The 56,496-nt window shown below is 56.4% G+C and carries 55 protein-coding genes (2 of these 55 cut by a window edge); 33 read left to right on the top strand and 22 right to left on the bottom strand.

Annotation, left to right across the window (positions count from 1 at the left end):
• Window positions 1-426, top strand: the 3' portion of a protein-coding gene (locus NG99_RS13895; protein ID WP_034893857.1) for a spermidine synthase. It extends 360 nt beyond the left edge of the window; the window shows 426 of its 786 coding nt (coding positions 361-786); the start codon falls outside the window, past its left edge; its stop codon occupies window positions 424-426.
• A 63-nt stretch (window positions 427-489) separates the two neighbouring features.
• On the top strand, window positions 490-684 hold the full coding sequence (locus NG99_RS13890) for a ribbon-helix-helix protein, CopG family (RefSeq protein WP_034894082.1): 195 nt from the start codon (window positions 490-492) through the stop codon (window positions 682-684).
• Window positions 685-735: 51 nt separating this feature from the next.
• On the opposite strand, the gene dauA is transcribed toward NG99_RS13890, so the two are convergent.
• Entirely contained in the window at window positions 736-2,427 is a 1,692-nt protein-coding gene (gene dauA, locus NG99_RS13885) for a C4-dicarboxylic acid transporter DauA (protein WP_034894079.1), read from the bottom strand.
• 276 nt (window positions 2,428-2,703) lie between these two features.
• Window positions 2,704-3,705: a LacI family DNA-binding transcriptional regulator gene (locus NG99_RS13880; RefSeq protein WP_034893854.1), complete on the bottom strand. Its 1,002-nt coding sequence runs from the start codon at window positions 3,703-3,705 to the stop codon at window positions 2,704-2,706.
• A 318-nt stretch (window positions 3,706-4,023) separates the two neighbouring features.
• On the opposite strand from NG99_RS13880, the gene NG99_RS13875 reads away from it, so the two are divergent.
• From NG99_RS13875 to NG99_RS13860, 4 genes are all read left to right on the top strand, one after another.
• Entirely contained in the window at window positions 4,024-5,220 is a 1,197-nt protein-coding gene (locus NG99_RS13875; protein WP_034893851.1) for an L-talarate/galactarate dehydratase, read from the top strand.
• Between the two features lie 72 nt (window positions 5,221-5,292).
• Window positions 5,293-6,603 (top strand): MFS transporter, encoded by a 1,311-nt coding sequence (locus NG99_RS13870; RefSeq protein WP_034893848.1) that lies wholly within the window; start codon window positions 5,293-5,295, stop codon window positions 6,601-6,603.
• A gap of 240 nt (window positions 6,604-6,843) precedes the next feature.
• Window positions 6,844-7,617 carry a type IV toxin-antitoxin system AbiEi family antitoxin gene (locus NG99_RS13865; RefSeq protein WP_034893845.1) on the top strand — a complete coding sequence of 258 codons (774 nt, stop codon included), beginning with the start codon at window positions 6,844-6,846 and terminating at the stop codon, window positions 7,615-7,617.
• Window positions 7,610-8,143 carry a nucleotidyl transferase AbiEii/AbiGii toxin family protein gene (locus NG99_RS13860; RefSeq protein ID WP_034893842.1) on the top strand — a complete coding sequence of 178 codons (534 nt, stop codon included), beginning with the start codon at window positions 7,610-7,612 and terminating at the stop codon, window positions 8,141-8,143. Before NG99_RS13865 ends, NG99_RS13860 begins: the two co-directional genes overlap by 8 nt.
• A gap of 69 nt (window positions 8,144-8,212) precedes the next feature.
• Here NG99_RS13860 and NG99_RS13855 read toward each other — a convergent pair whose 3' ends face one another.
• A complete protein-coding gene (locus NG99_RS13855; RefSeq protein WP_072017599.1) occupies window positions 8,213-9,127 on the bottom strand; it encodes an AraC family transcriptional regulator in 915 nt (304 codons plus the stop codon).
• Window positions 9,128-9,227: 100 nt separating this feature from the next.
• On the opposite strand from NG99_RS13855, the gene NG99_RS13850 reads away from it, so the two are divergent.
• Entirely contained in the window at window positions 9,228-9,962 is a 735-nt protein-coding gene (locus NG99_RS13850) for an SDR family oxidoreductase (RefSeq protein ID WP_034893839.1), read from the top strand.
• 53 nt (window positions 9,963-10,015) lie between these two features.
• Here the strand turns inward: NG99_RS13850 and NG99_RS13845 are convergent, their stop codons facing one another.
• A complete protein-coding gene (locus tag NG99_RS13845) occupies window positions 10,016-10,930 on the bottom strand; it encodes a LysR family transcriptional regulator (protein ID WP_034893836.1) in 915 nt (304 codons plus the stop codon).
• A 152-nt stretch (window positions 10,931-11,082) separates the two neighbouring features.
• On the opposite strand from NG99_RS13845, the gene NG99_RS13840 reads away from it, so the two are divergent.
• Window positions 11,083-11,736, top strand: coding sequence for a hydrolase (locus NG99_RS13840; protein WP_034893833.1), 654 nt, complete (start codon window positions 11,083-11,085; stop codon window positions 11,734-11,736).
• A 105-nt stretch (window positions 11,737-11,841) separates the two neighbouring features.
• Here the strand turns inward: NG99_RS13840 and NG99_RS13835 are convergent, their stop codons facing one another.
• On the bottom strand, window positions 11,842-13,161 hold the full coding sequence (locus NG99_RS13835; RefSeq protein WP_034893830.1) for an SGNH/GDSL hydrolase family protein: 1,320 nt from the start codon (window positions 13,159-13,161) through the stop codon (window positions 11,842-11,844).
• Between the two features lie 110 nt (window positions 13,162-13,271).
• Between NG99_RS13835 and NG99_RS13830 the strand changes: the two genes are divergently transcribed.
• Window positions 13,272-14,192: a LysR family transcriptional regulator gene (locus NG99_RS13830; RefSeq protein WP_034893827.1), complete on the top strand. Its 921-nt coding sequence runs from the start codon at window positions 13,272-13,274 to the stop codon at window positions 14,190-14,192.
• Here NG99_RS13830 and mgtE read toward each other — a convergent pair.
• Window positions 14,189-15,625, bottom strand: a complete 1,437-nt coding sequence (mgtE, locus tag NG99_RS13825) for a magnesium transporter (protein WP_034893824.1) — start codon at window positions 15,623-15,625, stop codon at window positions 14,189-14,191. The genes NG99_RS13830 and mgtE overlap by 4 nt on opposite strands.
• A 123-nt stretch (window positions 15,626-15,748) precedes the next feature.
• Window positions 15,749-15,925: a YfgG family protein gene (locus tag NG99_RS28285; RefSeq protein ID WP_072017598.1), complete on the bottom strand. Its 177-nt coding sequence runs from the start codon at window positions 15,923-15,925 to the stop codon at window positions 15,749-15,751.
• Between the two features lie 289 nt (window positions 15,926-16,214).
• On the opposite strand from NG99_RS28285, the gene NG99_RS13820 reads away from it, so the two are divergent.
• Window positions 16,215-18,452, top strand: a complete 2,238-nt coding sequence (locus NG99_RS13820; protein WP_072017597.1) for a sensor domain-containing phosphodiesterase — start codon at window positions 16,215-16,217, stop codon at window positions 18,450-18,452.
• 4 nt (window positions 18,453-18,456) lie between these two features.
• On the opposite strand, the gene tehB is transcribed toward NG99_RS13820, so the two are convergent.
• Genes tehB through ppk1 form a run of 3 tightly spaced genes read right to left on the bottom strand, consistent with a single transcriptional unit; the run spans window position 18,457 to window position 22,658 of the window.
• The gene (gene tehB / locus NG99_RS13815; protein ID WP_034893821.1) at window positions 18,457-19,062 is read right to left on the bottom strand and encodes a tellurite resistance methyltransferase TehB; all 606 of its coding nucleotides are present in this window, start codon (window positions 19,060-19,062) and stop codon (window positions 18,457-18,459) included.
• The gene (ppx, locus tag NG99_RS13810) at window positions 19,059-20,591 is read right to left on the bottom strand and encodes an exopolyphosphatase (protein WP_034893819.1); all 1,533 of its coding nucleotides are present in this window, start codon (window positions 20,589-20,591) and stop codon (window positions 19,059-19,061) included. Before ppx ends, tehB begins: the two co-directional genes overlap by 4 nt.
• Window positions 20,592-20,597: 6 nt before the next feature.
• Entirely contained in the window at window positions 20,598-22,658 is a 2,061-nt protein-coding gene (ppk1, locus tag NG99_RS13805; RefSeq protein WP_034893816.1) for a polyphosphate kinase 1, read from the bottom strand.
• A gap of 157 nt (window positions 22,659-22,815) precedes the next feature.
• Here ppk1 and NG99_RS13800 point away from each other — a divergent pair, with 157 nt between their 5' ends.
• From NG99_RS13800 to pstB, 3 genes are read left to right on the top strand one after another with little or no spacing between them, the layout of a single operon-like run.
• A complete protein-coding gene (locus NG99_RS13800; RefSeq protein WP_034893813.1) occupies window positions 22,816-24,954 on the top strand; it encodes an ABC transporter permease subunit in 2,139 nt (712 codons plus the stop codon).
• Window positions 24,951-26,597: a phosphate ABC transporter permease PstA gene (pstA, locus tag NG99_RS13795; RefSeq protein WP_034893810.1), complete on the top strand. Its 1,647-nt coding sequence runs from the start codon at window positions 24,951-24,953 to the stop codon at window positions 26,595-26,597. Before NG99_RS13800 ends, pstA begins: the two co-directional genes overlap by 4 nt.
• Window positions 26,598-26,616: 19 nt before the next feature.
• Entirely contained in the window at window positions 26,617-27,384 is a 768-nt protein-coding gene (gene pstB / locus NG99_RS13790) for a phosphate ABC transporter ATP-binding protein PstB (RefSeq protein WP_034893808.1), read from the top strand.
• Window positions 27,385-27,441: 57 nt separating this feature from the next.
• Here pstB and purN read toward each other — a convergent pair whose 3' ends face one another.
• A complete protein-coding gene (purN, locus tag NG99_RS13785; protein WP_034893805.1) occupies window positions 27,442-28,080 on the bottom strand; it encodes a phosphoribosylglycinamide formyltransferase in 639 nt (212 codons plus the stop codon).
• On the bottom strand, window positions 28,077-29,117 hold the full coding sequence (purM, locus tag NG99_RS13780; protein ID WP_034894070.1) for a phosphoribosylformylglycinamidine cyclo-ligase: 1,041 nt from the start codon (window positions 29,115-29,117) through the stop codon (window positions 28,077-28,079). The genes purN and purM overlap by 4 nt, the downstream gene beginning before the upstream one ends.
• A gap of 243 nt (window positions 29,118-29,360) precedes the next feature.
• Here purM and upp point away from each other — a divergent pair, with 243 nt between their 5' ends.
• The 3 genes from upp (at window position 29,361) to hda (ending at window position 32,128) form a co-directional block, all read left to right on the top strand.
• A complete protein-coding gene (upp, locus tag NG99_RS13775) occupies window positions 29,361-29,987 on the top strand; it encodes a uracil phosphoribosyltransferase (RefSeq protein WP_034893802.1) in 627 nt (208 codons plus the stop codon).
• A 66-nt stretch (window positions 29,988-30,053) separates the two neighbouring features.
• Complete coding sequence (gene uraA / locus NG99_RS13770; RefSeq protein WP_034893799.1) at window positions 30,054-31,337, top strand: uracil permease; 1,284 nt, start codon at window positions 30,054-30,056, stop codon at window positions 31,335-31,337.
• Window positions 31,338-31,426: 89 nt separating this feature from the next.
• Window positions 31,427-32,128, top strand: a complete 702-nt coding sequence (gene hda, locus NG99_RS13765) for a DnaA inactivator Hda (RefSeq protein WP_232298302.1) — start codon at window positions 31,427-31,429, stop codon at window positions 32,126-32,128.
• A 31-nt stretch (window positions 32,129-32,159) separates the two neighbouring features.
• Here hda and arsC read toward each other — a convergent pair whose 3' ends face one another.
• Both arsC and bepA read right to left on the bottom strand, forming a co-directional pair.
• Window positions 32,160-32,513, bottom strand: coding sequence for an arsenate reductase (glutaredoxin) (arsC, locus tag NG99_RS13760; protein WP_034893793.1), 354 nt, complete (start codon window positions 32,511-32,513; stop codon window positions 32,160-32,162).
• Between the two features lie 16 nt (window positions 32,514-32,529).
• Window positions 32,530-33,990, bottom strand: a complete 1,461-nt coding sequence (gene bepA / locus NG99_RS13755) for a beta-barrel assembly-enhancing protease (protein ID WP_034893791.1) — start codon at window positions 33,988-33,990, stop codon at window positions 32,530-32,532.
• An 816-nt stretch (window positions 33,991-34,806) separates the two neighbouring features.
• Here bepA and NG99_RS13750 point away from each other — a divergent pair.
• From NG99_RS13750 to NG99_RS13705, 10 genes are all read left to right on the top strand, one after another.
• Window positions 34,807-35,412 (top strand): DsrE family protein, encoded by a 606-nt coding sequence (locus tag NG99_RS13750; protein ID WP_034893788.1) that lies wholly within the window; start codon window positions 34,807-34,809, stop codon window positions 35,410-35,412.
• Window positions 35,413-35,466: 54 nt separating this feature from the next.
• Window positions 35,467-36,072: a DsrE family protein gene (locus tag NG99_RS13745; RefSeq protein ID WP_034893785.1), complete on the top strand. Its 606-nt coding sequence runs from the start codon at window positions 35,467-35,469 to the stop codon at window positions 36,070-36,072.
• Between the two features lie 110 nt (window positions 36,073-36,182).
• Window positions 36,183-37,196, top strand: a complete 1,014-nt coding sequence (locus NG99_RS13740; protein WP_034893782.1) for a LacI family DNA-binding transcriptional regulator — start codon at window positions 36,183-36,185, stop codon at window positions 37,194-37,196.
• Between the two features lie 30 nt (window positions 37,197-37,226).
• Entirely contained in the window at window positions 37,227-38,246 is a 1,020-nt protein-coding gene (locus tag NG99_RS13735) for an ABC transporter substrate-binding protein (RefSeq protein WP_034893779.1), read from the top strand.
• A complete protein-coding gene (locus tag NG99_RS13730; protein ID WP_034893776.1) occupies window positions 38,246-39,124 on the top strand; it encodes an ABC transporter permease in 879 nt (292 codons plus the stop codon). The genes NG99_RS13735 and NG99_RS13730 overlap by 1 nt, the downstream gene beginning before the upstream one ends.
• Complete coding sequence (locus NG99_RS13725; RefSeq protein ID WP_034893773.1) at window positions 39,124-39,939, top strand: ABC transporter permease; 816 nt, start codon at window positions 39,124-39,126, stop codon at window positions 39,937-39,939. Before NG99_RS13730 ends, NG99_RS13725 begins: the two co-directional genes overlap by 1 nt.
• Window positions 39,939-40,919: an ABC transporter ATP-binding protein gene (locus tag NG99_RS13720; protein ID WP_034893770.1), complete on the top strand. Its 981-nt coding sequence runs from the start codon at window positions 39,939-39,941 to the stop codon at window positions 40,917-40,919. Before NG99_RS13725 ends, NG99_RS13720 begins: the two co-directional genes overlap by 1 nt.
• 25 nt (window positions 40,920-40,944) lie before the next feature.
• Window positions 40,945-41,778 (top strand): phosphodiesterase, encoded by an 834-nt coding sequence (locus tag NG99_RS13715; protein ID WP_034893768.1) that lies wholly within the window; start codon window positions 40,945-40,947, stop codon window positions 41,776-41,778.
• A gap of 160 nt (window positions 41,779-41,938) precedes the next feature.
• The gene (locus NG99_RS13710) at window positions 41,939-43,546 is read left to right on the top strand and encodes a sensor domain-containing diguanylate cyclase (protein ID WP_034893766.1); all 1,608 of its coding nucleotides are present in this window, start codon (window positions 41,939-41,941) and stop codon (window positions 43,544-43,546) included.
• A gap of 102 nt (window positions 43,547-43,648) precedes the next feature.
• On the top strand, window positions 43,649-44,722 hold the full coding sequence (locus tag NG99_RS13705) for an AI-2E family transporter (RefSeq protein ID WP_034893763.1): 1,074 nt from the start codon (window positions 43,649-43,651) through the stop codon (window positions 44,720-44,722).
• Window positions 44,723-44,788: 66 nt separating this feature from the next.
• Here the strand turns inward: NG99_RS13705 and bcp are convergent, their stop codons facing one another.
• Together bcp and NG99_RS13695 are read right to left on the bottom strand one after the other, a co-directional pair.
• Window positions 44,789-45,256: a thioredoxin-dependent thiol peroxidase gene (bcp, locus tag NG99_RS13700; protein WP_034893760.1), complete on the bottom strand. Its 468-nt coding sequence runs from the start codon at window positions 45,254-45,256 to the stop codon at window positions 44,789-44,791.
• On the bottom strand, window positions 45,234-45,827 hold the full coding sequence (locus tag NG99_RS13695) for a glycine cleavage system transcriptional repressor (protein ID WP_034893757.1): 594 nt from the start codon (window positions 45,825-45,827) through the stop codon (window positions 45,234-45,236). Before NG99_RS13695 ends, bcp begins: the two co-directional genes overlap by 23 nt.
• 157 nt (window positions 45,828-45,984) lie before the next feature.
• On the opposite strand from NG99_RS13695, the gene dapA reads away from it, so the two are divergent.
• From dapA to NG99_RS13670, 5 genes are all read left to right on the top strand, one after another.
• Entirely contained in the window at window positions 45,985-46,863 is an 879-nt protein-coding gene (gene dapA / locus NG99_RS13690) for a 4-hydroxy-tetrahydrodipicolinate synthase (RefSeq protein ID WP_034893754.1), read from the top strand.
• 15 nt (window positions 46,864-46,878) lie between these two features.
• Window positions 46,879-47,913 (top strand): outer membrane protein assembly factor BamC, encoded by a 1,035-nt coding sequence (gene bamC / locus NG99_RS13685; protein ID WP_034893751.1) that lies wholly within the window; start codon window positions 46,879-46,881, stop codon window positions 47,911-47,913.
• Window positions 47,914-48,046: 133 nt separating this feature from the next.
• Window positions 48,047-48,760, top strand: coding sequence for a phosphoribosylaminoimidazolesuccinocarboxamide synthase (purC, locus tag NG99_RS13680; RefSeq protein WP_034893749.1), 714 nt, complete (start codon window positions 48,047-48,049; stop codon window positions 48,758-48,760).
• Between the two features lie 170 nt (window positions 48,761-48,930).
• Window positions 48,931-49,794 (top strand): KPN_02809 family neutral zinc metallopeptidase, encoded by an 864-nt coding sequence (gene ypfJ, locus NG99_RS13675; protein WP_034893746.1) that lies wholly within the window; start codon window positions 48,931-48,933, stop codon window positions 49,792-49,794.
• An 11-nt stretch (window positions 49,795-49,805) separates the two neighbouring features.
• Window positions 49,806-51,809 (top strand): tRNA(Met) cytidine acetyltransferase TmcA, encoded by a 2,004-nt coding sequence (locus NG99_RS13670; protein ID WP_034894067.1) that lies wholly within the window; start codon window positions 49,806-49,808, stop codon window positions 51,807-51,809.
• 54 nt (window positions 51,810-51,863) lie between these two features.
• Here NG99_RS13670 and NG99_RS13665 read toward each other — a convergent pair whose 3' ends face one another.
• The 4 genes from NG99_RS13665 to NG99_RS13650 form a co-directional block, all read right to left on the bottom strand.
• The gene (locus NG99_RS13665) at window positions 51,864-52,052 is read right to left on the bottom strand and encodes a YpfN family protein (protein ID WP_034893743.1); all 189 of its coding nucleotides are present in this window, start codon (window positions 52,050-52,052) and stop codon (window positions 51,864-51,866) included.
• Window positions 52,053-52,069: 17 nt separating this feature from the next.
• Complete coding sequence (gene dapE, locus NG99_RS13660) at window positions 52,070-53,197, bottom strand: succinyl-diaminopimelate desuccinylase (protein ID WP_034893739.1); 1,128 nt, start codon at window positions 53,195-53,197, stop codon at window positions 52,070-52,072.
• Window positions 53,198-53,199: 2 nt separating this feature from the next.
• Window positions 53,200-53,559 carry an ArsC family reductase gene (locus NG99_RS13655; protein ID WP_034893736.1) on the bottom strand — a complete coding sequence of 120 codons (360 nt, stop codon included), beginning with the start codon at window positions 53,557-53,559 and terminating at the stop codon, window positions 53,200-53,202.
• Window positions 53,560-53,632: 73 nt separating this feature from the next.
• Window positions 53,633-54,484, bottom strand: coding sequence for a DUF6216 family protein (locus NG99_RS13650; RefSeq protein ID WP_034893733.1), 852 nt, complete (start codon window positions 54,482-54,484; stop codon window positions 53,633-53,635).
• Window positions 54,485-54,767: 283 nt separating this feature from the next.
• On the opposite strand from NG99_RS13650, the gene NG99_RS13645 reads away from it, so the two are divergent.
• Window positions 54,768-54,962: a hypothetical protein gene (locus tag NG99_RS13645; protein ID WP_034893730.1), complete on the top strand. Its 195-nt coding sequence runs from the start codon at window positions 54,768-54,770 to the stop codon at window positions 54,960-54,962.
• Between the two features lie 41 nt (window positions 54,963-55,003).
• Here NG99_RS13645 and NG99_RS13640 read toward each other — a convergent pair whose 3' ends face one another.
• Complete coding sequence (locus NG99_RS13640; protein WP_034894064.1) at window positions 55,004-55,438, bottom strand: GNAT family N-acetyltransferase; 435 nt, start codon at window positions 55,436-55,438, stop codon at window positions 55,004-55,006.
• A 199-nt stretch (window positions 55,439-55,637) separates the two neighbouring features.
• Here NG99_RS13640 and ypfM point away from each other — a divergent pair, with 199 nt between their 5' ends.
• Window positions 55,638-55,700: a protein YpfM gene (ypfM, locus tag NG99_RS30210; RefSeq protein ID WP_157032631.1), complete on the top strand. Its 63-nt coding sequence runs from the start codon at window positions 55,638-55,640 to the stop codon at window positions 55,698-55,700.
• Between the two features lie 65 nt (window positions 55,701-55,765).
• On the opposite strand, the gene acrD is transcribed toward ypfM, so the two are convergent.
• Window positions 55,766-56,496, bottom strand: partial view of a multidrug efflux RND transporter permease AcrD gene (gene acrD, locus NG99_RS13635; protein WP_034893727.1) — the end only. The gene runs 2,398 nt beyond the window's last position; 731 of the gene's 3,129 nt are visible here — the last part of the coding sequence; the start codon falls outside the window, past its right edge — the gene reads right to left on this strand; its stop codon occupies window positions 55,766-55,768.

Here is a 56,496-nt window from a genome sequence, read left to right as displayed (position 1 = left end):
TTTACCTTACCGGAAGCAGAGCACATCACCTATTACCTGGAAAACGCTGTCGATTATTTACGGCGTGACAACGGGGCGCGTTATGCGTTTATTTTCTCCGATCTGTACCTGGCATATTCCATGGACCCGTTACAGGGGACCGAGAATTTTCTGGAGCGGTGCAAAGCGTCACTGCGTGAGGGGGGCTGGCTGGTGCTGAACTATCTGGAAGTGCCACACAGTAAAACCCTGCTGTATCATGCGTTATACCGGGTATTCAACGAGGTTTTTTTCTGCCGCACAGGCAGTGGCAATGTGGTGATTTATGCCACCCATTCTCATACCCGCTATCAGCTTAAGGCATTGCGGACGCAGGCATCCGGGCTGACCGGGGAGATCTTTGGTGAGATGAAACAGCTGTCAGCCAGGCTGGAAAGGTTGGCGTAGTCTGGTGAAGTGCGGCAGGCATGGTATTATCATTTGATTATCATAAATATGGACGATAACACCATGGAAAAGAAGACTGCACGGCTCACAATACTGATTGACCCGGAAAAGAAGAAGGCGCTGGAGACCCTCTGTCAGCAGCAGGATCTCACGCCGTCACAGGTTGTCCGGCAGCTTATTCGTGACTATCTGCAAAAACACGGTGTTGAGTATACGACTCAGACCACGTTGTCTCGCCCCAAAGGCGGTACGAACTAGTGCTGAGCGCGCGGGGACCGCGGTGCTCTGTGCCAGCACCGCGGCGTGCTGCTACTGTGCCTCCAACACCCTTAATGCTTCCGGCAGAGTAGAATAAAACGATAATCGTCCCTCAATCGGGTGTATTCGCGCCCGCGCCAGCGCTTTTAATGGCTGGAAAGGGATGTCGGTAATCACCAGGTGTTTCCCTGCTGGCAAAGCGTCGATAAAACGCTGCATAGCATTAAGGCCACCAGCATCAAGCACCGGAACCGCGTCCCACTGCAAGACAACCGTTTGATAATCCTCAGTGCGTGCCAGCAGCTCATTAAAGACGCGTTCTGCCGCTGCAAAGAACAGTGGCCCGTTAACACGTAATACCAGTAGTCCCTCGTTTGCTGTCAATTCACTCAGGCGCGTCATGCGTGCTATCCGCCGCATAAACAGCAAGGAAGCCAGCACGATACCCACAGTGATGGCAATCACCATGTCAAACAACACCGTCAGGCTCATACAAAACAGCATAACCAGAATGTCATCCCTGGGCGCCCGGCGCAGCAAATAGACAACCTTATGCGCTTCGCTCATGTTCCAGGCCACGATCAGCAGTAGGGCGGCCATGGCCGCAAGAGGCAGGTATGACAGCCAGGAGGCCAGCACCAGCAGCGCCAGCAGCACCAGCAAGGCATGGATCACTGCCGCTACAGGGGAGGTTGCTCCGGCGCGCACATTAGCGGCAGAGCGGGCAATCGCGGCCGTAGCGGTGATGCCGCCAAAAAACGGGGCAATAATATTACCGGCACCCTGACCCAGCAATTCGGTATTGGCGCTGTGCTTTGTACCGGTCATGCCATCCAGTACCACGGCGCACAGGAGTGATTCGATGGCGCCGAGCATGGCCATCGAAAAGGCCGCTGGCAGCAAAGAAGAAAGCGTCTGCCATGACAGCGTCATGTGTTGACCATTGGCGGCGGGTAATTCCCACGGAAAGAGCAAGTGGGGAAGAATAGGGGGGATCCCGTGCCCCTGGCTACCGTCTGCCAACTGGTAGGTGAAACTGGAGCCAATAGTCGCGACGCTGTGCCCGGACAAACTCAGTAATCCCATGACGGCGGTACCGGCCAACAAAGCCGGTAAATGGCCGGGAATACGTATCCCCAGCTTCGGCCAGTAAATGAGTATTAGCAGGGTAACGCAGCCGATCAGCGTGTCACCGAGGTCCAGCGTGGGCAGCGCATGTACTAAGGCAGAGACCTTGCTGACGTAGGTCTCGGGCATATGAACTAACTGCAACCCGAAAAAATCTTTGATTTGCATGGTCGCAATAGTGATGGCGATACCGGAGGTGAACCCCAGCGTGACCGGCAGCGGAATATATTCAATCAAACGCCCGACCCGGGCCAGCCCCATGACCACCAGAATTATCCCGGAAAGCAGCGTCGCCACCAGCAGACCGGACAACCCGAACTGTTGCGATACCGGATACAGGATCACCACAAAAGCTGCGGTAGGACCGGAAACGCTGTAGCGGGAACCGCCGCTTAAGGCAATCACCAGTCCGGCGATAGCGGAAGTGTACAGCCCGTATTGCGGGGGAACGCCACTGGCGATAGCCAGCGCCATGGACAGAGGAATGGCAATAATGCCAACGGTGATCCCGGCAATGGTGTCTTTTAACAAACGGTGACGTGAATAGGGTTCTTGCCAGCAAGCGGCAATCAGCGCGCTGAAGGGATGAAGTGCATTAATTTTGCGAGTTGTCATTACAGTTATTAGCCAAATCAGAAAAAAGAACGACATGGCGGGCCGGATAAGGTCCGTCTCGGATAGACCATATACTCTTGCGTACCTCGGGCTGAGGTGAGGCTTCCTCTGTTTTTATGTTAATATAATTATAATATAATTTACATGTAAGAATGTGAACTCTGTGGCTGTCGCAGAGCAAATAAGAGGAAAGGGTAGCGCCTGGCAAACGGAATCCGCCCCACGCTAAGACGATTTTTTGTTCAGGCCAGAATCAACAGTGCGGCGGGATGACCCTCAGGCGGATTCCCTTTTAACCAGATGAAAACCAATATCAATGAGGGTTTCCGCCTGCGGTAGATGTTCGATGCGGTCGGCCAGCAAAGTGGCGGCTTGCTGCCCGATAGCGCGTCGGTCCACACTGATGGTGGTGATGGAAGGTCGGTTGCTGGCGGCAAAATCGAGATCGCCAAAGCCAATCACTGCCAAATCCTGCGGGACACGCAGCCCGCGACTTTCGCTCTCCATAATCGCGCCCTGCGCCAGGGTATCTGAACTGCACACAATGACGTCAAATTCCCCCCTGGTAAAAAGCTGTACCAGCCCACGGCGTCCCAATGCGAGTGAGGCAGGAAGCGACACATCAACCTGCGGCACCTCAGGAATATCATGACGCGTAAGCACGCTGCACAATCCCTGTTTGCGCTGAGCAGCACGACGGTCTGCGGTCCACAGCAGGCCTGGCCGACGATATCCTTTGCTTAACAGATATTCTGCGGTGGCCTGGCCGACTTTTTCATGGGAGAAACCGACCAGCATGTCGAGAGGCGTTGGCGTTAAATCCCAGATTTCCACCACCGGAATGGCAGCGTTAAGAATCACCTTTTTCAGTTCCCGGGCGTGATGAATTCCGGTCAGCAGCACTCCGTCGGGTCGACGGGAGAGTAGCGTAGCCACCAGTTCAGCTTCCGTTTGTTCAGCATAGCCTGCCACACACAGCAAAATGTGATACCCGCGCACGGCAAGCTCATCGCTTAACGACTGGATAGTATCGACAAACATGTTGTTATTAATTTGCGGCACTACAACCGCGATAAGTTTGCTACGTTGTGACGCCAGCCCCCCGGCCAAAGCGTTGGGGATATAGCCGGTGGCACGAACAGCCTGCATTACTTTTTCAACGGTTTCAGGCCGTACCAACTGCGGTGTGTTCAGGGCCCGGCTCACCGTCATTGGCGACAGTCCGGCGCTGCGTGCTACATCTTCCAGCGTGGGTGCGCGGTGTTTGGTACTCTTCACAGTTGATGTCCAGGCAAAATTTGCTGATTTATCTGTGCATTATTCATCATGATCTCCGCTCTTGCCAGCGCCGTCCGAGAGAAACCCAGCAACTACAGCAACTTACTCCTGCATTGCAATGCTAAAAGTTAGCGCAATCATTTTTGCATTGTGCATTTTACCAGAATGTTTTGGATTGTGATCTGCATTACGCGAAATATCCCTTTTATAAGCCTGCCTGTGATCGACTATTCAAATCAGTATTAATCCTCTGGCTAAATTTTAGCAGGAGAATAAAAAATGTTAGCGCAATCATTTTACCGCTACCAGGAGAATCCTATGTCTTTAAGTGCCAACTCTGAAGCCGTAACCTATGCCAAAGTAGCCCATGCAAAAACGGCGGCTGAAACCGGCGATCGTATCGAATGGGTGCAGCTATCGCTGGCATTTTTGCCGCTGGCGACGCCGGTGAGCGATGCGAAAGTGCTGACCGGACGGCAAAAACCCTTAACTGAAGTGGCGATCATTATTGCTGAAATCCGCAGCCGTGATGGATTTGAAGGCGTCGGATTTAGCTACTCCAAACGTGCTGGAGGGCAGGGTATTTACGCCCATGCGAAAGAAATCGCCGACAATTTGCTGGGTGAAGATCCCAATGATATCGACAAGATCTACACCAAACTATTGTGGGCAGGCGCGTCGGTGGGGCGTAGCGGCATGGCGGTTCAGGCCATCTCCCCTATGGACATTGCCCTCTGGGACATGAAAGCGAAACGCGCAGGCCTGCCGTTGGCAAAACTGCTCGGCGCACACCGCGATTCGGTTCAGTGCTACAACACCTCCGGCGGTTTCCTGCATACCCCGCTTGAACAGGTGCTGAAAAATGTTGTGATTTCCCGCGAGAACGGCATCGGCGGCATCAAGCTGAAGGTCGGACAGCCAAACTGCGCCGAAGATATCCGCCGCTTAACCGCCGTGCGCCAGGCGCTGGGTGAGGATTTCCCGTTAATGGTCGATGCTAACCAGCAGTGGGATCGCGAAACGGCTATCCGCATGGGACGCAAAATGGAGCAGTTCAATCTGATCTGGATTGAAGAGCCGCTGGATGCCTATGACGTGGAAGGTCACGCCCAGCTTGCCGCCGCGCTTGATACGCCGATCGCTACCGGCGAAATGCTCACCAGCTTCCGTGAGCACGAGCAGTTAATTCTCGGCAACGCCAGCGATTTTGTGCAGCCGGATGCTCCCCGCGTAGGCGGTATTTCACCGTTCCTGAAAATTATGGATCTGGCGGCGAAGCATGGCCGTAAACTCGCTCCGCATTTCGCGATGGAAGTTCACCTGCACCTGTCTGCCGCTTACCCACTTGAGCCCTGGCTGGAACATTTCGAATGGCTGAACCCCTTGTTTAATGAGCAGCTTGAACTGCGCGATGGCCGTATGTGGATATCCGATCGTCATGGTCTGGGCTTCACGCTGAGCGAGCAGGCGCGCCGCTGGACGCAATTAAGCTGTGAGTTCGGTAAGCGGCCGTAATACAAACTCAGGCGGGAATCATTCCCGACCTCTTATCCTACGCCTCTCTCTACCCTTAATAAGGAGTAGGCCATGAGCACGATAATAAAGTCCACAAAAGTGCGTTACAGTATTTTGCTGTTTTTATTTCTGGCAACCGTATTCAATTATGCCGACCGCGCAACGCTATCCGTTGTCGCCCCGATAATGAGTAAAGATTTAGGTTTTGATCCCGAAGCGATGGGGCTGGCCTTCTCTTCCTTCGGGATTGCCTACGTTATTATGCAGCTGCCCGGCGGGTGGCTGTTGGATCGGTACGGCTCGCGGCTGGTCTATGGCTGCGCGCTGATTTGTTGGTCACTGGTTACCATGCTTCAGGGCACTATCTTTCTGTATGGCAGCCCATTAATGGCCTTAGTTATTTTGCGTTTGCTGATGGGGGCGATTGAAGCGCCCGCCTTTCCCGCGAACAGTCGCCTGAGCGTACAGTGGTTTCCAAATAATGAACGTGGATTTGTGACCTCAGTGTATCAGGCGGCGCAATATATCTCGCTTGGCATTATTACTCCGCTAATGACCATTATTCTGCATAATCTAAGCTGGCATTTTGTCTTTTATTATATTGGCGCCATTGGTGTTATTCTTGGTATCTTCTGGCTGATTAAAGTTAAAGATCCGCTGCACCATCCAAACGTCAGCCAGCAGGAGGTAGACTATATTCGCAATGGCGGGGGTGAACCCTCGCTGGGCAGTAAAAAAGAACCGCAGAAAATTACGCTTTCACAACTCAGGTGCGTCTGCCTGAACCGGATGATGATCGGCGTCTATATTGGGCAATTCTGCCTGACTTCAATCACCTGGTTTTTCCTGACCTGGTTTCCGACCTATCTGTATCAGGGCAAAGGGATGTCTATTCTGAAAGTTGGTTTTGTCGCCAGTATTCCGGCTATTGCGGGGTTTATCGGTGGCCTGTTAGGGGGCGTCTTTTCTGACTGGTTACTCAGGCGCGGTTATAGCCTGACCACCGCGCGGAAGCTACCGGTTATCAGCGGTATGCTGATCTCCTGTGTGATTGTGATTGCCAACTATACCTCTTCCGAGTTCGTGGTGATTGCCGCAATGAGCCTGGCCTTCTTTGCCAAGGGTTTTGGCAATCTGGGCTGGTGCATACTCAGCGACACTTCGCCAAAAGAGGTGCTGGGCATCGCGGGCGCTGTGTTCAATATGTGCGGCAACATGGCGAGTATCATTACGCCGCTGGCGATCGGCATCATTCTGACCAACACCCAGTCGTTTGACTATGCCATTCTGTATATCGGTTCTATGGGACTCCTTGGCCTGATCTCCTATCTGTTTATGGTTGGACCATTGGATCGTATTACGCTTACCCCCTCTGCGGCCTGATAGTCCATGGGGCAAATGCTGCACTGTTCCGGGGGCTTTACTTCCCTGGAACAGCGTTTTTATAGGGAATTGATGGACAGTGAACAAAGAAGGACGATGAGGAACATTTGACAAGATTATCATCGCTGATACATGGCCTCTCGTTTTCGATCATCTACAACGCTATAAACTCACCTGTATTGACGCCTTTCTCATTTCGTAGTTTACTATTTTGTAGATAGTTTTACTAATAGTGAATGTATGCCATCAAAAATAAACTGGCTTTTACAGAACACAGCACCTGGTTCTCTGGTGACTCAGTCCTGGCTGACAAAGCATGATATCAGTCCTTCCCTGGCGCATCGGTATGAGCAGAGCAACTGGCTGCAAAAGCTGCGGGCTGGAGTTTATGTGCGCGTTGGCCGTGAGCCTGACTGGAGCGACGCCGTTTTATGCCTGCGAAATCAGCTGTCTGTATCGGCGCATCTGGCAGGGCTTACCAGTTTAACCTGTCAAGGCCGTGCTCATTATCTCCAGCATACTCACAAAAACGTCTGGCTGTATGTGGATGACAAAGCATTGTTGCCAAAATGGTTTAAGGAGTTTCCCGGAGTTAACTGGCTTTTTTATTCCAATCAAAAGTTGTCCCGGTCTGGCGAGCAATATCTGACCGATATCGAGATAAAAGGGAATACGTTAAAAGCCAGTGTACCTGAGTTAGCTGCCTACGAACTGGTTAATGCTATACCGGCGGATATCTCTTTTGAGCATGCGGCCGAGCTATTTCAAGGATTAGTTAATCTGAGTCCGCGCAAAGTGGAAAGGTTACTTTATGCCAGCAGCGCAGTAAAAACGAACCGCCTGTATCTCTTTTTAGCTGATTATTATGGCCATGCCTGGGCTAAACGAATCGATAAAACCAGTATCGAGCTAGGATCGGGAAAACGGCAGGTGGTGACAGGCGGTAAACTGGATAAACATTATCAGATCACCGTACCTGCAAAATTTATCAACGGAGAGTCATCGCATGGATAAGCAATCGCCCTATTATAAACAGGTCGCACTGTTAAAAAGTGTGCTACCGACAGTGGCAAAGGAGAACTGTTTTGCGCTAAAAGGTGGGACCGCAATTAATCTGTTTGTACGCGACTTTCCCCGCCTTTCGGTGGATATTGATTTGGCCTATATTCACCTTGAAAACAGGGCACTGGCGCTACCCCATGTTCGGGCGGCATTAACAAGAATAGCTGCTGGGCTTGAACGAGAAACCAGCGTATCGGCGGTCTTGCAAACCAATAGTCCTGATGAGATGCGTATTGTGGTGACTTCCCGTGATGCGCAGATGATGACCGTACTTAAGGCAGAGTTCACCCAGCAGGATTTTGATTTTTTAATGTCTTTTAAGCACGGCACGCCTGATTGGTCATTAGCGCCGGAAAGCCAGATTCAACACTTACCCGCAGTTAAGTGGAAATTACAAAATATAGCTCGTATGGCAGAAAGTAAGCGTGTCGAAGCGTTGGATAAACTGGAAAAGGTACTCAATGACTGGCTGGTTTAGTTTACAAAAATGGATATACATTCACTAAAGGTGTGACTTTTACTGTTTTTATAAACCATTATTGCTGGCTTAAAAAGTCAGCAAATTATGGCCTCCTGGATCACCGGCTTTAGGCGAGTAGCCGAAGGCGCGTCGAAAGGCATGGGCAAAGGCGCTTTGCGAGGTATAGCCGACCTTGTTTGCCATATAAGCGACAGTCGTATCACCTCGTATCAACGCCGTGCGGGCGATGGTAAGACGCCATGTGCGTAAGTAAGCCAGCGGCGGCTGCCCCAGCCGACGCGTAAACTCCGCTGAGAAGGCTGCGCGCGACATTCCTGCGACCTTTGCCAACTGAGCCACCGTCCACGGTTGCGCGACATCGTCATGCATTGCGCGAAGCGCCCGGCCAAGTCGGGGATCGGCAATAGCGCCGAGCCAGCCCATCCCGGTTGGCTCAGCAACGCCTGCGTAAGCTCTGAACGCTTCCACCAGCAGCACATCGGCAAGCCTGGCGCTGACGATCTCGCTTCCCATCATATCCCGCTCTGTTTCGTTATTCACAAGCTCAAGGATGGTGGCGATCGCTGCTGACGCAGGTGAAGAACGAGGAACGATCAAGAATTCCGGTATTCGTTCGAGTAGGAAATCGGCGTTTGCGGCCGCGAACGTGACTGTTCCTCCGATTCCAATCGTATCGTCACCGCCGATGCACGCTACGTCGCGGCCGGAGCAGTAAACGGTTTGACCGTCAACGGGCGTTACGTCAGGGGCGCTGGCGACCGCATAGGCAGTTCGTCCGATTAAGCATATGTCTCCTTCGTTGAGAAGCTGTGGTGCGCATCCGGGCAGTAGCATCCACTGGCTCCCGCGCAGCATGGCGACAAACTTGAGGCGATCGATGGCGGGAAATTCGAGCGCCCATCGTCCCGCCGCTTCCAGCCGGGTGCGTCGGGTCACCCTTGCACCGAGAACGTTAAGGACATCTGACAAAGGGTCGAGCATAGTTTTAGACGATTACGATAATTTTATGGATTTAACAGCATAGAGGATCTCAACTCCGCCGCCTATAATTTTCAACCATGACTTTGCAAAGGGGGATGTCATGAGTATCAGGGGAAAAGTTGTCGCAATCACTGGGGCAAGCAGCGGGATCGGACGGGCGACGGCAAAATTACTTGCGGAGCGCGGGGCGTACGTTGTGCTGGGCTCGCGTAACGAAACAGCGCTTCAGGCCGTAGTGGACGAGATAAAGTCTGCGGGCGGCAAGGCCGTATTTAAGGCTACCGATGTCCGTCAGCGGGGCGAGCTCGGGGAGCTGGTCGCATTGGCGGTCGAGCGAGGCGGCAGGCTCGACGTTATGATTAACAATGCTGGGGTGGGGCCGATCTCCCGTTTTGATGCGCTGCAAGTCGAGGAGTGGGATTTAATGATCGATGTTAACTTGCGCGGCACGCTTTACGGCATTGCGGCTGCTCTGCCGGTGTTTACGCAGCAGGGGAGCGGGCATGTGGTTAACGTCGTTTCAACGGCTGGCATCAAGATCGTGCCGACCATGGGCGTCTACGCCGCGACGAAAAACGCGGTGCGCACGGCGACTGAAGTTCTGAGGCAGGAAGCAGGCCCAAATCTTCGCGTGACCGAAATCTCTCCGGGGGTGATCGACACTAATTTCGGTGAAAGCATCACTGACCAGGTTACGAAGAAACTGATTGAAGAGCGTCTTGGCGCTATTGCGATCTCGCCTGATGCGATCGCTCGGGGCATCCTGTTTGCCCTGGAGCAACCGCCTGAAGTGGATGTCGGCAGTATTGTTATCCGGCCAACAGCGCAGGATTGAATCGCCTGTCTGACCGAAAGGAGAAAGCAAGCCGAAAAGGACTTTTAACCGCCTTAACCGTCAGAACCCTCTCGGGCTGGAACCGCCCGCGCAAAGTGTGGCGACTGGGCGAAATACTCGATCAGCAGCTCGGTAAGCACCCGTATCTTGCGTGCGGGATGCTGGCCCGGCGGTCGGATGACATAGGCGCCTGCTGGCGGCGGCTGGTGACGCCTCATGACCGTCACCAGCGCACCGGAGGCTATATATTCATGGGTGAGGCAATCGGGTAAGTAACCGATGCCGAGTCCGGCTACGGCGGCGGCGACCAGAGCCGTCCCGTTGTCGGCCTTAAAGCGTCCCTGCGGACGCACGGTGATGATCCTGTCGCCATCCATAAGTTGCCAGGTTTCTGTGCCCTGCATCAGCGCCTGATGGGCGATGAGCTCCTCCGGTGTTTCAGGTTGTCCATGTACCTTAATGTAGTCCGGGCTTGCGACGAGCTTCCCGTAGATTGGGCCGACGCGCCTGGCGATCAGGTTGGAATCCGGCAAATAGCCAACCCGTATCGCACAATCGTAACCCTCAGCGATAAGGTCTACGAAGCGATCGCTGTAGCAGGCCTGGATATGCATCAGCGGGTGACGCCGCGCCATTTCCGCGAGCACGGGAGCGAAGTGAGTCGGGCCGAAAGAGAGCGGCACGGCAACGCGCAGGCGGCCGCGCAGCTCACCGGCGGGCAGAATCGTTTCTTTTGCGACGTCGATCTCGGCGCAAACTCTGGCTGCATAGTCCCGGAACGTCGCCCCGGCTTCGGTGAGGGCCGTCCCGCGGGTGGATCGTGCCAGCAACTGGACGCCAAGCTCCGCTTCAAGCCGGACGAGTCGACGACTGACAATCGACTTGGAGACGCCGAGCCTCAGCGCAGCAGGCGAAATGCCTCCCGCATCTGCAACTTCTACAAATGTCTGTAGCTCTTCAATGTTCACTTCAGCGTTCCTCTTGTCGCAACACAGTTTGCCAGATCATGCTACTACCGCAGCGAATATGGCAACAGCACAATACCCCTTCCTGGCAGCATCGCCGATGGCGACTGTTTCCTGGTAAATCAACCCACTCAAAATAGCAAAGGGAACCAACAATGACCTTTCGTAACGGCCTTGATTCGCTCCTTCGTCCCGAAGACTCGGTACTCGTGTTGATCGATCATCAACCCTACCAGCTTGCTAATCTGAACAGCCACGAACCGCAGATGGTAGTCAATAATACGGCGGCTCTGGCGAAGGCTGCCAAAGCCTTTGGCGTTCCGACCATCCTGACGAGCGTGATCGCTGAGCGGGGCGGTCTGCTCTTTCCACAAATCACCGATGTTTTTCCAGACCAGCAGGTGATAGACCGCACGTTTATTAACACCTGGGAAGATCGGAAAGTGGTGGACGCGGTCAGGGCGACGGGCCGCAAGCAGCTTGTTATTGCGGGTCTGTGGACTGAGGTCTGCGTCGCGATGCCCACGATCCACGCCCTCGGCGAAGGATGGGATGTCACGGTAATCACCGATGCCTCGGGAGGCGTCTCGGTTGAAGCCCATGCGCTTGCTATCCAGCGTATGATGGCGGCTGGGGCGAATATGATGACCTGGCTGGCGCTGGCCGCAGAATGGCAGCGCGACTGGGCGCGGACGGAGCAGGCCGCCGAACTGACGGAGATTATTAAGCAGCATGCTGCTGGGAGCGGCATTGCTTATCTTTGGGAACAGCAGTTGCTGAACACGCCGGTGCCAGTCGACGCAGGCTGATCTGCTCTGGAAGAGGAGGACTAAGCCTGGTCGCTCAGGCAGGTGAAGCGTCCGACGGTGTCGCGCGCTTCACCTGCCTGCCACAGGCCTGGGGAACGCCTGGATTTATGGCTGCTGAGCGCCAGGCGCCAGCGTTTTTGTCGGTGTGATAAGCATCGGCAGCAGCGCATTGAGATCGACGACGTCCGCCATTGCGCGGTTCCCCTCATCACCTGGGTGCAGGCGGTCGGCGGAGACATAGCGCGCCGTCATCAATTCTGGATGAACGGGGTCGCGCAGCAGCGTATCGAAGTCAATTACGGCGTCAAACGCGCCGCCGTGACGTATCCAGTCATTCACCTGTCGACGCAGGGCATCTTTATCGGGGCTGTAGTAATTGTCCAGCGGGGTGTTGGGTAACGCGCCTGAAAACGGCGTCAGCGTAGCGCCAATCACCCGCACACCCCGATTGTGCGCCTGCGCAATCAGCTGACGATAACCCGCCTTCAGCATTTCCAAAGAAGGGCGCTGGCCTGTTGGCGCAAAGGCCGTCCCCGGCCAGGCGATATCATTAATGCCCAGCATCACGATAACGCTTCGCACGCCCGGCTGCGCCAGCACGTCGCGGTCCAGCCTTGCCAGCGCGTTAACTCCCATCCCATCTGAAAGCAGGCGTGCGCCGGAAATACCGGCGTTGATTACGGCCACGCCGTGGGGGGCCAGCCTGCGTGCCAGAAAGTCCGGCCAGCGCCTGTCCTTATCCAGAGTGGCCGCCGCGCCATCGGTAATGGAATCGCCAATGACCGCAACTGCCCGCGCCGGTGCGGGTGTTTCCACCTGAATGCCCGACAGCAGCAGGCGCGCCGTGGTGCTTTCTGGCGCGCCACGTTCCGCGGTTAGGGTTGACGACCCGGTATTATCGCCGGGGACAATCCAACTGGTCTGGCGGCCATCCCAGTGAAACGTGCTCACCGGCGTTGCATCAGGCAACCAAAAGCTCACCGTCACCCGCCCTGAATCAGCGACGGGGAGCGCAATGGGGTCGCTGAGCAGCGACGCGCCAGGAAGAAGGGTCGCCGTCTGGCGCCCGCCAAAGGTCACCGTACGCAGGCTGTTGGCAACAATGGCGCTGTCCTGCGCGGACAGGGCGATCGTGGCTTTTCCCAACGTAACCGGCTGCCTGCCATAGGCATTGGACAATACCAGGCGCAAACGCGACCCGCCAAGGCTGATGCGTGCTACCTGGCGTACCGTCCGATCTTGTAATACCGCCGGCGTATTAACGGGAAACAGGAAATCCGGGCCCCAGACAGGCTGCGGGCTGGCGCTCCAGGTCGCGACCCAGGCAGTCGATGCGGCAGCCGGGGCGGCGATCGGGATACCCGTTCCGATGGTGAGTGCGCAGGCCAGCATCATATTGCCAGCAGTTTTAGAGAAATTTTTCATGTTGGTGAATTCAGTGGCGAAGTGTCGTTAAATGATGAACTCAACGACACAAATCAACTAGACTGCGTTGAGGAAAAACATTTATGAACTGAATTCACAGGGAGGACGCCGTGGCCCGTTCAGAAGTTAACCGCTCCGGTGAGCTTGAGGTTTTTGTCCAAATCATCGAGCAGGGGGGATTCTCAGCCGCCGCTCGCGTATGCGGGATGACGCCGTCTGCCGTGAGTAAGCTGGTTGCGCGTCTTGAGCGTCGGCTGGGCACACGGTTGGTGAACCGTTCGACGCGTCAGCTACAGCTCACGCCGGAAGGCTGCGCTTTTTATGAGCGCGGGGTGCGTATTCTGGCCGATTTGGCCGAGGCTGAGCGCTGCGCCAGCGCGCATTCTGCGCCTCAGGGGCGGCTGAGGGTCAATGCCAATGTGCCGTTCGGCCATCGTTTTCTGTTGCCTCTTGTACCGGAGTTTCTGGCCTGCCATCCCGGTATCACGCTGGATATCGTTCTGACCGATGAAGTCATTGATATTATGGAACAGCGTACCGATGTTGCCGTGCGCGCCGGTCCGCTCAAAGACTCCTCCCTGGTGATTCGTAAGCTCGGACAGACGCCAATGGTCATCGTCGGTTCGCCAGACTATCTGGCTCGTCACGGTATGCCATCCTCTCCTGATGATTTGCTGCGGCATAACCGTTTGGGCTCCAACTATGCGCGCGCCCAGCCGGGCTGGCCTTTACGCTTTGCGGGCGCGGATAGGGTCGTGCCTGTCAGCGGGAATGCGCAGACCAGCGATGGCGAATCACTGCACCGCCTGGCGCTCGCTGGCCTCGGTCTGGCCCGGCTGGCAGCGTTCCAGGTGCGTGAGGATATCGCCGCCGGTCGTCTGCTCCCCGTACTGGAAGCGCTCAACCCAGGCGACGTTGAAGAGATTCATGCCATTTTTGTCGGGCAGGGGGGGTACCTGCCGCTGCGGGTGCGCGCCTTTCTGGATTTCCTCGTGGCGCGAGTCAACATTGATGCTGGCCCGATTGGCTAGTGCAGCAGAAACAGGGTCGCCAGACCGAGGAAAATAAAGAAGCCGCCGGTGTCGGTGAGGGCGGTGATCAGCACGCTGGAGCCCACCGCCGGGTCGCGTTTGAGTTTGGTCATCAGGAGTGGGATCAGCACGCCCATTAATGCTGCCAGCAGCAGGTTAAGCACCATCGCCAGCATCATCACGCCGCCAAGCGCCGGATTGCCGTACATCGCCCAAGTGACGCCGCCCATAATCCCTCCCCAGCACAGTCCGTTGATCAGCGCAACGCCCAGCTCACGGCCCACCAGGAACGAGAAGTTGCCGGGTTCCACCTGATGTAGCGCCAGCGCGCGGACAATCATGGTAATAGTCTGGTTGCCGGTATTGCCGCCAATGCCGGCGACAATCGGCATCAGCGCGGCCAGCGCGACGATTTGCGAGATAGTGCCTTCAAACAGACCAATCACCCGCGAGGCCACAAACGCGGTGCAGAGGTTGATGGCCAGCCATGTCCAGCGCGTTCTCACCGCTTTTCTTACCGGCGCAAACACATCCTCATCGGGGTTTACCCCACCCATTTTTCGGATATTGCTGTCGTTCTCTTCGTTAACCAGGTCAACCACGTCTTCAATGGTGACGCGGCCCATCAGCTTGCCTTTGGCATCGATAACGGCGGCCGAAATCAGGTTATAACGTTCGAACGCGCCGGCGGCGTGTTCCGCCTTGTCATCAATGCGGAAGGTCGTTGGGCGGGCGTTCATCACTTCAGAAACCAGCTTTTTCGGCTTATTCAGCAGAATATCGGTCAGCGTCAGTTCGCCAAGCAGGGTATTGTTTTCATCGGTAATAAAGAGTTTGTCCGTTCCGTCGGGGATCGATTTTTTGCGGCGCAGGTAGCGCTGTACGGCGGCCAGCGTGACGTCTGGCGGCATGGTAATCAGCTTGAAGTCGGTGATCCGGCCGACGCGATCGCGGTCAAAATCCATCACTTCCAGCACGCGCGAGCGCTGCGCCGGTTCCAGAGAGGTCAGCAGGCGACCGGTTAAATCACGGGAGAGATACTTAGAAAGATAAACCTGTTCATCAATATCCAGAGGGGCGATGGCGCGCAGCAAATCGCGGTCGCTCATCTCTTCGATCAGGCTCTCCCAGACGCTCTCCGAGACTTCGACCAGCACCATCCCGCGGCGGCTGGTATCGATAAGGTGCCACAGCGCCAGACGCTCGTCTTCCGGCAGCGCTTCCAGCAGGTCGGCAAGGTCAGCGGCGTGGAGCAGGGGAATATACTGTCTGATTTCCGCCACCTGCTGCTGGTGCGCTTCGGCCTCAGCCGCCGACTCATTCAGCGGGCGTTCAAGCAGGGTATCGACCAGATCGCCGTCGTTTAACAGCAGGTTGAGGATGCGGTTACGGATTTCAGCAAGCTGCTGGGCATGGGATAAGGCTACAGACATAATAATTCCCTGGAGTCTGACAAAAGACGGCCGAAACGATAAGTATTGCTCAAATCAGGCAAAAAAACGTTGGAAGCTGCAATTTTCAGGCAACTCCGTGGGGGAAGAGACGAAAAGAGCCGATTATTTAGCGACAACGACAGGCGCGGCAACATCCTGTTTTTTTTGCTGATGATGTTCTATCGCGCCGGGAACGACGAAGATTAAGCGTCCCACTAAGATAATAAAGCTCACCAGCAGCACGATTTTGGTCATATGGCTGGTTTTACGACGTTTTCTGAATGACATAGCGCTGTTCACGCAGGGTACCCTGAAGTAAGCCCGAAGGCGATAATGCAATTTAGGCACAACCAGCGAATCAGGTCAATGTTAAGGCTGGCGTGTGGCCGCAGATTGCGTCAAATCCCATCTTAGCCTGGCATACTGCACATTTATCTAAACGAGAAAGTAATAACCACGGGAAATCAGTCTGAATTGATCTGGATCAATTACTCATCAACAGCTGACTCTACTATGGCCTCCATTCCTCCCCCGATGCAGGGGAACTTCTGTTCCAGCCGTCACCGTCACGGCAACACTGTCGAGCAAAATGAGAAACAGCTACTGGATCGCCCGTTTCAGCCGCAGCCCACTGGGTCTGCCGCTGCTATTACCTTTATTATTGCTGCCGCTCTCGACGCAGCTCTCTATCCGACTGACTATCGAGGAGGGCTATGTTTATCTGATCTATCTGCCGCTGGCGATGTATGTGGCAATGCTGCTGGTCTTTGACTGGCGGGCGATGCCCGGCATCGGCATCGCGCTTAGCCTCTACTATTTCTCGCGCTTCACGCCTCTGGGGGCGTTGGCGATTGTGACGACGACGATAGCGGTGCTGGCGCTGAGCTGGAGTGGCTATAAATGGCATTCCGGGCGGCGCTGGAAGGCAGACTTCAGCGGACTGGGACTGATGCCGGTTCGCGTGCTGTGGCTGGCTTTTATCCTGCCGCTGTTATGCATTATCAGTATGCAGATTGTGGCTAAAACGGGCATCGTTCCGCTCAGGGGAACGCTCTTCGCGCCGGGGATTTTCAGCCTGTATGCGCTGCTAAATTTCCAGTCCATGCTGTTCTCATGCGTGGTGATGATTCAGATCTTTTACTTTGTCATCCGCTGTCTTCGTAAGCCGCGATTTTGCCGCGTAGTCTATGCAAGAATCAGCAGGCAGCGGGCGGCGAACGTTAACTTTTATGAATTCGGCCTGTGGCTGGGGCTGGTCGCCTTCCTGTTGGGGATGCTGATACTGACCGTCCAGAATAAAGAGAATCTGCTGGCCAGCGACTACGGCATTCCGCTGCTGTTGCCGCTGATGCTGTGGGCTGCGGTGCGTTTTGGCTATCTTTTTACCTCTCTGGTCTGGGCTGTTCTGCTGGTAGTGCTTTATCAGCTGCGCGATCGTTTTCTGAACCCCGGCACGGAGCCTTATCATCTGGCCGTGATGTCGGCGAACCTGCTGGTTTTTAGCCTGACGATCCTGATGATGGCGGCTATCAGTACCCGCCAGCGTCGAACCCTGATCAAGACCCGGCTGGCCGCGCTGAGCGATCCGATTTTCAACTTACCCAACCTGCGCGCGCTAAGTAACGATCTGAACGAGCTTCCGCTGACGACCCTTTGTTTCCTGTGCATTCCCGATCTGGATCGTCTCAGCCGGATTTACGGGCTTCGCCTGCGCATCCAGTACAAGCGCCGCCTGGCCAGCTTTTTAATGGCTGACTTTCAGCCGGACGAGCAGGTTTATCAACTGCCAGGGTTTGATCTGGTCATCAGGCTTAATTACACCGGGCATCTTGCCTGCATTGAAGATATCGCCGTGCGGATTAAGGCGTTCCATCTGCACTGGGACGGCCTGCCAATCCACCCGGAAATAGGGCTGAGCTACTGCACCGTAAGGCGTCCGGTCACGCATCTGTACGAGCTGCTGGGCGAGTTGAGCGGGCTGGCCGAGCAGTCGATCAGAACCGGCATGGCTGAGAACCTGCTGAGCAACAGCAGCCTGCCGGTTCAGCGCAGGGTAGCGGAAACGGTGGCGCAGCTGGATGACGTCAGGCAGACGCTGCGCCAGCAGGGATATCCGCTCTGGGCGCAGCGGGTTCAGGGCGTCAGGGGAGACGATTACTACGAGCTCAGGCCAGATATGCGCGACCATAAAGGGCAGCCGTTACTGCCGGAGCGACTGGAGGAACTGGGGCTAACCTGGGAGGTCGACCGCTGGGTGATTGAGCAGGCGCTGGCGTTTGCCCATCAGCACCGGCAGCGGCTGCCTGGCGGTCGTTTTGCCGTCACGCTGTTTACTTCCAGCCTGTGCCGCCCCTCGCTGGCAAGGGAAATTGAACGCTCTCTGAGCGTCTACGATCTGGAGCCGTGGCAGCTAATTATTCAGGTGTCCGACTCGCCGGTGCTCGATCAGGGCTACTGGGGAAGGCGTGCGATCGCCCAGCTTCTGCAGCTGGGTTGTCGGGTGATCGTCACGGATTTTGGCGGCAAGTTTGCCGGATATGCCCGGCTGAAAGAGCTGGAAGGCGATATGCTGAAAATCGACGCCAGCTTTATCCGCACGATGCTGGAGGACAGCCTGGATTATCAGGTCGTCGCCGCGATTTGCGCGCTGGCAAGAAGCAAGCGTCTGCGGGTGATCGCTTCTGGGGTGGATTCGCCGGAGAGTGAAGCAGGGCTGCGCCAGCTGGGTGTGGATTATCTTCAGGGCCGGCAAATCGCCCCGCCTCAGCCGCTCGGGGAGCTCATTCAGGCCAGCGGCGAACTGCCCGCCGACCTGAAAGCGCCTTAGCCGATCAATCTTTAGTAATGGCTTTCTGCGCCAGCAGCGTGGCGAAACGCAGCGAAATACGATTTCCCTGAGCGTCGGTGCGGTGGAGCTGACCGACGTGCTCGTTGTATTTCACAATGTGCCAGTTACGGTAGTAGTCGCTCAGCTCGCCGGACCTGAAGGCGAAGGGGAAACCCTGGTTGCAGGGATAGTCTTCCGTATCCATCGCCGCCACAATCAGGTTATAGCCGCCTTTTACTGTGCTGGCCTGCATATCGGCGATCAGCTGTGGGATGGTTTCCGGCTGAAGGAACATCATCACTACGGTAGACAGCACGAAATCCCAGGCGCCGTTAAAGCGCAGATCGTTGAGATCTTTTTCCGCCGTTTCGATTCCTGTCAGCTGCTCATCGGCAATAATCTGATTAAGACGGGCCAGGCTGGCCGGATTAATATCCCAACTGGTGACCTCAAAACCTTTCAGATTGAGATAGAGCGAGTTCCTGCCGCTGCCGCAGCCCACGTCCAGCGCTCTGCCGGGCGGGACCAGCTTCAGCGCTTCCACCACTTCAGAGTGCGTGGCGGTAAGCTGATATTTTTCGGTGTAATAATTATCGGATCTGACAATCATGGTTTCGTTTCTTCCTGGATCATAAGCTGCCAGCCGGTCACCTCTTTCCAGTAACTCTGTTCGCGTTCCAGATCGAGCTGTACCAGGTTGTTCTGGCTGAAATAGTCGGTTGGGAAAGTCAGCGTCCAGTGGCCGTCATCGGTGTCCAGCCTGAGCGACTCCGGCGTGGTAGTGGCCTGGCGCTGATTATTCAGCAGTGCGCCGAGGCGCAGCAGAAACACTAACGGCAGGAACTGCTTTTTCTTGAACAGCGTGAGACGCGGCATTTCGTCCACTTTCACCGCTTTACGGTGGAAGCGTACCAGGGTGGCGAGCAGCGTTTGTTGATCCTGATTAAATCCAGGCATATTGGTGTTTTGCAGGATATAAGAGGAGTGGCGCTGCATACCGCTGTGGTTGATGGTCAGGCCCACTTCATGCAGCATTGCGGCCCACTTCAGCAGCGCCGACAGCTGCGGATTAGCCAGCTTTGGATTCTGGTCGCGCCATTGCAGATAGAGCTGCTCGGTGGTTTCCAGAACTCGTCGCGCCTGGTCGCTGTCGATGGCATAGTGATTCGCCAGGCTCTGGGCGGTGCGGCTGCGGATATCCTGATGGCGGAAACGGCCTTCCATCTCATACAGCACGCCCTCGCGCAGCGCGCCGTCGGACAGGCGCAGCTCGCGGATGGCTAATGCGTCGAACACGCCGCTGAGGATTGCCAGCCCCGGCACAAACACCGCCTTGCGCTCGTCGGAGAGGCCCGGCAGGCTGAGCGCATCAAAGGATTTGTACTTGATCACCTCGTCATACAATATCTCAAGGCGTTCTGGCGTAATCAGCTTCTCTTTCTCGCCCATCGCCAGCAGCACTTCGCAGGCCGCCTTAATGCTGCCTGACGCCCCAAGGGCGTACTGCCAGCCCGTCAGGCGATATTGCCAGGTCATGGTCTCCAGCTTCTGCGCCGCAGCCAGGCGGGCGCGGCGGAAGTTTTCCTTACTGATCACGCCGCCGGGAAAGTAAAGGTTGGCAAAGCTGACGCAGCCCATGCGGCGGCTTTCCACCAGCCTGGGTTCGAAATCTTCGCCGATCACCATCTCCGTTGAGCCGCCGCCGATATCAATCACCAGCTTGCGGCCTTTTTCCGGCTGCGTGTGCTCCACGCCCATAAAGATCAGGCGCGCCTCTTCATTGCCGGAGATCACTTCGATCGGATAGGGGATGACGTCGGCGGCGCGGCGCAGAAAGTCTTCGGCATTTACCGCTTCGCGCAGCGTGTGGGTGCCGACAATGGTGACGTTGGCCGGGCTGAATCCCTGTAAACGCTCGGCAAAAAGCGCCAGGCAGTTCAGCCCGCGCTGCATGGCTTCTTCGCTCAACACATTGTTGTGGTCCAGCCCGTCGGCGAGATGAACCCGCTGCTTCAACCTGCCGAGCACCTGCATGGCGCCATCCACCACGCGGGCAATCACCATATGAAAACTGTTCGACCCCAGGTCGATTGCGGCGAATTCCTGTGGTTTTGGCGTACTTTTATGGGAAATTGGCATAGTGAGTTAGTCAGGTTGCTCCAGAGATTTAATGTAATCGTAGATAGCCAGCTGGGCGCGCACCTTACGGCGATTGCCGCGCGGAACATACTTGTTGCTGAGCTCTTTGTCTACGAAACGCGCCTTAAGGGTATCACTCAACAGAATGCCGATAATATCCAGCACCCGCTGTTTCAGAATTGGATCAAGAATGGAAACGGCTACCTCAATACGGTAATCAATGTTGCGTGTCATCCAGTCCGCCGAGGAAAGGAACACTTTTTTATCGCCGCCGTTCTCAAAAATATAGACGCGATCGTGCTCCAGGTAGCGGTCAACGATGCTTATCACCCGAATATTTTCGCTGATACCTTCCAGATCGGGGATTAGCGAGCACATCCCACGGATCAGCAGCTGACACTTCACGCCAACGCTGGAGGCGGTGTAAAGACGATCAACCAGCCCTTTATCCACCAGGTTGTTCACCTTCAGGGTGATCCCAGCCGGTATGCCGTTTTGCGCGTTGGCGATCTCATTGTCGATCAGCTGATACAGCATCTGGCGCGAGTTCTGCGGAGATACCATCAGGTGTTCAAAGCTGACCGGGCGGTAAGGGTTCTCAATAAAGTTAAACACCCGACGCACTTCGTTAGTAATACGCGCATCCGCGGTCAGCAACGAGTAGTCGGTATACATGCGCGCGGTTTTTTCGTTAAAGTTGCCGGTGCCAATGTGCGCATAGCGGGCAATCTCACCATTTTCACGGCGCGAAATCAGGAACAGCTTGGCGTGAATTTTCAGCCCCGGCGCGGAGAAAATAACGTGAACGCCCGCTTCGGTCAGCCGCTTTGCCCAGTGAATGTTCGCTTCTTCATCAAAGCGCGCCTGTAGCTCGACCACCACGGTCACTTTTTTACCGTTGTAGGCCGCGTGGATCATCGCATCGATAATGCGGGAGTTCTTGGCGACGCGGTAAATATTGATTTTTATCGCCAGCACGGCCGGGTCGAACGACGCCTGGCGCAGCAGCTCCAGCACATGTTCAAAGGTATGGTAAGGATAATACAGCAGCACGTCGCGATTGCGGATCGCATCAAAGCCGTTGCGGAAGCGGTCAAACCAGATATGACGCAGCTGCGGCAGCGGCTTATTGACCAGGTTTGCCTTGCCAACGTTAGGAAAATCGATGAAATCTTTGAAGTTGTGGTAACGCCCGCCCGGCACGATAGAGTCGTAGTTGGTGATATTCAGCTTCTTACTCAGCATCTCAACCATGTTGTCAGGCATATCACGCTGATAGACGAAACGCACCGGCTCGGCGGTTAAGCGTTGCTTCAGGCTGGATGACATCAGCTCCAGCAGGCTGGACTCCATTTCGGTCACCAGATCGTATTCCGCATCGCGCGTCATCTTCATTGAATAGGCATTCAGCGCGTCGTAATCGAAGAAGCCGCGGAAAATCTCGCCAAGACAGTAGCGCAGGATGTTGTCCAGCAGGATCATCGGCTTGCGGCGGCGCGGCGTTTCCGGCGGCAGATTGATAAAGCGCGGCACCTTATCTGATGGGATCTCCAGCAGCGCATAGTTGATCTCTTCGCCACGAATGATCTCCACCGCCAGATAGGTGTAGTCATCCTTAAGGAATTCAATCAGGTCCGTATCGTGATTCACCAGAATCGGCGTGATGTGCTGGCGCAGATGGTGCTTAAAGTAGTGACGCAGCCAGCTTTGCTGGTTTGGGGAAAGCTGACGCTCGTTAATCAGGAAGATCTGATTACGGGCCATCTCCAGCAGTAAATCGTTGTACAGTCCGTCAAACTCCAGGTCCGCTTTCAGTACTCGCGCCTGAATTTTTTTCAGCAGATGGCGTGGCGTGGTCGGCAGCCCCTGCTCTTCGCCAATCAGAATCCGGCGCTTCAGGTCGGCAAAGCGGACTTTATAAAACTCTTCAAGGTTATTGGAGTAAATGCCTAAAAAACGCATACGCTCAATCAGCGGGTTGGTCTTATCCGCGGCTTCCTGAAGAACGCGCTCGTTGAATGAAAGCCAACTCAATTCTTTTTCGATATACAGCTTTTCCTGACCCATTTTTACTCCGTCTGCTGATCCTGTCTTTGAGCAGTCATTATCTCTGTGCATTATGGCGAGAGTGTGGCAGCAAAGTCCAACGGACATTGTTGATTGTCTTATTAATCACATACGGGCAACATAGCCACTTCAACGCATACAGGAAAGTTAGCAAAGCATGAGTTCTACCCCTATTCCAGCCCAGTTTAACGACCGGCGCCGTCGATTTATCGACCGGCTGACTCGCCGCGTCGTCAAGGGCTGTGGGCTGGCCATCCTGCTGGTGATGCTGTTGCTGTTCGTCTGGCTGCTGTGGGTGGTGGTGCCGCTGTTCTCTTCGCCCTCGATCGGCAGCGGTTACACCATCAAATTACCGGACGCCCGGCCAGCGGTTGCGCTGGGGATGGATGCCGGGCAGAAATGGGGCTGGCGCATCGACCAGCAGGGGCAGGGCTTCTTTATTCCGCTGGATGCTCAGCCGCCGTCGGCAGCCATTCCCCTTTATCCGGGCGCGGTCAGCGCCACGACCACCGCTGATAACGGCAGCGTGCTGCTAAGCGGTGACAGCGGACTGATGCTGGTTCAGCCACAGTTTATGGCGGCGGGGCGGGAGCCAGTGTGGAAGTTTCCGCTGGGCGATAAGCCTCTGGCGGCTAGCGTTCCAGGCAGCAGCGTAGTCAGCATTGCCCATCCTGATGAGCACCGCTGGCTGGTCGCCGAAGCCAGTCCTGAGCAGATCACCCTGTTACAGTATCAGCCTGATGCCGCGCCGCTGAAATTCACCCTCGACATGCCGGGTATCAGCCAGCTGCTGCTGTCGCCGGAGGGGCAGCTGCTGTTCGGCCTTTCCGGCGCGATGCTGCGCGTCTGGGATATCACGCCGCAGGGGCCGGTGCTGAGAGACACGCACACGCTGACTTCTCCCCCAAAACGCATTGCGTTGCTGAGCGGCGGCAGCTCGCTGCTGGTGGCTGACGACAAGGGGATTGCGCAGTGGTTTGATATCGCCAGTGAAACTGGCCCGCACCTGCGCTTTATCCGGCAGTTTGCCGGGGCTAACGATAGCGGGATAGTCATCGGTGAAGCCCATCGCCGCGTGTTTGCCACCCTCAGCCCGGGCGGAGATCTGAACCTGTTTGCCAGCAAGCAGCAGGGCGCGATTTTCTCCCGCCAGCTAAACACCGGGGTGCAGAGCGCCGCGCTCGCCCCACAGGGAGATGGCCTGCTGCTGGAGAATGCCGGGCTCTGGCGGCATTACCAGCTGTCTAATCCCTGGCCGGACATCAGCTGGCGCAGCCTGTGGCAGAAGGTCTGGTATGAAAACTATCCGTCGCCTGATTATGTCTGGCAGTCCACCTCGGCGAACGATGAATACCAGGGGAAATATAGCCTGGTGCCGATGGTGATCGGCACGCTGAAAGCCGCCGGGCTGGCGATGCTGTTTGCCACGCCGCTGGCGCTGGCCGCCGCGATGTATACCGCCTGGTTTATGACGCCGGGCCTGCGGCGCTGGGTGAAACCGGCGATTGAAATGATGGGCGCGCTGCCGAGCGTGGTGATTGGCCTGATTGCCGGGCTGTGGCTGGCCCCGCAGCTGGCCGACCGGCTGCTCGGCGTGCTGCTGCTGCCGCTGATGCTGGCGGCCGTTCTGCTGCTGTGCAGTTGGGGCTCGCTACGGCTCGCGCCTCGCTGGCGTCGCCGTCTTTGCGGCGAAGGCCGTGAAATCTGGCTGCTATTGCCGCTGCTGCTGCTGACCGGGCTTTTCTGTCTGTGGCTGCTGCCGATGATCGAGCACAGCCTGTTTGGTAAGGGGATCGCCGAACGTTTCAGCGGCGGTTATCAGCAGCGTAATTTACTGATTGCCGGCGTGGCGATGGGGTTCGCGCTGGTTCCGCTGATTTTCACCCTGGCCGAAGAGGCGATTTTCAGCGTTCCTGCTTCGCTTGGACAGGGCTCGCTGGCGCTGGGGGCGACGCCGTGGCAAACCCTCACCCGCGTGGTGATGCCGGGCGCTTCAGCCGGAATTTTTGCCGCGCTGATGATTGGTTTTGGCCGGGCTTTGGGGGAGACCATGATTGTGCTGATGGCGACGGGAAACACGCCGGTTACCGAAGGCGGGCTGCTACAGGGCGTTCGCAGCCTGGCGGCAAACGTGGCGATAGAGATGCCCGAAGCGGCGGCGGGCAGCGCCCACTATCGTATTTTGTTCCTGAGCGCGCTGGTATTGCTGATCTTCACGCTGGTTGTTAACACGCTGGCCGAGCTGATCCGTCAACGGCTGCGTCAGCAATACGGCCAGCAGGAGGAGCAGGGATGAGCGCGGCAACCAACAATCACCGCTGGCGCTGGCTCACCGCAGGCGCGGTAGCCGTCAGCCTGCTGGCTTTTATCCTGCTGATCGCGCTGCTCGGCTGGCAGGGAATGCGCTATTTCTGGCCGCATCCGGTCACCTTATACACCGTTCAGCAGGCGTCAGGCACCAGCCAACTGCTGGGCGAAGTCGCCCAGTCGCAGAGCGTTTCGCGCCAGCAGCTTCAGGCGAGCGGCAGGCCGCTGCCTGCGGATCTGCCTGACGAGGTGACGCGCTATCTGATCAAAACCGGCAACCGCGACTTCGCGGCGTCCGACTTTCAGAGCATTTTGAGCAGCCAAATCGTCGCCAGTGAGCAGCCAACGGGGGTAATTGCCCTACAGCGGCGCTCGGGCGGTATGGCCTGGGGCTGGTTTGAAGGCCTGCTGGAGAATGGCCAGCCGCTGGTCGCGCGTAATATGATGCGGGCTTTGCAGCAGCGTATTAAGCAGTCGCGGCTGCATATGTCGCAGGCAGATAACATCCGGCGCGTCAGCATGGCGAAGCTCAATGCTGAACTGGAGGAACTGGACCAGCACCAGCATCGCTTACGCGAGAAAAATCAGTACACCGCTCAGGCGCAGTCGATTCATCAGGCGGACAGCTCGGAGCTACAGCGGCAGTTTGCCGCGAAGGCGCAGCAGCTCGATGAGTTAACCAGCGAAGGCAGCAGCACGGTGCTGATCCTGCGTGATGCGCAGGGGCAACGGCATAATATCCCGCTGAGTCAGATCCTCTCCGCCTGGTATCCCAACGCGATGAGCTACGGCGAAAAGTGGCGGCAATTTGTCTGGCAGGTCTGGCATTTTATCAGCGGCACGCAGAACGACAGCATCGGAGAGGGCGGCATTTTCCCGGCGATTTTCGGCACCGTGCTGATGGTGCTGCTGATGTCGGTGGTGGTTATGCCGCTGGGCGTGGTGGCGGCGATCTGGCTACATGAGTATGCCGGGAACGGCCTGCTGACCCGGCTGGTGAGGATCGCCGTGGTAAATCTGGCTGGCGTGCCCTCCATCGTCTACGGCGTTTTCGGCCTGGGCTTCTTCGTCTGGCTGACAGGGGGAAGCCTGGACAAGCTGTTTTTTGCCGATGCCTTACCTAATCCGACCTTCGGCACGCCCGGCCTGCTGTGGGCTTCTCTGACGCTGGCGCTGCTGACGCTGCCAGTGGTGATTGTCGCTACCGAAGAAGGTCTTTCACGCATCCCTAAAACGCTGCGGCAGGGATCGCTGGCGCTGGGAGCCACTCAGGCCGAAACCCTGTGGCACGTCACGCTGCCACTGGCGGTTCCGGCCATGCTGACCGGCCTGATCCTCGCGGTAGCGCGCGCGGCGGGAGAAACCGCCCCGCTGATGCTGGTCGGCGTGGTAAAAATGGTGCCTGAGCTGCCGATTGATGCGGTGTTCCCTTATCTGCATCTGGATCGTAAATTTATGCACCTGGGTTTTCAAATCTACGATCTGGCTTTCCAGAGCCCTGACGCCCAGGCGGATCGCCCGCTGGTCTTTGCCACCGCGCTGCTGCTGGTGGTCATAATCCTTGCGCTGAACCTGCTGGCTATGGTTCTGCGCCATCGCCTGCGTGAGCGCTATCGCGCCCTGATGAACTGACGTTGAGAGAACAACCGTGATGCCTGATAAGCTGGAAAGCGCGCTTGAGCTGGAGAACCTTTCGCTGTGGTATGGCGACAAGCAGGCGTTGAAAGAGATCACCCTGCGCGTGCCAAAAAACCGGATTACCGCGCTGATTGGTCCGTCCGGCTGCGGAAAATCCACGCTGCTGCGCAGCCTCAACCGGATGAATGAGCTGATTGACGGCTGCCGGACCGAGGGGGATATTCGCCTGAACCAGCGGTCGATCCTGGCCGGGAGTCAGGATCTGGCGGCGCTGCGCAGAAGGGTCGGGATGGTTTTCCAACGGCCAAACCCGTTTCCGAAAACTATTTATGAAAATGTGGTCTACGGGCTGCGTCTACAGGGCGTGCGCGATCGCCGGGTGCTGGATGAGGCAGTGGAGCGAGCCCTGCGTGCCGCCGCCCTGTGGAGCGAAGTCCGGGATAACCTCTGGCAAAACGCGCTGACGCTTTCCAGCGGGCAGCAGCAGCGGCTGGTGATCGCCAGAGCGATTGCTATCGAGCCGGAGGTCCTGCTGCTGGATGAGCCAACGTCGGCGCTGGACCCGATCTCGACGCTGGTGATTGAGGAGCTGATGAGCACCCTCAAGCAGCATTTCACGCTGATCCTGGTGACCCATAACATGCAGCAGGCCGCGCGCGTGTCGGATTACACCGCCTTTATGCATCAGGGGTGCGTCGTGGAGTTTGGCGAGACGGACGAACTGTTTACCACACCGCGCCAGCGGCGGACGGAAGACTATATCACCGGCCGCTATGGCTGATAAAAAAAAGGAGTGACTCAGCGAGTCACTCCTTTTCTACGCTATGCCCGCAGACTGTCAGTCGAAGGCGTGCCCCTCCGGAGGCAGTTTTTCATTATCCAGCCAGGCGGCGCCCTCACGCATTGCCAGCCTGCCGTCAACAAACCAGCTCACCACCAGCGGGTAAATGGCGTGTTCCTGGTGCTGAACGCGGGCGTTCACCTCGGCTTCGCTGTCTTCGGCAAAGACCGGCACCTTCGCCTGAAGGATCACCGGGCCGCCGTCCAACTGCTCGGTGACGAAATGCACCGAAGTGCCGTGCTCTTCATCGCCATTCTCAATAGCCTGACGGTGAGTGTGCAGGCCGGGGTATTTCGGCAGCAGGGAAGGGTGGATGTTCAGCATTCGTCCGGCATAGTGCTGGACAAAAATCGGGCTAAGGATGCGCATATAGCCCGCCAGCACCACCAGATCGGGCGCATAGGCATCTATCTCCAGCATCAGCTGGCGGTCGAAAGCCTCGCGGTCTGCAAACTGAGAAGCGGTAAGCGCGTGGGCCGGCACGCCTGCTTCGCTGGCTCGCGTCAGGGCGTAAGCATCCGGTTTGTTACTGAACACGGCAGCGATGCTGCCGCGAATCTGGCCCTGCTGGCAGGCGTCCAGGATTGCCTGAAGGTTGCTTCCCTGGCCGGAAACCAGCACGACTAGCCGTTTCATGGGTTGATGACCACACGCTCTTCGGCATCGGAGGCTTTGATCACCCCGATTTTCCAGGCTTTTTCGCCCGCGTCGGTCAGCAGCTGCACCGCTCTGTCGGCTTCCGCCGCGCTGAGGGCAATCAGCATACCCACGCCGCAGTTAAAGGTGCGGTACATCTCAAAGCGGCTGACGTTGCCTGCGTTCTGCAACCAGCTAAACACGGCAGGCCACTGCCAGCTTGACTCTTCGAGAATGGCCTGGGTGTTATCAGGCAGGACGCGAGGGATATTCTCCCAGAAGCCGCCGCCGGTCAGGTGGGCAATCGCGTGGACGTCAACCTGCCCTATCAGGCTCAGGATATTTTTCACGTAGATGCGGGTCGGTTCCAGCAGATGATCGGCCAGCGGCTTGCCTTCCAGCTCGGCGCTGTCCGGGTCGGTGTTGCTGACTTCCAGAATTTTACGCACCAGCGAGTAGCCGTTAGAGTGCGGGCCGCTGGAGCCAAGGGCGATCAGCACATCGCCGTCCTGAACTTTGCTGCCGTCGATAATTTCTGATTTTTCCACCACGCCGACGCAGAAGCCCGCCACGTCGTAATCTTCGCCGTGATACATGCCAGGCATCTCAGCGGTTTCACCGCCGACCAGCGCACAGCCAGACTGCGAACAGCCTTCGGCAATACCGGTAATCACGCTGGCTGCGGTGTCGACATCCAGCTTTCCGGTGGCATAGTAGTCAAGGAAGAACAGCGGCTCGGCGCCCTGAACCACCAGATCATTCACGCACATCGCGACCAGATCGATACCGATGGTATCGTGGCGTTTCAGGTCCATCGCCAGACGCAGCTTGGTGCCGACGCCGTCAGTGCCGGAAACCAGAATCGGTTCGCGGTATTTTTGCGGCAGCGCGCAAAGGGCACCGAAACCGCCCAGCCCACCCATGACTTCCGGGCGACGAGTCTTTTTCACTACGCCTTTGATACGATCGACTAAAGCATTACCAGCATCAATATCTACGCCGGCGTCTTTATAGCTGAGAGAGGTTTTGTCGGTCACTGCGAAATCCCCACGCGGTTTGCGGTTGGTGGTATGGAAAATAAAGCGCGGCAATTCTAACAGCGCAGGCAAACGTTTGCGAGCGCCATCTGCTGATGCGTTGCGGATAACTGAATTTTAGCCAATCCTTAACAAAACAGGGCAGATTAAGCAGAAGTTGCATTAAGTCATAGGGTGCTGAGCGTAAATGGCGCTATAATCTCGCGATTTTTTTTTGCAGCTTAACACTCCGGGAGAACAACAATGAAGATCGTGGAAGTCAAACACCCGCTGGTCAAACATAAACTGGGCCTGATGCGTGAACATGACGTAAGCACCAAGCGTTTTCGTGAACTCGCCTCAGAAGTGGGAAGTCTGCTGACTTATGAAGCCACCTCCGACTTAGCCACCGAAAAGGTGACGATTGAAGGCTGGAACGGCCCGGTGGAAATCGAGCAGATCAAGGGCAAGAAAATCACCGTCGTTCCGATCCTGCGTGCAGGCCTTGGGATGATGGACGGCGTTCTTGAGCATGTGCCGAGCGCGCGCATTAGCGTCGTGGGCGTCTATCGGGATGAAGAGACGCTGGAGCCGGTGCCCTATTTCCAGAAGCTGGTCTCCAACATTGAAGAGCGCATGGCGCTGGTCGTTGACCCGATGCTGGCAACCGGTGGATCGATGATCGCCACCATCGACCTGCTGAAAAAGGCTGGCTGCAACAGCATTAAAGTCCTGGTGCTGGTCGCCGCGCCGGAAGGCATCGCCGCGCTGGAAAAAGCGCATCCTGACGTTGAGCTGTACACCGCCTCCATCGACCAGGGGCTGAATGAGAAGGGATACATCATCCCTGGCCTCGGCGACGCGGGCGATAAGATTTTTGGCACCAAATAAGCCGTGATCAACAGGATAAGCCGACCGCAGAGTCGGCTTTTTAATGGGTAAAACAGGGGTATCACTATGACACGTCGTGCAATTGGCGTTAGCGAGCGGCCGCCGCTGCTGCAAACTATTCCACTCAGCTTCCAGCACCTGTTCGCGATGTTTGGCGCAACGGTACTGGTGCCGATTCTGTTCCACATCAACCCGGCTACCGTGCTGCTGTTCAACGGTCTGGGCACGCTGCTTTACCTCTTTATCTGTAAAGGCAAGATCCCTGCCTATCTGGGGTCAAGCTTTGCCTTTATCTCGCCGGTGCTGCTGCTATTGCCGCTGGGCTACGAAGTGGCGCTGGGCGGCTTTATTCTGTGCGGCGTGCTGTTCTGCCTGGTAGCGCTGATCGTGAAGAAAGCCGGAACCGGCTGGCTGGACGTGATGTTCCCCCCTGCCGCAATGGGGGCCATTGTGGCGGTGATCGGCCTTGAGCTGGCTGGGGTCGCGGCCAATATGGCCGGATTGCTGCCGGCTAACGGCGCGTCGGTTGACGGTAAAACGATTTTTATCTCGCTGGTAACGCTGGGCGTCACGGTCTTTGGCTCGGTGCTGTTCAGGGGCTTTATGGCGATTATTCCCATCCTGATTGGCGTGATCGCGGGCTATGTGCTCTCCTCGGCGCTGGGGATCGTCAACTGGGCGCCGGTAGAAGCTGCGCCGTGGTTTGCGCTGCCCACCTTCTACAAGCCGCGCTTTGAGTGGTACGCGATGCTGACCATTCTGCCAGCGGCGCTGGTGGTGATTGCCGAGCACGTCGGCCATCTGGTGGTCACCGCGAACATCGTCAAAAAAGATCTGCTGAAGGATCCTGGCCTGCACCGCTCAATGTTTGCCAACGGGATCTCCACCGTGTTCTCCGGCTTCTTTGGCTCCACGCCGAACACCACCTACGGTGAAAACATCGGCGTGATGGCGATCACCCGCGTCTACAGTACCTGGGTGATTGGCGGCGCGGCGATTCTGGCGATGCTACTCTCCTGCGTCGGCAAGCTGGCGGCGGTGATTCAGGCCATTCCGGTGCCGGTGATGGGCGGCGTCTCGCTGCTGCTTTACGGCGTGATCGGCGCTTCCGGGATTCGGGTGCTGATCGAGTCGAAGGTGGATTACAACAAGGCGCAAAACCTGATCCTGACTTCAGTGATCCTGATCATTGGCGTCAGCGGAGCCACCGTACATATCGGCGCAGCGGAGCTGAAAGGCATGGCGCTGGCGACCCTTGTGGGCGTCCTTCTCAGCCTGATCTTTAAAGTGATTAGCCTGGTGCGGCCTGAAGAAGTGGTGCTCGATCCGCAGGACAGGGATCACCTCTGAGCAGCGGGCAGATCCGGCCCGCGTTTATTAACGCCAGAAAGTTGTGATAAACTCCAGCCGGATTTTGCCCGATCAACACTGAGGTGCTTCTGAACACACCGGCACAGCTGTCATTGCCACTCTATCTGCCTGATGATGAAACCTTCGCCAGCTTCTGGCCGGGGGAGAATCCGTCGCTGATTGCCGCCCTGCAAAGCGCATTGCAGCAGGAGCACGGCAGCTACTTCTACTTCTGGTCGCGCGAAGGAGGAGGGCGTAGCCATCTGCTGCACGCCGCCTGTGCTGAGCTCTCCGCCCGTGGCGAAGCCGTGGGCTATGTGCCGCTGGATAAGCGGACCTGGTTTGTGCCGGAAGTGCTGGACGGTATGGAGCAGCTGCCGCTGGTCTGCATCGACAATATTGAATGTATCGCCGGGGACGAGCCCTGGGAAATGGCTATCTTCGATCTTTACAACCGTATTCTTGAAACCGGCAAAACCCGCCTGCTGATCACCGCCGATCGTCCTCCCCGTCAGCTCAACCTCCGGCTTGCCGATCTCGCCTCGCGCCTGGACTGGGGACAGATCTACCGGCTTCAGCCGCTCTCCGATGAAGATAAGCTCCAGGCGCTTCAGCTGCGGGCCAGGCTGCGCGGTTTTGAATTGCCGGAGGACGTGGGGCGTTTTCTGCTGAAAAGGCTGGATCGCGAGATGCGCACGCTGTTCGTGACGCTGGATAAGCTGGACCGCGCTTCGATTAGCGCTCAGCGTAAGCTGACCATTCCGTTCGTCAAGGAAGCGCTGGGGCTGTAGGCCTGGCTCTCCCTGACCACGTAACCCCCTGCTATAAAATCTCAAACACCTGCTCAGGCGGACGGCCTAAGCGCGCCTTGCCGTTAGCGATCACAATCGGGCGCTCAATCAGCCTGGGGTTTTCCACCATTGCCTGGATCAGCTGCGCTTCACTCAGCGAGACGTCAGCCAGTCGCAGCGTCCGGTAGATCTCCTCTTTGGTGCGCATCAGCTCGCGTGCCGACTGAAACCCCAGCAGGCCCAGCAGCGCCTTCAGCTGGTCGGCGTTGGGCGGCGTCCCCAGATAGAGCACCACCTCCGGCTGAATGCCTCTTTCCTGTAACAGCGCCAGCGTTTCACGGCTCTTCGAGCAGCGAGGGTTATGATAAATCTGCACTTCAGACATGCGGCATCCTTACTGATTAAGATTTTTGATACGGACGGAAGCGCTGCTGGAGCTGGCGAAGCTGGTCGATGCGCGCATCGTATCTGGCCTGCTTCAGGCTGCCTAACGCCACGGCGGCGCTGGCGCTGCTCAGGCTCCTGATCGCCTGATCGAGCTGGCCATTCAGCGCCAGGCTCTCCGCTCTGGCGGCTTCCTCTTCATCCGTCAGCCCCTGATCCGCGCTGGCCTGCGCCAGCAGATCCCAACCGTTGGGATCGTCTTTATGCGCCCAGGTGTAGCGATAGAGAATTTTACTGGCCTCGGCAGGCTTTTTCGCTTCGACATAGGCATTAGCCAGGTTCAGCTGAACTACCGGGCTTGAACTGGCCGTCTTCGCCGCCAGCAGCATGGCGATGGCCTGCTGCGGCTGGTTCAGGCCAATATCAATATCGGACATGATATCCAGATACCAGACGTTGGCGGGCTGTTTAGCCAGCATCGGGGCGATAATTTTTTTGGCGTTAGCGAAGCTTTTCGCCTGTAAAAACTGCACGGCTTTGCCGTACTGGGCCGCCGCCTGCTCGCGCGTGTTGCCTTTCTCCAGCGTGTGCAGAAGATCGTCAGTAAGCTGATTTTGTCCGGTAGCGTACATTCCCAGCGCGCGGACCTTCGCCATGTAATAGTCTTCTGAAGATTGCACCACCACCGGCTTCATCTGATTCGCACGGTTTCTGGCATCCGACAGACGGCTGTCCGGCAGCGGGTGGGTGAGCAGAATTTCCGGCGGCTTAGAGGAGAAGCGCGACTGGTCCGCCAGCTTTTGCAGGAAATCAGGCATCGCCCGGGGATCGAACCCCGAACGCTGTAAAACCTGGATACCGATACGATCGGCCTCCTGTTCGTTCTGCTGGGTAAAGCTGATCACCCCCTGCTGGGTCCCGGCCAGCGTGCCGCTCAGCGCCGCCATTCCCGCCTGAGGGTTGGCCATTGCCAGCAGGATTGAACCCAGTGCGCCCACCCAGGTTAGCGGCGCGTTGCGCTGCTGCTCTTCCATGGCTCGCGCCAGGTGGCGCTGAGTAACGTGAGAGATTTCATGCGCCATTACCGAGGCCAGTTGGCTCTCGTTATCGGTGTAGCGAAACAGGGCAGAGTGCAGCACCACATTGCCGCCAAAGAAGGCGAAGGCGTTGATCTCGTCATTGCGGATCAGAAAAAAATGGAAGGGGGTCTTTACCGACCAGGCATGGCTCACCAGCCGTTCCCCCAGCTGATTAATGTAGTCGTTCAGTAGGGGATCGTTAATCAGCGGCGCACTGGCCCGCAGCTGACGCACGTAGAAGTCGCCCATCTGCATTTCCTGACCAATGGACAGCGTATTCCCTGCCGTCGTCCCTATATCCGGCAGGTTGTCGCTCACGTCTGCCCTTACCGGCAAAGATGCCGCTGTCAGGGTAACCATAAGCGAGGCAAGCGCACACTTTTTAAATCGGTTAATCATGCTAAGTCCTATGCTGATTACGTCCTCTTTCGACCAGCTATCAGGGCAAATGTTCGGCCTGGCGCTGACGATCGACCCGCCTTTAGGGTTATTTTAATCAGAAGTTATGCAGAAGGAAACGGTGGCTGGCGCTGATTACTGAAGGATTTTCAGTAAAATACCGCCAATAGCCTTAAAAAAATTGAACATGCTGGCCGCGTTGGGAATTCGCCGCGATAAGACTGTCTGCCAGCACAAGCCCCGTTATAGCTGATAAATATTTATTCTGCGCACAGATTCAGCATAGCCTGCTGTTTGTGTGATGGGCAAACGCTGCTGCTTTCTTAAAGTTTGGTAAATTTATTCAACTAAACTGATGGTGGCATGAAAATTGATTAGGTTTACTCCTAAAAAGACGGCGCGGTGACGGGAAGGGGGAGGCGGAAATATGAGGGAAACTGGTGGTTAAAAAATAAAGTACGGCAGGTTCAGATCCAGTCATTTTTTTATTCTTATCTGATTCAGATCCACTTATAAATAAATTCTATTTTGCAGCTTATTATTTTAAAAGTAATTAATTACAGGCATTTAAATAAATGCTGACCAGCGTGGCTGGACTGACGGTTTTTGCCGCTTATCAGGTAACTTTCCAGTTTTACTGAATATTGTATTATGTTAATGATTTTACTGCTAAATCAATTGCGAGATTATGTCCTTTTCGCCAGGAAACATTCCGTCCAACCTATGGTATAGATCCACTGGTCGCCCTGACCGGCGATAATTATCTCGTTTTTCCATGAGCCGTCTGACTCCTAATCCTGTTGCGGAGAGCATCCTATGCGTCCGGTAGTATCCTATATAATTATCGCTGTTGTAGCGGGTTTTGTGGGGGCCAGTTTTTCTAACGCGCCCGATATTGTCGATAAAATTAGCCAGCATTTGAGTAGTCCACCCGCCGATCCGGCAGGCTTCTGGTCTACGCCCGCTATTAAGGGATACGGTGAAATACATTATGAAGCCGATGTGGCTTATAAACCGGCGGTTAGCGACAGCAATAAAATCGTCTTCCAGATCACCAAAGCAGAAAATAGACCCAAAGATCCTAACCTCGGTCTGCAGCGCGTTGCTCGCGTCGTCAATCTTTATGTGGCTTCCGGCGTACCGGCCAACCAACTCAAGTTTGTCGTGTCGGTTACCGGCGACGGCACGCCAGCGATGCTGAACAATGAGCACTATAAAAAAATGTTTGGGATGGACAATCCTAACCTCAAGCTGATTAGTCAGCTGCGGGAAAAAGGCGTGGACGTCTCGGTCTGCGACCAGTCGGTGGCCTTCCATCATTTCCAGCATGACTGGATTGATAAATCGGTGACCCACGCCCTGTCCAGTCCAACCACCGTATCCACCCTGGAAAACCAGGGCTACGCCTTCCTCTCGATGTAATTCTTCTGTCCCTGTGGAGTGCGGGCTTTTGCCCGCATAAACCGGAGAATACCCATGCGTCAGACGTTAAAAATTACCGCCGTTGCGGTTATAGCCTCACTGGCTACCGTTGCCGCCATCAAAGCGCCAGTTATCCTCAGCAAAGTTAGCGGGCGGTTTGACGTTAAGCCAGCCCAGCCTGAAGGGTTTTGGCAAACGCCAACCATTGCTGGCTATGGCAAGATTCATAACCGACCAGAGACGGCCTTTCGCCCGCAGAGTGATGAACACTACAGCGTTGTATTTCAGGTTCAGAACGGCGACCAACCGAAAGCGGTAGTTAATGCCGAGCTGGAGAAAGTGGCTCGCACGGTCAATTTGTACGTCGCCTCCGGCGTGCCGTTGGAAAATCTGAAGTTCGTCGTGGCGATTGCCGGTTCCGCCACGCCAGTGGTGCTGGACAACGAGCATTATCATCAAGAGTTTGGCGTGGATAATCCCAATCTGCCCCTGATTGCCAGGCTTCGCGAGGCGGGCGTAGTGGTATCCGTTTGCGATCAGGCCGTGGCAGGGCATCGCTATCCGTTCGACTGGGTTGACGAAAAGGTTACCCATGCGCTTTCTAATCTCACCACCATTACTACGCTTGAGCACCGCGGCTATACCCTGATGCCAATGTAACCCGCTGTCCATCCCAGCTCTGCTGACGCCGCCCAGCGATCATTTTACTGTCATAAATCGTTGCTACCTTGCCAGCGATGAGATCGATCTCATGGTGAAAAGGTGAGCGAATGACAGATTTACTGGGCGTGGCGAAACTGGCTGGCGTATCGCGGGCTACGGCGGCAAGAGCTTTTGCTTCGCCAGAACAGGTTCGCGAAGAGACCAGGCGCAAAGTCTTTGCCGCCTCGGAGCAGCTTGGCTTTCGGCCAAACCATATTGCCCGTCAGTTGCGCAGCCAATCCTCCCGCACGCTGGGCGTGCTGTTGCCCTCGTTGCGTAATCCCGTGTTTGCCGGGCAGCTCCAGGCGATGGAAATTGCCGCTCAGCAGCGGGGCTACGCGCTGCTGATTGCGACCAGCGACTATCAGACTCAGCGAGAAGCCGACATCGTTGAGAACATGTTGCGCCAGCGCGTTGACGGCATGGTACTGACCGTAGCGGATGCCGACAGTAGCGAAGTGCTTGCCAGCCTCCAGCAGGAAGTAGTGCCGGTGGTGCTGGTGCATAACGCACCGCAAAAAATCGCCTTGCCTGCCGTCTGCGTTGATAACCGGCAGGCGGTTCGTCAGGCTACCAATCATCTGCTCTCCCTTGGGCACCGTCATATCGGCATGATTGCCGGACCGATCCTGCAATCCGACCGCGCGCTTCAGCGCTATCAGGGCTATTGCGATGCCATGACGGCGGCGGGTCTTGTCCCGGCAGCCGTGCTGGAAATGCCCAGCCATACCCAATCCGACTTGCAAACGCTTCAGCCCGCTCTTGGCAGCGAACGGAGGATGACTGCACTGCTCTGCACTAATGACTTGCTCGCTATCAGCGTGATGGGCGAGCTGCTGCGGGCGGGATACCGGGTTCCTCAGCAAATTTCCATTATTGGCTTCGACGGTATCGATCTTGGGCGGCTGGTTTATCCGTCGCTGACTTCACTCGTGCAACCTTTACAAAACATGGGAACGCAGGCGATCGCGCATCTGCTGGCTTTAATCGCCGGACAGACGCCGGAACCCCTGCCGCCGCTGCCGGTGCGCCTGCGTCTGGGGGAAAGCGTCGCGCCGCCTCCCGTTCTGACTTTGCCATAACCTTTGTTACACCAACATCCGGGAAAAATTATGTTAAAGCGAAAACAATTCAGCAAAATTGCCGCCATCGCATTACTGGCGGGAAGCGCGTTTGTCAGCCAGCTGGCGTCGGCAGCCGATGCCATCTGTTATAACTGCCCGCCTGAATGGGCGGATTGGGGCACGCAGCTAAAGGCGATTGCCGCAGATACCGGCATTAACGTGCCGCAGGATAATAAAAACTCCGGTCAGGCGCTGGCGCAGATGGTGGCCGAAAAAGCCAACCCTGTTGCCGACGTGGCCTATCTGGGCGTGACCTTTGGTATTCAGGCCGCTAAATCTGGCGTGGTGGAGGCCTATAAGCCGAAAGCGTGGGACGAAATTCCTGACGGAATGAAAGATCCCGACGGTAAATGGATTGCGCTGCACTCTGGCACCATGGGCTTTATGGTCAACGTGGATGCGCTGGGCGGCCTGCCGGTTCCCCAATCATGGAACGATCTGCTGAAGCCTGAATATAAAGGCATGATCGGCTTCCTTGACCCTTCCAGCGCTTTTGTCGGCTACGTTGGCGCGGTGGCGGCGAACCTGGCGATGGGAGGCACTCTACAGGATTTCACTCCGGGTCTGGCCTATTTTAAAAAACTGGCGGCCAACAAGCCTATTGTGCCAAAACAAACCGCCTATGCCCGCGTGCTGTCGGGTGAAATCCCGATCCTTCTGGACTACGACTTCAACGCCTACCGCGCGAAATATACTGACCATGCCAACGTGGCGTTCGTTATCCCTAAAGAGGGGACGATTACCGTACCTTACGTTATCAGCCTGGTGAAAAACGCCCCGCATGAAGACAACGGCAAAAAGGTGATTGATTACGTCCTTTCCGACAAAGGGCAGGCGATCTGGGCCAGTGCATATCTTCGTCCCGTCCGTCCTGAAGCCATGTCGGCCGAAGCGAAAAAGCGCTTCCTGCCGGACAGCGACTACGCGCGGGCTAAAACCGTGGACTACCAGCAGATGGCTGATGCGCAGAAAGCCTTCTCCGCTCGCTATATGAGTGAGATTCAGTAATGTCGGTGTCGTCTGTCAGCAACGGCTCGCGCTCCTTTTCAGCGCAGCGCTACGCCTCGCGGTTTCGCCAACGGAGGATTCAGTGGATGCTGGTCCCGGCGCTGGTATTTTTCGCCGCCTTCTGGCTGCTGCCGTTTGCCACGCTGATTGTGATGGGCACCCAGCCGGATAATAGCAGCGGCGTAAATGCCTGGTGGACCATTCTTACTCAGCAGCAATATTTGAGCAGCCTGGGCGTGACGGTGCTGCTCTCTTTGCTGGTGTCCCTGCTGGCGGTGGCCATTTCGGCCGTCGCCGGCTGTTTTCTTGCTCGCCATCACTTCGCCGGGCGGTCGCTGCTGCTGGCCGTGCTGACCTTTCCTCTGGCTTTTCCGGGCGTGGTGGTGGGCTTTCTGGTGGTGATGATGGCGGGGCGTCAGGGGCCAATCGCGCAACTCAGCCTCGCGCTCTTTGGCGAGCGCTGGATGTTTGCCTATTCCCTGACCGGGCTGTTTGTCGGCTACCTCTATTTCTCCATTCCGCGCGTGGTGATGACGCTGGTCGCCGCCTGCGAAAAGCTCGATCGCTCCCTGGAAGAGGCGGCTCGTTCGCTCGGGGCCAGCCAGTGGCGAGTGGTGTGGGATGTGATGGTGCCGGGTATGGCCCCCGCGCTATTTTCCAGCGGCGCGATTTGTTTTGCCACCAGCATGGGCGCGTTTGGCACTGCTTTTACCCTGGGTACCCACCTGAAGGTTCTGCCGTTGACAATTTACGGTGAATTCACCAACTACGCGAATTTTGCCACGGCGGCCGCGCTGTCGGTAGCGATGGGCGGCGTCGCCTGGCTGGCCCTGATACTGGCGCGCTGGCTGGCCGGTGAACATCGGGGGATGGCGTGATGAAACGTTCGGGACTGTTTTGGCTTCAGCTACTTTTTACCCTCGGCCTCAGCCTGTTTATGGTGGTGCCGGTGCTGGTGTCTTTACTGGCTGGCATCACTGAAAACACTTTTATTGGGTTGAAAAGCGGCCTGACGCTGCGCTGGGTCGCGCAGGTATGGCAGATGTATTCGGACACGCTCTGGCTGTCGCTGCTGATCGCGATAAGCTGTCTGGGCTGCGTACTGGTGCTGGGCGTCCCCGCCGCCTGGGGGCTGCTGAAAGCTCCGGCACGCTGGGCCAGCCGGATCGAAGAGTGCCTGCTGCTGCCGGTAGCGCTGCCGGGGCTGGCTACCGCGCTTGGACTGATTTTAATTTATGGCGGCTTCCACGCGCTGCGCGGCAGCTGGCTGTTTATTCTGATCGGCCATGTGCTGTTCACGCTGCCGTTTATGATTCGCCCGGTGCTGGCGGTGATGCGCGCCGGCCAGCTGCTTCAGCTTGAAGAGGCGGCGGCCAGCCTCGGGGCCGGATTCTGGCGGCGTTTTTTTACCATCATCGTGCCCAACTGCCGCAACGGCATTCTGGCCGGGGCTTTTATGGTACTGACGCTGTCGATTGGCGAATTCAATATTACCTGGATGCTGCATACCCCGCTGACCAAAACCCTGCCGGTCGGGTTGGCAGACAGCTACGCCTCAATGCGGCTGGAGGTTGGCTCAGCCTATACGCTGATTTTCCTGGCGATGATCCTGCCGCTGCTGCTGACGCTCAGCTGGCTGACCCAGTTTGCCCAGCGCCGGGCGCGGGCTTTATCTGATAAGGAGACAGTCTGATGGCAGACTCCCTGAGTATTCATTTACGCCGCTGCTCACGTACCTTTGCCGGTGATTCGCTGGCGCTGCATCCGCTGGACCTGGATATTGTGGCTGGCGAAACGCTGGTGCTGCTGGGGCCGTCGGGCTGTGGGAAAACCACCACTCTGCGTATTATCAGCGGCCTGGAAGCGCCGGATGACGGCGGCGAAGTGTGGTTCGGCGACCGTAACGTCACGGCCTTGCCGATTGAAAAGCGCAACGTCGGCATGGTGTTTCAAAACTATGCGCTGTTCCCGAATATGAACGTGGCGGACAACGTCGGCTACGGATTGCGTATTCAGGGCATGGCGAAGCACGAGCGGCGGGAAAGGGTCGATGAGCTGCTGGCGATGGTCGATCTGCTGCCCTTTGCGCACCGTCCGGTACAGGCGCTGTCTGGAGGGCAAAAGCAGCGCGTTTCGCTGGCCCGCGCGCTGGCCGCCCGCCCCAAAGTGCTGCTGTTTGATGAGCCGCTTGCGGCGCTGGATGTCAAGCTGCGGGAGCGGCTGCGTGAAGATATCGGGCACCTGCTGCGCAGGCTAAAGACCACCGCCGTGTATGTCACCCATGACCAGCAGGAAGCGATGGCGCTGGGCGACCGGATTGCGGTGCTGGAACGGGGGCGCATTGCGCAGATCGACACCCCGCGCGCGATCTATCAGCATCCCGCGACCCGTTTTGTGGCGGACTTTGTGGGCGCCATCAACTGTATTCGGCCTGCTGGCCCGACTTCACCGGCGCGCTACTGCCGCCCGGAAGATATTCGTCTGGACGAACCGGACAAGGGGCAGTACAGCGGACGTATCGTCGAGCAGTTGTTCCTCGGGGCTAGCCAGCGGCTATTTATTGATATCGGCAGCGATAAGCCGATTCAGGTCGAGCGTTCCGCTCGCGAGCGCTGGCATACCGGCCAGCAGGTTGGCGTGATCGTCGCTGACGACGTGACGATGACATTTTGAATATTGCTATAAGGAGATCCGCGTTGTGACTCAGCAAGCCGTTTTAATTGCCCAAATCAGTGATTTACATATTAAGGCTCAGGGAAAGTTATCCTATCGTAAGGTGGATACGCTTGGCGCGCTGCATAAGATGATCGCCAGGCTAAATTCGCTGGACCCCCGCCCGGACGCGGTGGTGATTACCGGCGATCTGGTGGATTTTGGCCGCGAAGAAGAGTACCAGACATTAAAAGAGGCGCTCAAGAGTCTGACGCTGCCATTCTGGTTAATGGCGGGCAACCATGACGATCGCCAGAGCTTACGCCGCGTTTTCGCCGACCAGCCCTATCTTTACCAGCACCCTGAGTTTATTCAATGGCAAGGGGAGTGCGGTCCGCTGCGCCTGCTGGCATTGGATTCCACCGTGCCTCAGCAATCGCGGGGCGAACTTTGTGAACAGCGCCTGAGCTGGCTGGCTAACCGGCTGGAAGAGCAACCTTCGCGCCCGACGCTGGTGATGCTTCACCATCCTCCTTTTATCAGCGGCATTGAGCATATGGACCGTCAGCGTCTGGATAACCCGCAGCGACTGGCCGAGGTGCTCGCTCGCCATCATCAGGTTGAAAGGGTGCTTTGCGGTCATGTTCATCGCAGTATGCAGGTTGCCTTTGCGGGAACCGTGGCCTGCAGCGCGCCGGGCGCGTCGCATCAGGTCGCTTTTGACCTGCGTCCTGACGGGCCGGCACAATTCTGCCTGGAGCCTGCCGGTTTTTTACTGCACCGCTGGACGCCGGATCAGGGTGTCATCACCCATCAGTGCGTGGTGGACCGGTTTGACGGCCCCTTTCCGTTCTATGATGCCAACGGACTTATTGATTAAATCAAATAATTATTGGATTAGATCGCGTCGAATTATTCCCAAAACGTACGAGAGGTGTACAATTGGCGTGTGCTTGTACAGGGCATAGAACGCACTTATCAAACGCGCAGATAAAATAACAAGGCGCTATATCTATGAAACGTCTCACCGAGGTGAGTTCATGTTGAGGCTGGCTCGCCCCAAGACGGACTTACGCACGCTTATTACACTCTTAGCCGTGGCCAGCATTGTGATTACGCTGGCTAACTCCCTGTACGCCACCTGGCGAGTCCAGCGCGAAGTCCTGATCAATAATACGCTGGAATTTAACCGCGTTTACGCCACGAAACTGGCTTCCACCACCGAACTGTTTTTCCAACTGGCGCAGTCTCAGCTGGCGTTCAGCGCAAATATACTGAGCGACGGCATGGATGACGATGCGGTGTTGCAAAGCGAGGTTGAACGCCTGCGTACGCAGACCAACAGCTTCAACTCGGTGGTGGTGGTTGACGCTAAGGGCTGGGTCAAAGCGGTCTCTCCCGAGTCGCTAATGCTGAAAGGGGTGCGCCTGACCTCTAATTCCGCTAGCCAGGCGCTAGCCGAACGCAAACCGCTGATTGGCAAGCCGGGCATCTCGGCGGCCAATAACCTGATCGTCTCCGTCTCCTGGCCCATCTGGTCGAAAACCGGCAGCTATTTGGGCTATATCGGCGGCAGCATCTATCTGAAGAAGACCAGCATCCTCAACGAGCTGCTGGGCGAGCAGTTTTACCGCGACGGCTCTTCGCTCTACGTGGTGGATAGCGATAATCGGGTGCTGTATCACCAAAACGGCAAGCTGGTAGGGCAGCAAATCGCACCGCTGATCGGCGACGAGGTTCGGCAGAAGAACAGCAACGGCTATCAGCAGATCCCGAAAGCCAGCGGCGAGTCGATGCTGGCAGGCTATGCAACGGTTCCCACGGCGGGCTGGATGATTGTGGCGATGAAGCCTACCCAGACCACTCTTGAGCCGCTGAACAGTTTGCTGCTGAAGGTGCTACAGCATTCGGTGCCGTTTGCGCTGCTCACGCTGATGTGCGCCTGGATACTGGCCCGCCTGATCGCTTTACCGCTGTGGCAACTGGCCCGCAAAGCCAGCCAGATGGATGCGCCGGGCGTTTCGAAGGATATCAGAGGCATTCGCTCCTGGTATTATGAGGCGGCGCAAATCAAACGTGCCATGCTGGCAGGGATTGGTCTGTTGCAGGATAAAATCGGCCGCCTGAAGTCTGAGGTGCAGACCGATCCGATGACGGAGCTGCTTAACCGTCGCGGTCTGAATGCAGTGCTGGAGTATTTTCTCGCTACGCGGCAGCCCTTCGCGGTGCTGGCTCTGGATATTGACCACTTCAAGCAAGTGAACGATAGCTGGGGCCACGACGTGGGCGACAGCGTGATCAAAAGCGTGGCGCAAGAGCTGAGGAAAAGCTCGCGGCAGACCGATGTGGTATGCCGCAACGGCGGCGAGGAGTTTCTGATGATCCTGCCGGGCGCCGACCGCGAGATGGCGATGGCGATCGCTGAGCGGGTGCGGAAGAAAATCGAGCAGCAGGAGCTGCCCGTGGTCAGCCATATTTCGATTTCGATCGGCGTGGCCTTCTGGTCGGCCGACGATATGCCGATGGACAGGGTCTTCAAGCTGGCAGACGATGCGCTTTATCAGGCGAAAAACGCCGGTCGTAATCGCGTAGTGTCCTGCCTGCCGGACGACGACGAATCGCTACAGCCGCATCGTCATCTCGGTTAATCCGTTGCTCTCCGGGCAGAATGCGTTACCCGGAGAGCAACGCGACAGCACCACACCCTTTCAGGTAAACTGTTTCCCCCTCCGCAAGCAAGGACGTTTCCCATGCTGGACCTCTTAATACAGTGGTATCGCCGCCGCTTCAGCGATCCGCAGGCGATTGCGCTACTGGCCATTCTGATCGCCGCGTTCTGCATTCTGTTTTTCTTTAATGGACTGCTGGCGCCGCTGCTGGTCGCGTTGGTGGTGGCGTATCTGCTGGAGTGGCCAACCGTACGCCTGGAGCGTCTCGGCTGCTCACGAACCTGGGCGACCACCATTGTGCTGATTATTTTTGCCTCTTTACTGCTGGTATTGGTGCTGGTGGTAGCGCCCGTCGCGTGGCAGCAGGGGATCAATCTGGCCCACGAAATGCCCACTATGCTCAATAACCTCTATCAGTACGCGACCCGCCTGCCGGAGCGCTTTCCGACCCTGATGGACGTGGGGATTGTGGATATCGTGGTGGAAAATCTGCGTAGCCGCCTGAGCGGCATGGGCGATCAGTTGGTGAAATACTCGCTGGCCTCGCTGATGGGGATTATGACGCTGGCTATCTATCTGGTGCTGGTGCCGCTGATGGTCTTTTTCCTGCTGAAGGATAAAGAGCAGATGCTGGCGGCCATCAGCCGGGTTCTGCCGCGTAATCGTGGCCTGGCCGGGCAGGTGTGGCAAGAGATGAACCAGCAGGTCTCCAACTATATTCGCGGAAAAGTGCTGGAGATGGTGGTGGTGGGGATTGCCAGCTGGGTTGGCTTCCTCGCCATCGGTATGAACTACTCGCTGCTGCTGGCGGTGCTGGTGGGCTTCTCGGTGCTGATCCCCTACGTCGGCGCGCTGGCGGTGACCCTCCCGGTGGTTGGCGTGGGCCTGGCGCAGTGGGGGCTCGGCAGCGACTTCTGGACGATGATCATCGTCTACCTGGTTATTCAGGCGCTGGACGGCAATATTCTGGTGCCGGTACTGTTCTCCGAAGCGGTAAACCTTCATCCGCTGGTGATCATGCTGTCGGTGGTGATTTTTGGCGGACTGTGGGGCTTCTGGGGCGTGTTCTTTGCTATTCCGCTGGCTACGCTGGTCAAAGCGGTGGTGCACGCCTGGCCGGACGAGCTGAATCTGGAACAGCACAAGCTGAAGTAGCCGAAGGCGAATAACAAAAATGGCGGAAGCAGAGTTCCGCCACAGGCACTGTCTCTTAGCGAACGATCAGGCTGACTTCAGGTATTCCATCACGATATCGTGGTGGTTGGAGGTTTTAAAGTCATCAAAGACCTTCTCGACCTTGCCATCCGTGCCAATCAGGAAGCTGACTCTGTGAATACCGTCATAGGTTTTGCCCATAAACGACTTTTCTCCCCAGATGCCAAACTGCTCGCAGACCTGATGATCTTCATCAGACAGCAGCGTGAAGTTCAGCAGCTCCTTCTCAATAAATCGCGACAGTTTTTCCGGCTTGTCGGTGCTGATGCCTAAGACATCAACGCCAGCGCTTTTCAGCTCATCCATGCTGTCGCGCAGGCCACAAGCCTGTACGGTGCAGCCAGGCGTCATCGCCTTCGGGTAGAAATACACCAGAACGCGCTGTCCCTGGAAGTCGGTCAAATTTACTTGTTCGCCATCCTGATCGGGCAAGCTAAATTTCGGTGCGGTATCACCGGCTTTCAGTGGATTCATCACTACTCTCCATTTTTTCATCATGCTGTGGATACTGGACGACGTTAATAGTGCCCTGTGCCTGCAATTCTGTACATAGTCGGTTAAATGCCTGCTCAATAAATGAGGCATCCTGACTGGCCGGACTGTGGGCGGTAATTTGAATATAGAGTAACGGCGGCCGATTTTCTTGTGCGGGCTGGGTGCGTGAGACCAGCTCGGCAATATTCATCTGATGCGAATCAAACAGATCGGTGAAGCGTTCAATAATGTGCGGCGAGTCTTTCACCTCCACCTGAACCCAGACCGTGGCGGGCATTGGCGGGCGTTCACGGAAGGTGGTGCGCTTCATTACTATCAACAGCTCCAGCTCCGCGCCTTTTAAAGGCAGCGTTGATTCAATCAGCGTAATCGCGTTCCAACTGCCGGAAAGCAGCATGATAAAGCTGAATTCCTCACCCAGCAGAGCCAGACGGCTATCTTCGATATTGCAACCGCAGCTGCTGACGTGGCGGGTGATAGTGTTAACTATGCCCGGGCGGTCAACCCCCAGCGCGGTGATAACCAGATGATGTTGCTGTGACTGCGGCAAAATGATGCTTCCTGTCCGTCATGGTGATTAGCAATTGTGATGAGCCTAAGGTAAACATAAAAAATACCCGCTGCCAAGGGTCTGGAGGGCTTGCCCGCTTGCTTTTAGAGTGCCGTAAACCGTACCATGAAGCACTTGTTTGTGGAGGGGATGGCAAATGTTCACGGGAAGTATTGTTGCACTCGTTACGCCGATGGATGACAAAGGGCATGTCTGCCGGGCGAGTTTAAAAAAACTGATTGATTATCATGTTGCCAGCGGAACCGCGGCAATCGTCTCCGTAGGGACCACCGGTGAATCCGCCACCCTAAGCCATGAAGAACATGGCGATGTGGTGATGATGACGCTGGAGCTGGCGGACGGCCGCATTCCGGTGATTGCCGGAACCGGCGCCAATGCCACCGCTGAAGGGATTGCGCTGACCAAACGCTTTGAAAAAAGCGGCGTGGTAGGCTGCCTGACCGTGACGCCTTACTATAACCGTCCCACCCAGGAAGGGTTGTATCAGCATTTTAAAGCGATTGCGGAAAGCACCGATTTGCCGCAGATGCTGTATAACGTGCCGTCGCGTACCGGTTGCGATATGCTGCCGGAAACGGTCGGCCGGCTGGCGAAATTAAAAAATATTATCGGAATCAAAGAGGCTACCGGGAACTTATCGCGGGTTAGTCAGATCCAAGAGCTGGTTGATGAAGATTTCATCCTGGTCAGCGGCGATGATGCCACCTGCCTCGACTTCATGCAGCTGGGCGGACAGGGCGTAATCTCTGTGACGGCAAACGTTGCCGCGCGCGAAATGGCGGAGCTGTGCAAACTGGCCAGCCAGGGCAACTTTGCCGAAGCGCGACGCCTTAATCAGCGCCTGATGCACCTGCATCAGAAGCTATTTATTGAGCCTAATCCTGTCCCGGTTAAATGGGCTGCTAAGCAGTTAGGATTAATTGCAACCGACACGCTGCGTCTGCCGATGACGCCGATGACTGATGCCGGTCGTCCGGTTGTTGAGCAGGCACTGAAAAGCGCAGGTCTGCTGTAAATTTAGGGAGTTTTAATGGCTTATTCAGTACAAAAGTCCACGGTAGCAAAAGTGGTAGGGCTTTCTTTGGTGATGCTGCTGGCAGCATGTTCCAGCGATCAGCGTTACAAGCGCCAGGTCAGCGGCGATGAATCTTATCTGAAAGCGGCTGACGTAAGCGATCTGCACGCACCGGCAGGCATGGTTATGCCGCTGCAGAATGGCGACTTTGATATTCCTCCCGCCAGCAGCACCGGCGCCATCGGCAAGCAGCTGGACATTCGTCCACCGGCCCAGCCGCTGGCGTTGATGAACGGCACCCGCACTCAGTTTGCCGGTAATTCAGGCGTACTGCTGTTGGAAAACGCCAGCTCCGGCTCACTGTGGCCTCAGGTGGTTGACGTTGTGCAGGCGAAGAATTACCCCATCGCCAGCCGCACCGACGCCAACCAGACGCTGAACACCGACTGGGTGCAGTGGAACCGGGCTGATGAAGATCATCAGTATCGCGGACGCTACCAGATCGCCGTGCAGCAGCAGGGCTATCAGCAGGCGCTGTCGGTTAAACTGCTGGAGCTACAGCAGGAAGGCAAGGTCATCAATTCTCCGGTCCAGCAGCAGCGCTATACCGCGCAGATGCTGAACGAGCTGAGCAGCGGGCTGGATCAAAATGAAACTTCTCGCGAGAATGCCGCCGCCAAACGCAGCTCGACGCAGATTGATGTACAGAGCGGCGCAGATGATACCGGCCTGCCGGATCTGATCCTTCGCGCACCGTACAATACCGTCTGGGAACGTCTGCCAGCGGCACTGCAACGCGTGGGCATGAAGGTGACCGATACCAACCGCTCTCAGGGCAGTCTGAGCGTGACCTACAAGGCGCTCGACAGCGATGAGTGGGACCAGCTGGGTGCGAAAGATCCGGGTCTGACCAACGGCGATTATAAGCTTCAGGTCGGCGATCTGGATAACCGCAGCAGCCTGCAGTTCCTCGATCCTAAAGGCCACACGCTGACCCAGTCGCAAAACGACGCGCTGGTCGCGGTGTTCCAGGCCGCCCTCAGCAAGTAAATCTTCACTCAGGCCGGAACCTTCCGGCCTTTTTTATTCCTCTGTACGTAAACGATTGCTTCGATTTTTTCGCCACAGAGAATAAACTGGTCAGGGCCCACTTTTTTCCGTTTTATTTTTGGAGTTAAACAAGATGCAAAAGCAAGCTGAGTTGTATCGCGGCAAAGCGAAAACCGTTTACAGCACCGAAAACCCGGATCTGCTGATACTCGAATTCCGCAACGATACGTCAGCACTGGACGGTGAGCGTATCGAACAGTTCGATCGCAAAGGAATGATTAACAACAAGTTTAATTATTTCATTATGACCAAACTGCAGGAGGCGGGTATCCCAACCCAGATGGAAGCCCTGCTGTCCGATAACGAAGCGCTGGTGAAAAAGCTGGATATGGTGCCGGTTGAGTGCGTGGTGCGTAACCGTGCGGCAGGCTCGCTGGTGAAGCGTCTTGGCGTGGAGGAGGGGCTGATCCTCAACCCGCCGCTGTTTGACCTGTTCCTTAAGGACGATGCCAAACACGATCCGATGGTGAACGAATCCTACTGTGAAACCTTTGGCTGGGTAAACAAAGAGAACCTGGCGCGGATGCGCGAACTGACCTACAAGGCCAACGAGGTGCTGAGCAAGCTGTTCGCCGACGCCGGACTGATCCTTGTCGACTTCAAGCTGGAGTTCGGCCTGTTCAAGGGTGAAGTGGTGCTGGGCGACGAGTTCTCCCCGGACGGCGCTCGCCTGTGGGATAAAAACACGCTGGAAAAAATGGACAAAGATCGTTACCGCCAGAGCCTGGGCGGCCTGATCGAAGCCTATGAAGAAGTGGCTAACCGTCTTGGCGTCAAGCTGGACTAAGTTACGCGGCTGCGGCTAATCTGCCGCAGCGTTTTCCCTCCCCAATCTTTCTCTTTTTCTCTCAGTCCTTAAGCCAAATGCCTGGTTATGCCCTTTACGCTGGTGTTAGCGTTGATGGACGACTAAAATCATGACATCAGTCGCGAAGTGTTTATAACGAGAGGTAATTTATGCGTTGGCAAGGGCGCCGTGAAAGCGATAACGTGGACGATCGCCGTAGTGAATCAGGCTCAATGGGCAGCGGAGGAATGCGCATCCCACGGGGCAAAGGCGGCATCATTTTGCTGATTGTGGTGGTGGTCGCCGGGTACTATGGCTACGACCTCAGTCCGCTGCTGACCGGTGAGTCTTCATCTGTTTCCCAGACTGCCCCGCAGCAGCGCCAGAGCATCAATCCTCAGCAGGATGAAGCGGCTAAATTCACCTCGGTGATGCTGGCGACGACGGAAGATACCTGGCAGCAGCTTTTCCAGAAAATGGGCAAAACCTACACTCCGCCTAAGCTGGTGATGTATCGCGGTTCCACGCGCACCGGCTGTGGTACCGGTCAGTCGGTAATGGGGCCTTTCTACTGCCCGGCAGACTCCACGGTGTATATCGACCTCTCTTTCTACGATGAGATGAAAAACAAACTTGGAGCGGATGGCGATTTCGCTCAGGGCTACGTTATTGCCCATGAGGTCGGTCACCATGTGCAGCATCTGCTGGGCATTGAGCAAAAAATTCGCCAGCTGCAGCAGGGGGCAAGCCAGACTCAGGTCAACCAGCTCTCAGTGAAAATGGAGCTTCAGGCCGACTGCTTTGCCGGCGTATGGGGCTACTACATGCAGAAGGAAAATGTGCTTGAGCCGGGCGATTTGCAGGAGGCGCTCAACGCCGCAGAAGCGATTGGCGATGACCGTCTTCAGCAGCGCGGGCAGGGCAGAGTGGTGCCGGACAGCTTTACCCACGGCACCTCTCAGCAGCGCTACAGCTGGTTTAAAAAAGGGTTTGATGGCGGTAATCCGGGCCAGTGCGATACGTTTAGCGGCTGATCGTGGCGGAGATTGAAGCCGCCCTGAACTTTACCGAAGCGCTCAGGCAGCAGGGGCTGCGGCAAATTCTGGTCATCAGCGGCGATGCGGAATGGTGCGAACGTCAGGCCGGGCAGTGGATGGCCTGGCTGCCGGGCGACTGGATGTGGCTTGGCGACGCGCCGCACAGTCCGCTACACTGCGCGCCCCAGGCGGCGAGAACGCTGCTGGGGCGCGAGTTCCTCCACGCGGTATTTGACGCCCGCGCTGGTTTTCATGCCGAAGCGCTTGCCGCGCTCTCCGGTACCTTAAAGGCCGGTAGCTGGCTGCTTGTGTTGGTGCCTGAGTGGTCGCGCTGGGCTACGCTGCCAGATACCGATTCGCTGCGCTGGAGCGAGCAAGCCTCACCGATTCCTTCCCCGCATTTTATCCGGCGTTTTCAGCGGCTGATCGAACAGGACGGGCAGATTGCCCTGCTGCGACAGCATCAGCCTTTTACGCTTCCTCCTCTTCCCTGCCAGCCAGCCTGGCGGCCTGACGATACCCGTCAGCAACAGCAGGTGCTGAACAGCCTGCTGGACAGCGAACCGGGGATCTCGGTGCTGATCGCCGCGCGAGGCAGGGGGAAATCCGCGCTGGCTGGGCTGCTGGCCGCTCGCTGGCCGGGACGCTGTCTGATCGCCGCTCCGGCCAAAGTGGCGACGGATGTGCTGGCTGAATTCGCCGGAGAAGCGTTTGAGTTTATCGCGCCTGACCGGCTGCTGGCGCTCAGCCCGCAACAGCGCCCTCAGGGCATTGACTGGCTGCTGGTCGATGAAGCGGCGGCTATTCCTGCTCCTCTTCTTAAACGACTGGTGAAGCTCTATCCCCGCACGCTGCTGACCTCGACGCTGCAAGGTTACGAGGGAACGGGACGCGGTTTTATGCTCAAGTTCTGCGCCAGCCTGCCCCAGGTCACACTCCTGAGGCTGGATCGGCCGCTGCGCTGGTCGGCGCAGGATCCGCTGGAGCATTTTATCAATCAGGCGCTGCTGTTTGATGACGCCGAACCGCAGCGGGATAGACGCCCTGTACGTTACGCTTTCCCTGAACAGTCCGCCTGGCTGACGGCCCCCGAGCAGCTTTCAGCCATGTACCGGCTGCTGACCAGCGCCCACTATCGCACCTCGCCGCTGGATCTCCGGCGAATGATGGATGCGCCGGGGATGCACTTTAGCCTGGCCTCGCAGGGTGAAACGGTACAGGGCGCGCTGTGGCTGGTTGATGAAGGCGGGCTGTCGGCCGGGCTGGCCGAGGCCGTCTGGGCAGGGAATCGTCGGCCCAGAGGCAATCTGGTCGCGCAGTCTCTGGCCGCACACGGGGGCTGGCCCGAAGCGGCCCGGCTGCGATCGCGGCGGATTAGCCGCATCGCGATTGCGCCCGACTGCCGCCGTCAGGGGATTGGACGCCAGATGGTGCAGCAAAGCCTGCACGCTGCGCAGGGGCTGGATTTTCTTTCGGTCAGTTTTGGCTACACGGAGGAGCTGTGGCATTTCTGGCAAGAGTGTGGTTTCCAACTGATGCGTTTTGGCAGTCAGCGCGAGGCCAGCAGCGGCTGCTATACGGCGATGGCGATTCTGCCGCTAAGCAAAGAGGCTGAAGCGCTGGCCCGGCGCGGATCGCATCGCCTGCGGCGTGACTGGCCCTGGTTACAGCGCCTGACTCCTGAAGTCAACCTTGCGCTTGCACCGGTCGGCGATCGGCACCTTGATGAAGAGGACTGGCGGGAGCTGGCCGGTTTTGCCTGGGGACAGCGGCCTTTCGAGGTCAGCATGGGGGCGTTAGGGCGGCTGGTCAGCGACAGCCAGCAAGCCTTACCTTTGCTACGTGGGGCGATCGTCGCGGGGCTTTCGCCCGCGGAGCTGAGCCAGCAGTTTGGCTTATCAGGTAAAAAGGCACTGCTGTCCAGCTGGCGGCAGGAAGCGCAAACGGCGCTGAATGCGCTGGACGCTTCGCGAAGCAGCCGCTGGCAGGCTTATCTCAACTCATTATCCTGAGAGGGCGGCGCGGCGGGGAAAAACCAGGCAGGGGAGATCACCCCTGCGCTAACGTTATTTCTTCTTCGGCCAGTCTTCGTCATCGTCCCACTTGTCGTTGAAATCCCGATGCGGCGGCAAATCCGGCTTGTTATCGATAGATTTTTTGTGATCGATGCGCTTAAGATCTTTGTAGACGTTCATCAGTACGCCCACCATCAGTACGATCACCAGCAGCCACCAATACTCTTTCAGCCATTCCATCTTCTCACCTTAGTCGCTTATGCGATCAGCTGTTCCATAATCCGCTGGTACATGCGGCTCAGCAGTTGCAGGTCCGAGGCTTTGACACACTCATTGATTTTATGAATGGTGGCGTTCACCGGACCCAGTTCGACCACCTGGGCACCCATCCGGGCGATAAATCGTCCGTCAGAGGTTCCGCCAGTGGTCTGCAACTGCGGTTTGATTTCATTATAGTGCGCAACGGCATTTACCACCGCATCCACCAGCCTGCCGCGAGAAGTCAGAAACGGCTGGCCGGAAACCTTCCATTCCAGCGTGTAGCGCAGCTGATGGCGCTCCAGCAGCGCCTGCACCTGCTGTTTAATCATCTCTTCGGTCAGCTCGGTGCTGAAGCGGAAGTTAAACTGCACAAAGAGCTCGCCAGGGATAACGTTGTTGCTGCCCGTCCCCGCCTGCACGTTAGCAATCTGCATACTGGTCGGAGGGAAAAACTCGTTGCCCTGGTCCCACTCGGTAGCCACCAGCTCATTCAGCGCGGGCAGGGCGCGATGCACCGGATTGTCGGCCAGATGCGGATAGGCGACGTGGCCCTGAACCCCATGCAGGGTCAGGTTGGCGGTCATCGAGCCGCGACGGCCATTTTTCACCACGTCACCGACGATTGTGGTGCTGGAAGGTTCGCCGACCAGGCAGTAATCCATGCGCTCTTTACGCGCCATCAGCGCTTCAACCACTTTCACCGTGCCGTTAGTCGCGTTGGCTTCTTCGTCAGAGGTGATCAGAAAAGCCAGGCGGCCCTTATGCTGCGGATGACCGGTAACAAAACGCTCTGCCGCCACGATCATCGCTGCCAGTGAGCCTTTCATATCCGCCGCGCCGCGACCATAGAGCATACCGTCGCGAATGGTGGGTTCAAACGGCGGATTAGTCCACAGCCTGGCCTCACCGGTTGGCACTACGTCGGTATGTCCGGCAAAGGCCAGCGTCTCGCCCTGTCCGCGCCAGGCCCAGAAGTTCAGGGTATCGCCAATGTTCATCGGCTCAATGGTAAAGCCCAGCGCCTGCAGGCGTTTGATCATGATAGCCTGACAACCGGCATCATCCGGGCTGAGGGAAGGGCGACGAATAAGCTGCTGCGTCAGCTCAATGACCGGACAGAACATAATCAGGACTTCTCCGAAATAAATTGCTGGTAAGTGGATTCGCTAAAACCCAGCAGCATAGAACCGTCTGCGCCGCAGAGCAACGGGCGTTTGATTATTGCTGGCTGTTCCAGCATCAGCTCGCGAGCGGCGGCAGCGTTATTCACCGCGCTGCGCGCCTCTTCGCTAAGCTTGCGCCAGGTGGTGCCGCGCGTGTTCAGCAGCGCTTCCCAGCCGAGCACCTCAATAAAACCCTGTAGCGTCGCGCTGTCGAGACCGTCCGCGCGGTAATCATGAAACTGGCAGTCCACGCCGTTCGCTTCCAGATATTTGCGGGCCTTCTTTATGGTGTCGCAGTTTTTGATGCCGTACATTTTGAACATGTAATTCTTAACTCCTTCTTTCTGCAGTAATTGTGTTCAGCTAAGCCATTTTTCTCGCTGATTATCAGCAAATCTATAGCGAGTGTTGGGTCATATATTCATGAACTTTTCTTCTGATCATATTTCTTGCGTCATAGCTGGACAGCATTCGTGATAGTTTAACGATTAAAAAAATCAGGAAGAGCAACAGTCCAGCGGCGAAGAACAGCAAATATTTTTGCTTCCTGATAGTTTCTTTGATGAAGAGTTGCTGTTTCGCGGAGGTGAATGAAGCGCAGATTATTTTTATCTGTTCGTCATTCATTCCCGATGCAGATTTGAACTTGACGGTAGGCTCAGGGAACTTGCTGCATTGTTCAGGGGTTATTTCCCAGTTGAGCGAGTTTTTAGTAAAAGGCAGGTAATGGGGGAAGATATTCTTTGCGGAGTGGCTATCTATCCAGAAGGTACTGTTATCGCTTTTAAACGTTAACGCCGCTGAATTCCGGACACCCAACGTGGTGAAGAACAGGGTAAGAATAAGCGTGGAAACAGAGAGAGAAAGGATGCATAAATGGACTGGCCACGTTGGCGTCGTTATTTTTAAACGATCGATATCAAACCAGCCTTTGGCATTTGAAATCTCTTTCAGGCTGATATCATACTTCTCATACCAGATTTTGAATTTCTTAATCTGTTTAATGCTGGTGGCTCTGCCATTGAAAACAACGTTATATCTTTCGATGTCATTTCTGTCATGGACCAGCGATTGAAGATCGCTGTGATTGAAGTTTTTTTCACCGGAGATCAGATTCCAGATTCTGCTAAAGAGGCTATAGCCTGAACCGGCACGATGATAGATATAATAGATAAAAAGAATAATGAGGATAATAGAAATAATGGTTTTTAACTGGCTGTTTAAAATCCATGACGTCAAGCTTTCCATTTATTTTCCTTAAAATAACTTATATCTGCAATAAGTACAAAACTGTAGCAAATTTTTAATGTATTGTGAAAAAATTATTTAAAATCAGCCCTTCTTTCAGGAAGAGAGGAATAATCAGCTAAATCTGACTAAAAAGGGCGTTCGATCACCTTCTTTTTCCTGTGGGTTTCAACTATATTCGATACTGTTCAGGCGGTTAGTCCACAGCGGACGCGCCTGCGAGGCAGCAGGGATGCCAGGCATATCATCACCCAGACAGAGACTTAGCGTAAGGAGGGACAACATGAACTATTTGAAAGCGTCTTCCGCCCATACGGTTGAAGAGACCCAATCGATGATCGTCATCGCCAGGAAGAAAAAAACCCGTTGTGATGAGTTTAATCACATCGTTGAGGCGGTGCTGGCGGAATACCCTGACGCCAAAACGCATATCGACAGTGAAAGCGGCGGATACGATAAAGTGATTGTTCTGAAATAACAGTGGATGTGTCGCGTCCGGGGGGCTGAGCCCCCCGTGGGCTACTCGCTGATAAACCCCTTTTCCTGTAACCTGAGTAGCGCCGTCCCTTCAGCATAAATCATCCCGGTGGTTAATGACGCGTATCCCAGCTTCTGGTAGAAGCTGATTTTGTCCGGCATTGAGTAAATAAACACCTTCCCGCAGGGTGCCAGCGATGCCATGATCGCCGCCATTAGCTGCCCGCCATAACCCCTTCCCTGATAAGCCTCGTCGACAATCACGTCAGACAGATACGACGCCCAGGTCATATCGCTGATCGCGTGCGCGGTAGCCATCAGCCTGCCGTCGACATAGCCAAACCAGACAAACTGAGAATGCTGATAAGCGCGCTGAAGCACCTCGGGATCGCGGCGACTCAGCCCGGCACGTTCGATTAAATCGGCCAGTTGCTGCCAGTTGACGCGCGGAGAGTCGGAGGTGGTGCTTAGTCGCATTTGATGCATAAAAGTCCCTCTGGTTTTCAAACGATAATCACACTATGGCGTGACCGGCCTGTCTTAGCGAGAGAAGTGTGCTCTGCCACACAAATTACAGTTTTGATCGAAACTGAAGAAGCGAACGCTGGACGAAAACTGTTCCCTTTACCTTAAGATTAATCTTATAATTGAGCCACAATAAAAGAGGGGGTGATTTATGATTGATTTAGAACTAGGGAACTGGAAAGACTTTATCGAAGCGATGTTATCCCGTAAATAACACTCTCTTTAAGCAAAGCGTATCCAGAAGAGAAAAAGGCAGCCCGGTCAAGGCTGCCTTTTTTGTTATTGCAACGGCGTATTCACCGGTTTCTCTTTGATCGGGAAGCGCCGCCTCACCAACACGAAGAACAGCGGTACGAAGAAGATCGCCAGAATAGTGGCAGAGATCATGCCGCCCATGACGCCAGTCCCCACCGCATGTTGGCTGCTGGAACCGGCGCCGTTGCTAATCGCCATCGGCAGCACGCCGAAGATAAAGGCCAGCGAGGTCATCAGAATGGGGCGCAGGCGCTGCCTTGACGCCTCCAGCGTCGCCTCCAGCAGGTCGCGGCCTTTACTGTTGATCTCGTTAGCGAATTCGACGATCAGAATGGCGTTTTTCGCCGACAGGCCAATCACCGTCAGTAGCCCAACCTGGAAGTAGACATCGTTTTCCAGCCCGCGTACCCAGGTGGCAATCAGCGCGCCGATCACCCCAAGCGGCACCACCAGCATCACCGAGAACGGGATCGACCAGCTCTCATACAGCGCCGCAAGGCAGAGAAATACCACCAGCAGCGAGATGGCGTAGAGGGCAGGGGCCTGCGAGCCAGACATGCGCTCCTGATAGGACGCGCCGGTCCACTGCAGGCCGAAGCCGCCAGGCAGTTTGCTGACCAGATTTTCCATCACGTCCATAGCGGTACCGGTACTGACGCCCTGCGCGGATTCCCCAACAATTTCAACCGCCGAATAGCCGTTGTAGCGTTCCAGCCGCGGCGATCCGGTTTCCCAACTGGTGGTGGCGAAGGCGG

This window comes from Erwinia typographi (assembly GCF_000773975.1).
In the GTDB taxonomy this organism is placed as follows: domain Bacteria; phylum Pseudomonadota; class Gammaproteobacteria; order Enterobacterales; family Enterobacteriaceae; genus Erwinia; species Erwinia typographi.
The sequence above is the reverse complement of the archived record's forward strand: the minus strand, read 5'-3'. Positions and strand labels throughout refer to the sequence as shown.

What these genes read in the sequence shown, in the direction of transcription:
- NG99_RS13890 (WP_034894082.1), top strand. Translation starts at nt 490, where the DNA reads ATGGAAAAGAAGACTGCACGGCTCACAATACTGATTGACCCGGAAAAG.
- dauA (WP_034894079.1), bottom strand. Translation starts at nt 2,427, where the DNA reads ATGACAACTCGCAAAATTAATGCACTTCATCCCTTCAGCGCGCTGATT.
- NG99_RS13875 (WP_034893851.1), top strand. Translation starts at nt 4,024, where the DNA reads ATGTCTTTAAGTGCCAACTCTGAAGCCGTAACCTATGCCAAAGTAGCC.
- NG99_RS13870 (WP_034893848.1), top strand. Translation starts at nt 5,293, where the DNA reads ATGAGCACGATAATAAAGTCCACAAAAGTGCGTTACAGTATTTTGCTG.
- NG99_RS13865 (WP_034893845.1), top strand. Translation starts at nt 6,844, where the DNA reads ATGCCATCAAAAATAAACTGGCTTTTACAGAACACAGCACCTGGTTCT.
- NG99_RS13860 (WP_034893842.1), top strand. Translation starts at nt 7,610, where the DNA reads ATGGATAAGCAATCGCCCTATTATAAACAGGTCGCACTGTTAAAAAGT.
- NG99_RS13855 (WP_072017599.1), bottom strand. Translation starts at nt 9,127, where the DNA reads ATGCTCGACCCTTTGTCAGATGTCCTTAACGTTCTCGGTGCAAGGGTG.
- NG99_RS13850 (WP_034893839.1), top strand. Translation starts at nt 9,228, where the DNA reads ATGAGTATCAGGGGAAAAGTTGTCGCAATCACTGGGGCAAGCAGCGGG.
- NG99_RS13840 (WP_034893833.1), top strand. Translation starts at nt 11,083, where the DNA reads ATGACCTTTCGTAACGGCCTTGATTCGCTCCTTCGTCCCGAAGACTCG.
- NG99_RS13835 (WP_034893830.1), bottom strand. Translation starts at nt 13,161, where the DNA reads ATGAAAAATTTCTCTAAAACTGCTGGCAATATGATGCTGGCCTGCGCA.
- mgtE (WP_034893824.1), bottom strand. Translation starts at nt 15,625, where the DNA reads ATGTCTGTAGCCTTATCCCATGCCCAGCAGCTTGCTGAAATCCGTAAC.
- NG99_RS13820 (WP_072017597.1), top strand. Translation starts at nt 16,215, where the DNA reads ATGAGAAACAGCTACTGGATCGCCCGTTTCAGCCGCAGCCCACTGGGT.
- tehB (WP_034893821.1), bottom strand. Translation starts at nt 19,062, where the DNA reads ATGATTGTCAGATCCGATAATTATTACACCGAAAAATATCAGCTTACC.
- ppx (WP_034893819.1), bottom strand. Translation starts at nt 20,591, where the DNA reads ATGCCAATTTCCCATAAAAGTACGCCAAAACCACAGGAATTCGCCGCA.
- ppk1 (WP_034893816.1), bottom strand. Translation starts at nt 22,658, where the DNA reads ATGGGTCAGGAAAAGCTGTATATCGAAAAAGAATTGAGTTGGCTTTCA.
- NG99_RS13800 (WP_034893813.1), top strand. Translation starts at nt 22,816, where the DNA reads ATGAGTTCTACCCCTATTCCAGCCCAGTTTAACGACCGGCGCCGTCGA.
- pstA (WP_034893810.1), top strand. Translation starts at nt 24,951, where the DNA reads ATGAGCGCGGCAACCAACAATCACCGCTGGCGCTGGCTCACCGCAGGC.
- pstB (WP_034893808.1), top strand. Translation starts at nt 26,617, where the DNA reads ATGCCTGATAAGCTGGAAAGCGCGCTTGAGCTGGAGAACCTTTCGCTG.
- purN (WP_034893805.1), bottom strand. Translation starts at nt 28,080, where the DNA reads ATGAAACGGCTAGTCGTGCTGGTTTCCGGCCAGGGAAGCAACCTTCAG.
- upp (WP_034893802.1), top strand. Translation starts at nt 29,361, where the DNA reads ATGAAGATCGTGGAAGTCAAACACCCGCTGGTCAAACATAAACTGGGC.
- uraA (WP_034893799.1), top strand. Translation starts at nt 30,054, where the DNA reads ATGACACGTCGTGCAATTGGCGTTAGCGAGCGGCCGCCGCTGCTGCAA.
- arsC (WP_034893793.1), bottom strand. Translation starts at nt 32,513, where the DNA reads ATGTCTGAAGTGCAGATTTATCATAACCCTCGCTGCTCGAAGAGCCGT.
- bepA (WP_034893791.1), bottom strand. Translation starts at nt 33,990, where the DNA reads ATGATTAACCGATTTAAAAAGTGTGCGCTTGCCTCGCTTATGGTTACC.
- NG99_RS13750 (WP_034893788.1), top strand. Translation starts at nt 34,807, where the DNA reads ATGCGTCCGGTAGTATCCTATATAATTATCGCTGTTGTAGCGGGTTTT.
- NG99_RS13745 (WP_034893785.1), top strand. Translation starts at nt 35,467, where the DNA reads ATGCGTCAGACGTTAAAAATTACCGCCGTTGCGGTTATAGCCTCACTG.
- NG99_RS13740 (WP_034893782.1), top strand. Translation starts at nt 36,183, where the DNA reads ATGACAGATTTACTGGGCGTGGCGAAACTGGCTGGCGTATCGCGGGCT.
- NG99_RS13735 (WP_034893779.1), top strand. Translation starts at nt 37,227, where the DNA reads ATGTTAAAGCGAAAACAATTCAGCAAAATTGCCGCCATCGCATTACTG.
- NG99_RS13730 (WP_034893776.1), top strand. Translation starts at nt 38,246, where the DNA reads ATGTCGGTGTCGTCTGTCAGCAACGGCTCGCGCTCCTTTTCAGCGCAG.
- NG99_RS13725 (WP_034893773.1), top strand. Translation starts at nt 39,124, where the DNA reads ATGAAACGTTCGGGACTGTTTTGGCTTCAGCTACTTTTTACCCTCGGC.
- NG99_RS13720 (WP_034893770.1), top strand. Translation starts at nt 39,939, where the DNA reads ATGGCAGACTCCCTGAGTATTCATTTACGCCGCTGCTCACGTACCTTT.
- NG99_RS13710 (WP_034893766.1), top strand. Translation starts at nt 41,939, where the DNA reads ATGTTGAGGCTGGCTCGCCCCAAGACGGACTTACGCACGCTTATTACA.
- NG99_RS13705 (WP_034893763.1), top strand. Translation starts at nt 43,649, where the DNA reads ATGCTGGACCTCTTAATACAGTGGTATCGCCGCCGCTTCAGCGATCCG.
- bcp (WP_034893760.1), bottom strand. Translation starts at nt 45,256, where the DNA reads ATGAATCCACTGAAAGCCGGTGATACCGCACCGAAATTTAGCTTGCCC.
- dapA (WP_034893754.1), top strand. Translation starts at nt 45,985, where the DNA reads ATGTTCACGGGAAGTATTGTTGCACTCGTTACGCCGATGGATGACAAA.
- bamC (WP_034893751.1), top strand. Translation starts at nt 46,879, where the DNA reads ATGGCTTATTCAGTACAAAAGTCCACGGTAGCAAAAGTGGTAGGGCTT.
- purC (WP_034893749.1), top strand. Translation starts at nt 48,047, where the DNA reads ATGCAAAAGCAAGCTGAGTTGTATCGCGGCAAAGCGAAAACCGTTTAC.
- ypfJ (WP_034893746.1), top strand. Translation starts at nt 48,931, where the DNA reads ATGCGTTGGCAAGGGCGCCGTGAAAGCGATAACGTGGACGATCGCCGT.
- NG99_RS13665 (WP_034893743.1), bottom strand. Translation starts at nt 52,052, where the DNA reads ATGGAATGGCTGAAAGAGTATTGGTGGCTGCTGGTGATCGTACTGATG.
- dapE (WP_034893739.1), bottom strand. Translation starts at nt 53,197, where the DNA reads ATGTTCTGTCCGGTCATTGAGCTGACGCAGCAGCTTATTCGTCGCCCT.
- NG99_RS13655 (WP_034893736.1), bottom strand. Translation starts at nt 53,559, where the DNA reads ATGTTCAAAATGTACGGCATCAAAAACTGCGACACCATAAAGAAGGCC.
- NG99_RS13650 (WP_034893733.1), bottom strand. Translation starts at nt 54,484, where the DNA reads ATGGAAAGCTTGACGTCATGGATTTTAAACAGCCAGTTAAAAACCATT.
- NG99_RS13645 (WP_034893730.1), top strand. Translation starts at nt 54,768, where the DNA reads ATGAACTATTTGAAAGCGTCTTCCGCCCATACGGTTGAAGAGACCCAA.
- NG99_RS13640 (WP_034894064.1), bottom strand. Translation starts at nt 55,438, where the DNA reads ATGCGACTAAGCACCACCTCCGACTCTCCGCGCGTCAACTGGCAGCAA.